General features: G+C 42.9%; 56 protein-coding genes. 23 read left to right on the top strand and 33 right to left on the bottom strand.

Translation table 11 applies throughout. The features are described from left to right. Positions 1 to 205 precede the first annotated feature (205 nt). The gene (locus tag ACFSRY_RS15640) at positions 206 to 850 is read right to left on the bottom strand and encodes a WecB/TagA/CpsF family glycosyltransferase (protein WP_377511217.1); all 645 of its coding nucleotides are present in this window, start codon (positions 848 to 850) and stop codon (positions 206 to 208) included. A 163-nt stretch (positions 851 to 1,013) separates the two neighbouring features. Continuing rightward, complete coding sequence (locus tag ACFSRY_RS15635) at positions 1,014 to 2,408, bottom strand: undecaprenyl-phosphate glucose phosphotransferase (protein ID WP_377509759.1); 1,395 nt, start codon at positions 2,406 to 2,408, stop codon at positions 1,014 to 1,016. 1,014 nt (positions 2,409 to 3,422) lie between these two features. Here ACFSRY_RS15635 and ACFSRY_RS15630 point away from each other — a divergent pair. After that, positions 3,423 to 3,791 carry a transmembrane 220 family protein gene (locus ACFSRY_RS15630; protein ID WP_377509755.1) on the top strand — a complete coding sequence of 123 codons (369 nt, stop codon included), beginning with the start codon at positions 3,423 to 3,425 and terminating at the stop codon, positions 3,789 to 3,791. 62 nt (positions 3,792 to 3,853) lie between these two features. Here ACFSRY_RS15630 and ACFSRY_RS15625 read toward each other — a convergent pair whose 3' ends face one another. Together ACFSRY_RS15625 and ACFSRY_RS15620 are read right to left on the bottom strand one after the other, a co-directional pair. After that, entirely contained in the window at positions 3,854 to 4,066 is a 213-nt protein-coding gene (locus ACFSRY_RS15625; protein ID WP_377509752.1) for a heavy-metal-associated domain-containing protein, read from the bottom strand. A gap of 46 nt (positions 4,067 to 4,112) precedes the next feature. Then, the gene (locus ACFSRY_RS15620; RefSeq protein WP_377509749.1) at positions 4,113 to 6,347 is read right to left on the bottom strand and encodes a heavy metal translocating P-type ATPase; all 2,235 of its coding nucleotides are present in this window, start codon (positions 6,345 to 6,347) and stop codon (positions 4,113 to 4,115) included. Between the two features lie 553 nt (positions 6,348 to 6,900). Between ACFSRY_RS15620 and ACFSRY_RS15615 the strand changes: the two genes are divergently transcribed. Beyond that, positions 6,901 to 7,314: a response regulator gene (locus ACFSRY_RS15615; RefSeq protein WP_377509746.1), complete on the top strand. Its 414-nt coding sequence runs from the start codon at positions 6,901 to 6,903 to the stop codon at positions 7,312 to 7,314. Positions 7,315 to 7,420: 106 nt separating this feature from the next. On the opposite strand, the gene ACFSRY_RS15610 is transcribed toward ACFSRY_RS15615, so the two are convergent. Then, the gene (locus tag ACFSRY_RS15610) at positions 7,421 to 7,822 is read right to left on the bottom strand and encodes a hypothetical protein (RefSeq protein ID WP_377509743.1); all 402 of its coding nucleotides are present in this window, start codon (positions 7,820 to 7,822) and stop codon (positions 7,421 to 7,423) included. A gap of 91 nt (positions 7,823 to 7,913) precedes the next feature. Continuing rightward, positions 7,914 to 8,684, bottom strand: a complete 771-nt coding sequence (locus ACFSRY_RS15605; RefSeq protein ID WP_377509740.1) for a DUF547 domain-containing protein — start codon at positions 8,682 to 8,684, stop codon at positions 7,914 to 7,916. Positions 8,685 to 8,822: 138 nt separating this feature from the next. Between ACFSRY_RS15605 and ACFSRY_RS15600 the strand changes: the two genes are divergently transcribed. Continuing rightward, on the top strand, positions 8,823 to 9,044 hold the full coding sequence (locus ACFSRY_RS15600) for a hypothetical protein (protein ID WP_377509737.1): 222 nt from the start codon (positions 8,823 to 8,825) through the stop codon (positions 9,042 to 9,044). 98 nt (positions 9,045 to 9,142) lie between these two features. On the opposite strand, the gene ACFSRY_RS15595 is transcribed toward ACFSRY_RS15600, so the two are convergent. Further along, on the bottom strand, positions 9,143 to 10,318 hold the full coding sequence (locus ACFSRY_RS15595) for a T9SS type A sorting domain-containing protein (RefSeq protein WP_377509734.1): 1,176 nt from the start codon (positions 10,316 to 10,318) through the stop codon (positions 9,143 to 9,145). A gap of 300 nt (positions 10,319 to 10,618) precedes the next feature. Here ACFSRY_RS15595 and ACFSRY_RS15590 point away from each other — a divergent pair, with 300 nt between their 5' ends. After that, on the top strand, positions 10,619 to 12,799 hold the full coding sequence (locus tag ACFSRY_RS15590) for a sensor histidine kinase (protein WP_377509731.1): 2,181 nt from the start codon (positions 10,619 to 10,621) through the stop codon (positions 12,797 to 12,799). Between the two features lie 28 nt (positions 12,800 to 12,827). Further along, a complete protein-coding gene (locus ACFSRY_RS15585) occupies positions 12,828 to 13,541 on the top strand; it encodes a response regulator transcription factor (RefSeq protein WP_377509728.1) in 714 nt (237 codons plus the stop codon). Between the two features lie 116 nt (positions 13,542 to 13,657). Here the strand turns inward: ACFSRY_RS15585 and ACFSRY_RS15580 are convergent, their stop codons facing one another. Beyond that, positions 13,658 to 14,335: a porin family protein gene (locus tag ACFSRY_RS15580; protein WP_377509725.1), complete on the bottom strand. Its 678-nt coding sequence runs from the start codon at positions 14,333 to 14,335 to the stop codon at positions 13,658 to 13,660. 241 nt (positions 14,336 to 14,576) lie between these two features. On the opposite strand from ACFSRY_RS15580, the gene ACFSRY_RS15575 reads away from it, so the two are divergent. Together ACFSRY_RS15575 and ACFSRY_RS15570 are read left to right on the top strand one after the other, a co-directional pair. Beyond that, positions 14,577 to 15,626, top strand: a complete 1,050-nt coding sequence (locus ACFSRY_RS15575; protein WP_377509722.1) for a nucleoid-associated protein — start codon at positions 14,577 to 14,579, stop codon at positions 15,624 to 15,626. A 106-nt stretch (positions 15,627 to 15,732) separates the two neighbouring features. Beyond that, entirely contained in the window at positions 15,733 to 16,155 is a 423-nt protein-coding gene (locus tag ACFSRY_RS15570; RefSeq protein ID WP_377509719.1) for a hypothetical protein, read from the top strand. A gap of 45 nt (positions 16,156 to 16,200) precedes the next feature. On the opposite strand, the gene ACFSRY_RS15565 is transcribed toward ACFSRY_RS15570, so the two are convergent. Next, positions 16,201 to 17,163 carry a sterol desaturase family protein gene (locus tag ACFSRY_RS15565; protein ID WP_377509716.1) on the bottom strand — a complete coding sequence of 321 codons (963 nt, stop codon included), beginning with the start codon at positions 17,161 to 17,163 and terminating at the stop codon, positions 16,201 to 16,203. A gap of 197 nt (positions 17,164 to 17,360) precedes the next feature. On the opposite strand from ACFSRY_RS15565, the gene ACFSRY_RS15560 reads away from it, so the two are divergent. Beyond that, entirely contained in the window at positions 17,361 to 17,552 is a 192-nt protein-coding gene (locus ACFSRY_RS15560; RefSeq protein ID WP_377509713.1) for a hypothetical protein, read from the top strand. A 107-nt stretch (positions 17,553 to 17,659) separates the two neighbouring features. After that, the gene (locus ACFSRY_RS15555; protein ID WP_377509710.1) at positions 17,660 to 18,337 is read left to right on the top strand and encodes a hypothetical protein; all 678 of its coding nucleotides are present in this window, start codon (positions 17,660 to 17,662) and stop codon (positions 18,335 to 18,337) included. Positions 18,338 to 18,366: 29 nt separating this feature from the next. Here ACFSRY_RS15555 and ACFSRY_RS15550 read toward each other — a convergent pair whose 3' ends face one another. The 5 genes from ACFSRY_RS15550 to ACFSRY_RS15530 form a co-directional block, all read right to left on the bottom strand. Continuing rightward, the gene (locus ACFSRY_RS15550) at positions 18,367 to 18,927 is read right to left on the bottom strand and encodes an HD domain-containing protein (protein ID WP_377509707.1); all 561 of its coding nucleotides are present in this window, start codon (positions 18,925 to 18,927) and stop codon (positions 18,367 to 18,369) included. Positions 18,928 to 18,970: 43 nt separating this feature from the next. Continuing rightward, on the bottom strand, positions 18,971 to 19,825 hold the full coding sequence (locus ACFSRY_RS15545; protein ID WP_377509704.1) for a potassium channel family protein: 855 nt from the start codon (positions 19,823 to 19,825) through the stop codon (positions 18,971 to 18,973). 89 nt (positions 19,826 to 19,914) lie between these two features. Next, complete coding sequence (locus tag ACFSRY_RS15540; RefSeq protein ID WP_377509701.1) at positions 19,915 to 20,397, bottom strand: hypothetical protein; 483 nt, start codon at positions 20,395 to 20,397, stop codon at positions 19,915 to 19,917. A 277-nt stretch (positions 20,398 to 20,674) separates the two neighbouring features. Then, positions 20,675 to 21,436, bottom strand: a complete 762-nt coding sequence (locus tag ACFSRY_RS15535) for a TVP38/TMEM64 family protein (protein WP_377509698.1) — start codon at positions 21,434 to 21,436, stop codon at positions 20,675 to 20,677. Further along, positions 21,402 to 22,250, bottom strand: a complete 849-nt coding sequence (locus ACFSRY_RS15530; RefSeq protein ID WP_377509695.1) for a rhomboid family intramembrane serine protease — start codon at positions 22,248 to 22,250, stop codon at positions 21,402 to 21,404. The genes ACFSRY_RS15535 and ACFSRY_RS15530 overlap by 35 nt, the downstream gene beginning before the upstream one ends. A 173-nt stretch (positions 22,251 to 22,423) precedes the next feature. Here ACFSRY_RS15530 and ACFSRY_RS15525 point away from each other — a divergent pair, with 173 nt between their 5' ends. Then, positions 22,424 to 24,280 carry a glycoside hydrolase family 3 protein gene (locus tag ACFSRY_RS15525; protein WP_377509692.1) on the top strand — a complete coding sequence of 619 codons (1,857 nt, stop codon included), beginning with the start codon at positions 22,424 to 22,426 and terminating at the stop codon, positions 24,278 to 24,280. Positions 24,281 to 24,346: 66 nt separating this feature from the next. Then, positions 24,347 to 25,066: a hypothetical protein gene (locus ACFSRY_RS15520; RefSeq protein ID WP_377509689.1), complete on the top strand. Its 720-nt coding sequence runs from the start codon at positions 24,347 to 24,349 to the stop codon at positions 25,064 to 25,066. Positions 25,067 to 25,130: 64 nt separating this feature from the next. On the opposite strand, the gene ACFSRY_RS15515 is transcribed toward ACFSRY_RS15520, so the two are convergent. From ACFSRY_RS15515 to ACFSRY_RS15480, 8 genes are all read right to left on the bottom strand, one after another. Then, complete coding sequence (locus ACFSRY_RS15515; protein ID WP_377509686.1) at positions 25,131 to 25,646, bottom strand: NUDIX domain-containing protein; 516 nt, start codon at positions 25,644 to 25,646, stop codon at positions 25,131 to 25,133. Between the two features lie 54 nt (positions 25,647 to 25,700). Then, a complete protein-coding gene (locus ACFSRY_RS15510; RefSeq protein WP_377509683.1) occupies positions 25,701 to 26,723 on the bottom strand; it encodes an SDR family NAD(P)-dependent oxidoreductase in 1,023 nt (340 codons plus the stop codon). A 78-nt stretch (positions 26,724 to 26,801) separates the two neighbouring features. After that, positions 26,802 to 27,506, bottom strand: a complete 705-nt coding sequence (locus tag ACFSRY_RS15505; protein ID WP_377509680.1) for a thrombospondin type 3 repeat-containing protein — start codon at positions 27,504 to 27,506, stop codon at positions 26,802 to 26,804. Positions 27,507 to 27,837: 331 nt separating this feature from the next. Beyond that, complete coding sequence (locus ACFSRY_RS15500) at positions 27,838 to 28,752, bottom strand: M28 family peptidase (RefSeq protein ID WP_377509677.1); 915 nt, start codon at positions 28,750 to 28,752, stop codon at positions 27,838 to 27,840. Between the two features lie 52 nt (positions 28,753 to 28,804). Beyond that, positions 28,805 to 29,014, bottom strand: coding sequence for a hypothetical protein (locus tag ACFSRY_RS15495; protein WP_377509674.1), 210 nt, complete (start codon positions 29,012 to 29,014; stop codon positions 28,805 to 28,807). 154 nt (positions 29,015 to 29,168) lie between these two features. Beyond that, positions 29,169 to 29,747 (bottom strand): hypothetical protein, encoded by a 579-nt coding sequence (locus ACFSRY_RS15490; protein ID WP_377509671.1) that lies wholly within the window; start codon positions 29,745 to 29,747, stop codon positions 29,169 to 29,171. Position 29,748: 1 nt separating this feature from the next. Further along, complete coding sequence (locus tag ACFSRY_RS15485) at positions 29,749 to 30,459, bottom strand: head GIN domain-containing protein (protein WP_377509668.1); 711 nt, start codon at positions 30,457 to 30,459, stop codon at positions 29,749 to 29,751. Between the two features lie 111 nt (positions 30,460 to 30,570). Continuing rightward, positions 30,571 to 31,512, bottom strand: coding sequence for a membrane-binding protein (locus ACFSRY_RS15480; RefSeq protein ID WP_377509665.1), 942 nt, complete (start codon positions 31,510 to 31,512; stop codon positions 30,571 to 30,573). 140 nt (positions 31,513 to 31,652) lie between these two features. On the opposite strand from ACFSRY_RS15480, the gene ACFSRY_RS15475 reads away from it, so the two are divergent. Beyond that, a complete protein-coding gene (locus ACFSRY_RS15475) occupies positions 31,653 to 32,096 on the top strand; it encodes a hypothetical protein (RefSeq protein WP_377509662.1) in 444 nt (147 codons plus the stop codon). 132 nt (positions 32,097 to 32,228) lie between these two features. Here ACFSRY_RS15475 and ACFSRY_RS15470 read toward each other — a convergent pair whose 3' ends face one another. From ACFSRY_RS15470 to ACFSRY_RS15460, 3 genes are all read right to left on the bottom strand, one after another. Beyond that, positions 32,229 to 32,381, bottom strand: coding sequence for a hypothetical protein (locus tag ACFSRY_RS15470; protein WP_377509659.1), 153 nt, complete (start codon positions 32,379 to 32,381; stop codon positions 32,229 to 32,231). Between the two features lie 116 nt (positions 32,382 to 32,497). After that, on the bottom strand, positions 32,498 to 33,928 hold the full coding sequence (locus ACFSRY_RS15465; protein ID WP_377509656.1) for a PQQ-dependent sugar dehydrogenase: 1,431 nt from the start codon (positions 33,926 to 33,928) through the stop codon (positions 32,498 to 32,500). A gap of 150 nt (positions 33,929 to 34,078) precedes the next feature. Further along, positions 34,079 to 36,337: a Tex family protein gene (locus ACFSRY_RS15460; protein WP_377509653.1), complete on the bottom strand. Its 2,259-nt coding sequence runs from the start codon at positions 36,335 to 36,337 to the stop codon at positions 34,079 to 34,081. A 290-nt stretch (positions 36,338 to 36,627) separates the two neighbouring features. On the opposite strand from ACFSRY_RS15460, the gene ACFSRY_RS15455 reads away from it, so the two are divergent. The 8 genes from ACFSRY_RS15455 (at position 36,628) to ACFSRY_RS15420 (ending at position 46,150) form a co-directional block, all read left to right on the top strand. After that, entirely contained in the window at positions 36,628 to 37,947 is a 1,320-nt protein-coding gene (locus ACFSRY_RS15455) for a mechanosensitive ion channel family protein (RefSeq protein ID WP_377509650.1), read from the top strand. A gap of 69 nt (positions 37,948 to 38,016) precedes the next feature. Continuing rightward, the gene (locus tag ACFSRY_RS15450) at positions 38,017 to 39,363 is read left to right on the top strand and encodes a neutral/alkaline non-lysosomal ceramidase N-terminal domain-containing protein (protein WP_377509646.1); all 1,347 of its coding nucleotides are present in this window, start codon (positions 38,017 to 38,019) and stop codon (positions 39,361 to 39,363) included. 344 nt (positions 39,364 to 39,707) lie between these two features. Further along, on the top strand, positions 39,708 to 39,944 hold the full coding sequence (locus ACFSRY_RS15445; protein ID WP_377509643.1) for a hypothetical protein: 237 nt from the start codon (positions 39,708 to 39,710) through the stop codon (positions 39,942 to 39,944). Positions 39,945 to 40,094: 150 nt separating this feature from the next. Beyond that, entirely contained in the window at positions 40,095 to 41,624 is a 1,530-nt protein-coding gene (gene guaA, locus ACFSRY_RS15440; RefSeq protein WP_377509640.1) for a glutamine-hydrolyzing GMP synthase, read from the top strand. Between the two features lie 97 nt (positions 41,625 to 41,721). Then, a complete protein-coding gene (locus ACFSRY_RS15435; RefSeq protein ID WP_377509635.1) occupies positions 41,722 to 43,428 on the top strand; it encodes an ABC transporter substrate-binding protein in 1,707 nt (568 codons plus the stop codon). Between the two features lie 31 nt (positions 43,429 to 43,459). Further along, complete coding sequence (hemL, locus tag ACFSRY_RS15430) at positions 43,460 to 44,758, top strand: glutamate-1-semialdehyde 2,1-aminomutase (protein ID WP_377509632.1); 1,299 nt, start codon at positions 43,460 to 43,462, stop codon at positions 44,756 to 44,758. 186 nt (positions 44,759 to 44,944) lie between these two features. Beyond that, positions 44,945 to 45,481 (top strand): dCTP deaminase, encoded by a 537-nt coding sequence (gene dcd / locus ACFSRY_RS15425; RefSeq protein WP_377509629.1) that lies wholly within the window; start codon positions 44,945 to 44,947, stop codon positions 45,479 to 45,481. 180 nt (positions 45,482 to 45,661) lie between these two features. Continuing rightward, positions 45,662 to 46,150, top strand: a complete 489-nt coding sequence (locus tag ACFSRY_RS15420) for a hypothetical protein (protein ID WP_377509626.1) — start codon at positions 45,662 to 45,664, stop codon at positions 46,148 to 46,150. A gap of 91 nt (positions 46,151 to 46,241) precedes the next feature. Here ACFSRY_RS15420 and gldC read toward each other — a convergent pair whose 3' ends face one another. Then, positions 46,242 to 46,586: a gliding motility protein GldC gene (gene gldC, locus ACFSRY_RS15415; protein ID WP_377509623.1), complete on the bottom strand. Its 345-nt coding sequence runs from the start codon at positions 46,584 to 46,586 to the stop codon at positions 46,242 to 46,244. 76 nt (positions 46,587 to 46,662) lie between these two features. Between gldC and ACFSRY_RS15410 the strand changes: the two genes are divergently transcribed. Further along, positions 46,663 to 47,724: an endonuclease/exonuclease/phosphatase family protein gene (locus ACFSRY_RS15410; RefSeq protein ID WP_377509620.1), complete on the top strand. Its 1,062-nt coding sequence runs from the start codon at positions 46,663 to 46,665 to the stop codon at positions 47,722 to 47,724. Between the two features lie 52 nt (positions 47,725 to 47,776). Here ACFSRY_RS15410 and dnaN read toward each other — a convergent pair whose 3' ends face one another. From dnaN to ACFSRY_RS15380, 6 genes are all read right to left on the bottom strand, one after another. Further along, on the bottom strand, positions 47,777 to 48,901 hold the full coding sequence (dnaN, locus tag ACFSRY_RS15405; protein WP_377509617.1) for a DNA polymerase III subunit beta: 1,125 nt from the start codon (positions 48,899 to 48,901) through the stop codon (positions 47,777 to 47,779). A gap of 106 nt (positions 48,902 to 49,007) precedes the next feature. After that, positions 49,008 to 50,699: a gliding motility-associated ABC transporter substrate-binding protein GldG gene (gldG, locus tag ACFSRY_RS15400; protein WP_377509614.1), complete on the bottom strand. Its 1,692-nt coding sequence runs from the start codon at positions 50,697 to 50,699 to the stop codon at positions 49,008 to 49,010. Then, positions 50,693 to 51,421, bottom strand: coding sequence for a gliding motility-associated ABC transporter permease subunit GldF (gene gldF, locus ACFSRY_RS15395; protein WP_377509611.1), 729 nt, complete (start codon positions 51,419 to 51,421; stop codon positions 50,693 to 50,695). The genes gldG and gldF overlap by 7 nt, the downstream gene beginning before the upstream one ends. A gap of 101 nt (positions 51,422 to 51,522) precedes the next feature. Further along, positions 51,523 to 52,437: a gliding motility-associated ABC transporter ATP-binding subunit GldA gene (gldA, locus tag ACFSRY_RS15390; protein WP_377509608.1), complete on the bottom strand. Its 915-nt coding sequence runs from the start codon at positions 52,435 to 52,437 to the stop codon at positions 51,523 to 51,525. A gap of 110 nt (positions 52,438 to 52,547) precedes the next feature. Then, positions 52,548 to 53,252, bottom strand: a complete 705-nt coding sequence (locus ACFSRY_RS15385) for an SDR family oxidoreductase (protein ID WP_377509605.1) — start codon at positions 53,250 to 53,252, stop codon at positions 52,548 to 52,550. Positions 53,253 to 53,386: 134 nt separating this feature from the next. Next, positions 53,387 to 54,094: an SDR family oxidoreductase gene (locus tag ACFSRY_RS15380; protein WP_377509602.1), complete on the bottom strand. Its 708-nt coding sequence runs from the start codon at positions 54,092 to 54,094 to the stop codon at positions 53,387 to 53,389. 103 nt (positions 54,095 to 54,197) lie between these two features. Here ACFSRY_RS15380 and ACFSRY_RS15375 point away from each other — a divergent pair, with 103 nt between their 5' ends. Next, positions 54,198 to 54,929, top strand: coding sequence for an MlaE family ABC transporter permease (locus ACFSRY_RS15375; protein ID WP_377509599.1), 732 nt, complete (start codon positions 54,198 to 54,200; stop codon positions 54,927 to 54,929). A 37-nt stretch (positions 54,930 to 54,966) separates the two neighbouring features. Continuing rightward, positions 54,967 to 55,761, top strand: coding sequence for an ABC transporter ATP-binding protein (locus tag ACFSRY_RS15370; protein ID WP_377509597.1), 795 nt, complete (start codon positions 54,967 to 54,969; stop codon positions 55,759 to 55,761). Positions 55,762 to 55,818: 57 nt separating this feature from the next. Here ACFSRY_RS15370 and ACFSRY_RS15365 read toward each other — a convergent pair. Further along, positions 55,819 to 57,116: NupC/NupG family nucleoside CNT transporter (locus ACFSRY_RS15365; RefSeq protein ID WP_377509595.1), on the bottom strand; the 1,298-nt coding region annotated here is incomplete at its 5' end.

Below are 57,116 nucleotides of genomic sequence, written 5' to 3'. Positions count from 1 at the left end.
GATAATTTTTCGCTTATTTTTTCAAACATCAGCTTTCATAAAAGTAGGAGCAATCATTTCTTCTTAAAGAAGGAAACAAAGGAATGCATTGTTACTTTCTGAAGTGATTTAATGAAGAACTGAAATTTTGGGAGGGATCCTCAATGCTGGCTGTTGTTTCAGCCAGCATTGAGGATAGTAATAGTATTCTTGTAGAGTGAAGATCTTATCTGGCTAGAGCTAAACGTTTTGTACGCTGCTGCAAAAGGAGCTTTAGAGACAGGTACAAAAACATACTGTTCGTGATCAGATAACGCTTCCAAAGCCTGCGCGGCTCCTGCCACAATCTGTAAGTCCATTCCAGCGAAAGATCTCTGGCCCACTTAGGCAACCGTTTTTCCAGATTGGCATAGGTCATATAAGCCTGTCCTACTCCTAACATACAGGCCTTTACTTTTCCTTTATGCTCTGCCATCCAACGCTCCTGTTTCGGGCAGCCAAGGGCCACAAAAACAAGATCCGAATTCGCATCATTTATTCTGTTTACAATGGCGTCATCCTCTGCACTGGTAAGCTTTCGAAATGGCGGTGAATAATAACCAGCCACTTTAAGGTCGGGCAAATCTTCTTTTGCCTTTGCCACTACAGCATTGAGCACCTCATCAGTAGAACCGTAAAAATAAACAGACTTACCACGTGCAGCTGCTTCTTTTAAAAGCCTTGGCAACACATCCATTCCCGCAACACGATCCTGATCCTTGCCATACAGTAACCTCATAAGTTTAGAAAGAGGCCCTCCATCGGGAGCTGCGACATCCGCACTGTTTAATATTTTATTAAACCCTTTATCCTTATGCGCTTCTACTAGCATGTGCGCATTAGCAAAGCAAACATATGAGGAAGCTCTATTATCAGTCAACCAGAAAATGTGGTTAACAAATTCATCAAAAGACCCAGCCGAAATAAGCGAAGTTAAAAGTTGTCGCTTTTCTTTTAAAGGTGGTTCGGCTGTAGCAGGCAGCTCGGTAACCATATTAGTATGCATTCTTCTCTCCTTTAATCATATTCCAAACTGTCAGGAATATTATTTTCATATCCATCATAAAACTCCAATTTTCCATGTATCGCACATCATACTCTACACGCTTCTCCATTAATCTAAGCTCCTTTGTTTCGCCCCGGTAACCGCTTACCTGTGCATAGCCTGTTATACCAGGAGTAACAAAGTGGCGCATTTTATATTTAGATATTACTTTAGAATAATGATCCAACTGAGACACCAGGTTCGGACGAGGCCCTACTACCGACATATCTCCAAGCAGCACATTAAAGAACTGCGGCAACTCATCAAGATTTGTTTTACGCAGAAAACGTCCTACTTTGGTAATGCGTGGATCATCTTTTGTGGCCTGCAATTCCGTTTGATTGTTTACAAACATGGTTCTGAACTTGTAGCACACAAACAACCTGTTTTTCTTACCTGGCCTTAACTGTTTAAAGAAAATAGGCCCTTTTGACTCCAGTCTGATTGCCAGTGCAATAAGTGGTAATAACCACGGAAAGATCAGGAAGGTTACTGTAAGCGAGAAAGCCACATCAAATATTCGTTTCACAACCCGGTTCGATGCTATCTCAAGCGGCTCCTTGCGGATGCTTAACATTGGCACATTGTGGTAGAAGTACAGGTTCATGTCACGTTCTACAATAGCGCTGAAATCTGGCACTATACGGAAGTACACGAAATTATCGTCAGCAAATTCGGACAGGTCGTCTACTTGCTCCTTATCAGTTAAAGGAAGAGTATAGTAAATCTCATCAATACTGTTTTGCAGGCAGTATTCCTTCAACTCTGCCAATTCCCCTCTAACCTGGCTATAATAAGGGCTGAGCTCATCAGCATTATCATCGAAAAACCCCATGAACTTTGTACCTAAGTTATCATTTGCATTCAAGGTTTGATGCAAAGCTGTTGCCGCAGGTCCGGCACCAACGATTACATAGCGTGTATGAGCCATGTCTGACTTCGTGAAGTAGCCGGAAATCTGATCCATCAGCAGGCGGCTAACGCCAATCAACAGTGCCGTAGAGAGGTAAGTATAAAGCAGGAGTAAGCGGGATAACTGCTCCAGGTTGAATATTACAATACAACTAGCCAGCAGGAAAGCATGCAGAATAAACCCGTTAATCAGGTTGGCTACCTTTTTGTCGCAGGAGAATATTCCGTCAATTCTGAATAAGAAATTAGAAAAGCCAGAAACAATCCACCAGACTAAAGCAAACAGCACAAAAAACACGCTATACTGGTAGTCAAATTCCATGTTACCATACCGGAACAGGTTTGATATCTTAAAAGCAAAAAAGATAAGAGTGAAATCTAGTATCAACGAAAGGACTCTGTTGAAACTATAATAGTGTCTATATTTATTCATGGTATTAATTAGAAGAGTAGTAGTTATTTTTTCATATTCTAAAAGAACTTGTTTACTTTTTTGCCTGGCCTTCCCTCATCTCAACTTCCTCGTGCGAAACGTATTAGCCCAACACCTTTTAGATCAATGAACACCAACATAAGAATAGTTAAATACTAAAATTTAAGTTGCTGTATCGTCGCCACAATTTCATCACATTTAGCAGCTACGACTGACATGACAAAATACGGCTTATGGTTTTGCAAGGTTTATGATTTTACCAACATTCATTAAAAAAACTTAATTTTTAATATTATTAAATTCACATACTCATATATTCAAATCTGCAATTTTAAAGCCTGTTTATAATTTTAAGTCCAATTTTTCCTTTTTTTAACGCCAAATTACCCCTAAAAACTTGTTTTGCACTTTATCCAAATACACAAATTAACAGTTTCATAACATTGAAGATTTTAAGGAAACATTTATTTAACATTTTGTTTTTCCAAGCCATTTACCCCCCGCAACCGAATACCCATAATTATACAATTACATTACTTTCACCTATTTACCTAAAATGTAAGAAAGGAAAGGTTTATATAAAATTGATGTAAAAAGGCAATATGAGGTGCAGTGCCCTTGGGCACGTCCATAGGTAAAATACAATTCCATCAACTTTAACCTCTTTAGAAGTGTTAAAAGCTTAATTTACAGGTTGAAGCACGGGGGGCATCAAATACTCAACTAACTAAATTTTAGCGACTTAACTTTTATATTTAAGATACTGTAAAAGCGACTACCTTGCCAGCACCGTAAAAGGAGCAAATTCTAACAGAGGCAAAAACTGCTGTAAAAAGCAAATAAAGAAGGTTGATAAAAAGACATGGATCTAAAAATAGCAGTATACTCCAATATGATCTTCCTGCTACTGCAGCTAATTCGAGACTTTTTTGAAAACTCTATACCTCTTGAAACCGACTTAAACTTTTAGGTCGCTTCCCAGTATTGCTACTATAAATAAAGCAGTAAGTTCTGATGTTAAAGAAAATAGTCGCTACTCTGTTTGGGTTAACCTTCTTGTCCTTCGTGATTGTGCAATACAATGATCCGGACCCGGCTTTGTGGATGATCATTTATGCCATAGCTGCTTTGCTATGTTTGGCAAGTGCTTTCTACAAAGTGAACCATACGCTGCTTTGGATTGCAGCTACCGTATTTTTGGCAGGAGGTATTTATATGTGGCCTGAAAAATATGAAGGCTTGGGAATTGGCGAAGGTGATATCAAAAACATTGAGGAGGCAAGAGAAGCCTTAGGTTTAATGTTTTGTACCGTAGCCTTTTTAAGCCTCATTGTATTAGATAAGCTTACTTCACGGGTTGACAAGACAGTCAGAAGCAGTTAAATGAGGAACGGCCTGGATAACAGTAAGTACCCAGGCCGTTCCTCATTTAACTGCTTGAAAAGCTATTTTATCTGCTCAGCCTTAAAGCCAGCTTTTTCCACTGTGCTCTTTATGGTCTGGGCGTCGACAGAATCAGACTTTACTTCCAGAACCTTATCCGGGTTATTTGTATCAACATGCCACTCCTCTACTCCTTCTAATTTATTCATATGAGGAGTTACGGCCTTAATACAGCTGCCACAGTTGATGGTTGTTTTAAATTTATAAGTTTCCATAATTATCATTTTACTTATTGTTTAACATATTATTCACACTAAAAAACTAAATTTTCTTTACCCTTAACCTCAGGCTATTAGTTACTACCGACACAGAACTTAAAGCCATGGCAGCACCAGCCAACATTGGGTTCAGAAGGAAGCCCGTGAACGGGTAAAGAAGACCTGCAGCTATCGGGATACAAACAACATTGTATATAAAAGCCCAGAACAGGTTCTGACGGATTGTTTGTACCGTAGCACGCGACAGGTTTACAGCCCTTGCTACTTGAGAGAGATCGGAACGCATCAAAGTTATTCCGGCCACATCCATCGCAACATCGGTACCTTGTCCCATAGCTATACTTATATCTGCGGTTGCCAAAGCCTGTGCATCGTTAATCCCGTCTCCCACCATTGCCACCTTCTTTCCCTGGCTCTGTAGTTTCTTAACGAAATCAGCTTTATCACCGGGGAGCAACTCTGCCTGGTAATGCTCTATCCCTACCTGTTTAGCTACTGCAGCAGCAGTTTGCCTGTTATCACCAGTAAGCATATAAATTTCCAGACCTGCCTCCTGCATATCCTTTACACCTTCAGCAGCGGTTGACTTAATTGGGTCGCTTACAGCAAAGACAGCCAGAGCCTGTTTAGCATCAGAAAAGAAAATAACAGTTTTCGCATCCTCCTGCAACTGCTTTGCCGCCTGTAATAAATAGTCAGGCACTATTACCCTTTGCTCTCTGAGCAGCTTCTCATTTCCGGCAAAATAACGTTGCCCCTCAAAATCAGCCTCAATTCCCAAGCCTGTAAGGCTGCTGAAATGTTCAGGCTGGGCTGTCCGCTGCCCCTGCTCTTTGTAGAAAGTATAAATCGCTTGTGCTATAGGGTGCTCAGACTGTGCTTCCATTGAAAAGAAAAGCTTTTGCAGCTTATCCTGCTCAATGGCTTCATCTGCCCATAACACATCTGTTACAGAGGGTTTGCCTAAGGTTATTGTACCTGTCTTATCAAGTATAACGGCATTCACTTTGTGCGCGTGTTCCAGACTTTCAGCGTCTTTGATCAAGATACCCTGCTCGGCACCCCGACCCACACCCACCATTATAGCCGTAGGAGTTGCAAGGCCAAGGGCGCAAGGACAGGCGATAACAAGCACTGAAATTGTAGAAAGCAGTGCTTCAGTCAAATATGCTTCCCCGCCAAGTACCACCCAAGCTGTAAAAGTCAGAATGGCAATGACCAATACCACAGGAACAAAAATGCCTGCTATTTTATCTACCAGTTTTTGTACGGGTGCCTTTGACCCCTGTGCCTCCTGCACTAATTTAATTATATGTGCCAGAGTCGTTTCGCCACCGGTTTTACGGGCGACTAACTGCAGGCTGCCTTTCTGGTTGATTGTACCAGCATACAACATATCCCCCGGCTGTTTCTGGACGGGCAATGGCTCGCCACTAAGCATGCTTTCATCCACATAGGTAGTCCCTGCAATGACCTCTCCGTCAACAGGCACTCGCTCCCCTGGCAACAGCACGACTCTGTCTCCAACCTGAACTTCATCAATCTTTACTTCAAGTTCAACCTCACCACGCATGATCCTGACAGACTTTGGCTGCAGCCCCATTAGCTTCTTTATGGCAGATGAGCTTCTGTCTTTGGCCCCTTCTTCCAAGTACTTACCCAGCAGAATGAAAGCTATAATTACGGCAACAGCTTCATAATACACATGTGGCATCAGCCCCCGGTCCAGGAAAAACTCTGGGTAAACAGTATTGAAAACACTGAACACAAAGGCAATACCTGTACTTAGCGCAACTAAGGTGTCCATATTCGCTCTAAAGTGCTTAGCTTGTGCCCATGCTCCTATAAAGAAACGCTGTCCTGCCCACAAGAGCACAGGAGCTGTTAACAGCAGCATAGCCCAATTACCCCAGGTGAAGGTATTATGGAAAAACATGCCCATTATAAAAACGGGAAAAGCCAGAACACCAGCTACAATAGTTTTTCGCTTTAGCTGAGCCATTGCTCGTGCCTGGCGCGCTTCTAATTCCTCTTGTGTCTTTTGTTCGGTTAAAATATCAAAACCAATTTCCTGCACCGTGTTCCTAAGCTGCGACGGACTAGTAACTTCGGGCTCATAAACTACCTGCAGGGTTTTACCGGCAAAATTTACACTTGCATCTACAACGCCATCACTTGCTTTCAGCATACTCTCAATGCTGTTGGCGCATGAAGCACAAGTCATCCCTTCCACTGGAAAGGTGTCCTTTATTGTTTTTTTATCTTTTACAATCGCCATAGTTTTATTTTCTTGTCTCGATACAAAGGTATAAACACCCGCTGCGGATCTTGTTACAGAATTTTCAGTAAGGCTTACATCTTTTACGGATCAAAATATACTTTCGCTTAGGGCTCAGAATCACCTCATAGGGCTGAAAGCACATGTAGGTCAGGGTTATAAAACCACATGCCGTACTAAAACAGAATCAGTAAAACAATCAAGAATATACCTCAGTAACTGCTATCAGGAGTTAAGATTTAGTAATTCCGCAGAACGTTTATAACCTTACAATAAAGAATATGGCATATAGCCGGCAAGCACATACCTGTCACAACTTTTAAACAAAATGGCTACATTTGTACGCTGGCAGCAGATAATGTTTAGCATTAGCCATGGAGAGCAAACCGGCAAGGTTCTTGGAGTCTTCAAGTGTCTCTACCTTCAGGACAAATATTGCAGGTATACACGTGGTTCAATCACAGGCAGAAGTATTTGGAGTACACTAGTGGTAGAAACTACCGGTAAATCTTGATACCTCCTTCAGAGGTTTGTATAAAAAATGACTTAGTAGATGAGTGTATTAAAAACTATTTTATTAATTGATGATGATCAGATTAATAATTTCGTTTGCGAAAGTATTATCTCCAATGAGAAGTTTGCACAGAAAGTAATCAGTTATGAGCGGGCAGAAGAGGCATTGAGTTTTCTTAAAGTTTGTGCCTTAACAGAGCCTGACATATTCCCGGAGTTGATTTTTTTGGATGTGAACATGCCAGGAATGGATGGCTGGGCATTTTTGGAAGAGTACGAAAAGCTTCCGGAACAAGTAACAAGAAAGTGTTGTCTGTTTATGCTCTCCTCCGCCGTTGACAGGAAAGATATCGTATGTGCCAAGAGCCACAGCATGGTGAAAGACTTCTTCTCCAAACCTTTGTCTCCTGAAACGCTGGCTATCATTCAGGAAGATCACATGGGCTGCGCTTAAACCAAACGCCACTTTCATTTTCTAATTAGTAAGGCTGATAAAACAAACTATACCATACAACAAGAAGGGGCTGCAAAATTGCAGCCCCTTCTTGTTGTATGATTCCTTACCTACGACCATAATCTGCGTCATCAGGTTTTTTTTTATCCTTGCCTAAAGGCTGATCTCCCCGGCGGATACCTGCTACATCATCGTCCATTCCGGTATCGCTTCCTTCGTAATGAAAGCCAGGTCCCTGAGCGAATTCTTCTGTGCTCTTCTCATCATTACCACCGTAGCCAGTTACTTCGTTTCCCTCAATCTTAAGGTTTTTCAGTTTGTCTTTTTGCCCTCTCCTTTCCGTCTCCCCGTTAGGTCCGATATTACGCTTCGCTGAAGGATCAGGGTGGTTGCCCATACCCACGCGCTGATGATAATCACTGTTTATATTATCCGGGCTATCTGGAGTGGTCTGCTTATATTCATTATCCTTATGTTCATTATCGATATTATCTTCTTTATTTCGCATGACTCTTTAAATTTAGTTCAGTTTAATATACGCTTGCCCGATACACATGTTCAGAAATCGAAGCAAACACTTAACATAATAAAACAACTATTTACTTTTCGCTCACATCATTCAGATTCCAGTCATAGTTATAGTACCTGACAGTATATCCCTTAGGAATAGGCTTACTTCTATACTTGTTTATGTAACTTATAACAGAGGGCGAATGAACTAAAAAGTCATCCGCATACCACTTAAAAATTTCTGAAACTCCAGCCTCTTTTGTTTTCGTTATCACCCGGATGAACTGGGGATTGTTCAGTGCGGCATTAGTCTGTGTTTGTAGCTGATCCTCTACTTCCTGTGGCCTGTAGGCAGTATTTAAGAGCGGTGGGCATGACTTAGCGGCACAAACCAGGGCCAGATGAATACGGGCATCTTTAAAAGGTAACATTAACCTTTCCTTTTCCAGCTCATTTAATGTAAGTTGCTCTCCCGCTACTCTGAACTTCTGCTTATCAAAGAACCCTGGAACATTCATCACAGACTTTATGGGATAGTTTTCTAACACCTGGTGCAGCACAAGTATGTTGTAAGCATTAATGTAGAAAGCTTTCCGCTCAGAGGCTGCTGCATTGCTCAGCTTAAACTGACCAATTTGTTGCACCAGGCGGTCCAGTGCAGGCTTCTCCCTTTGCAAGCCCCTATAATCGACCTGCCCGTTCTTCACATACTTTTGAAGTAGTCCGGACACGGAGTTATAAAAATCCTCGCTTTGATAGGAAGAAATAACAACTGCTCTTTTCAAAGGGTCTGCTACAGCTGTTAAGGATATATTCAAACCTATCAGTAATGCCTGTAAAACGAAAAGGAATTTTATCATAGAATCAGTAGTAAGGAATTTGTGTCCTCATCTAATTAACAAGAAACGCACCATTCTGTTATCTTTGCGTCAATATCTGATTTTATGGCACTACTGTTGCCTCTAAGATGTTGACAGAAAAAATATTGAGAGTGCCTTATGAAATATTCCAAAATATACGACCCAAGGGAGATGAATTCCTACCAGTTTGTTTCAACCACTGGACTTATCATGACTTTGGTAGCACACCTGATCCTGATCCTGTTAAACAAAACGGTTGAGAATTTTACGACTTTATACCTTTGCTGGTCTGGCTTTTTTGTAATTGGCACCGTTGTGAATTTCTACAGCAAACCTGAAGAAGACCACCATCACCACTAAACAATTTTAAAACATATACTTCGAGTAATGATTTAAAACTTAACAAAGAGCCCTCAGATAAATCTGAGGGCTCTTTGTTAAGGCATCACATCCTATTGCTATTTCACTAAGATCTTTTTTGTTAGCAGTTTCTTTCCCTGGACAATCTGCAGAAAGTAGATGCCGGGACCAAAGGGCATCAGGTTGATTTCCCGGCTGGATTCCCCATCCAGTTTCTCTACAGTGTCTACAAATACCTCGTCTCCTTTACTATCCATCACCCTTACCACCGTAGTACCCTTTTTATTAAGTTTAAATTTCAAATGAAAGCGTCCGTTGTTAGGGTTTGGGTAATATTCAATTGCCTCAACTTCAAGCTCATCTTTAGCTTCTACCTTTGCTCCTGCATCCTGCAGTGCTTTTACATCCTTAGAGGTAATGTCTTCCACTTTAGTTTTATGCAGCACGATCACGGTTGCCTGCTGTCCGCTCCTCCCAAAATGGTATCCGTCAATTTCTTCCTTATTCCCAGCCTCATTTATCCTGTAGACAGTAGTTTTGCCCGTTGAGTCTGTTTCTATTTTTATACTGTCGGATGTGGTGTACTGTGCAGTAGCTCCACCTGTACGGAGGGCTTGCTCTCCATTAATCAGAATAGAAGATGTTGCTGAATTATTAAATAAAGTTACCCAAGAGGAATCAGAGCTTATTATCCTGAACGACTTACCCTCTTCACCTTCATTAAAACGAAGTCGTTCTAATGAAGGTATCATTACACTATCTGCATGAAGCAAGTATACTTTCTCCTGTTCCAGCGTTTTTATAAGAAAAGTATCGCCACCGGCTCCTTTCATTCTCTCAAAAAGCTTTGCCTTGTCCTCCTCACTAATTGCTTTACGCATTTTGTAAACCTGAACTTTGGTCCCCTTTAGTCTTTTCCCCAGAGCAGAATCCTGGCTAATGTTGTAACTGACATCCAGAGGCATTTTAAAGTACTTTTTAGCAACTAAGGTGTCAACCTTCACAGATCTGAGAGTTCTGAGCCTCTGCCAGCTAGCAGTATCCAGCTTTATATCTTTAACAGATCGTAGTAAGGCTACATGATCAGCCACATTTATTACAGTGTCTTTACTGTAGAAAAGCTTTCCATCAACACTTTTAAACAACTTTATTCGCATTGTCTTCGGCTCCTCCTCTTTGACACTCTTCTGAGCTAAAAGAGGTTGTAACGGTAGGAGAAAAATTAATAATCCAAGCAGGAGCTTAAGGAGATTTAGTAAGACATTAGTGTTCATAGAATTAGGCTTTAAGTTCTTATCAAAATTACGAAAGAGGATCGCGCAACTCAGTTAAGGTGAGGTTAAAGTCTGTTAAGAAAAAGTTAAAGTCTGTAAGAAGGCAACTAACCGAGTAACTTAGGATGTATTAATTTGTAAGCAAGTTAGATATGTGCACAAAAAGGTGTATCTTATTTTGAATATCAAGCTGTTACAAAAAGTGAGATAGAAGTCAGAAAGCTCAGGGTAGGGTTCAGCCTTAAGTTAAAGAAAAGTTAAAGTTGAGCATTGGCTTTACCATTATCGTAATTTAGTAGTGTGAAGAAGTATACAATCATCGGTGTCATTGTACTAATGAGCATATCGCTATTAGGTGTTGTGGGCTTACAGCTTTACTGGATAAACGATGCCATTAAAGTAAGGCAGGAACAATTTGACAGGGCTGTAAATAATGCGCTCATCGGTATTGTAAATAAACTGGAGACGCATGAGGCTGTTACCACAGTAACTGATCAAATGGCTGATTTAAGTAAGTCTGCCGATTCTACACAGATCTCCGCCTTCCCTTCGGCAGACCCTGTTTCTGATAAGCCAGTAACAAAAAAAGAACACATACCAGAAGTTAATAAATCAACTGCTGATATTGTTAAAGAAAATGCTGGCACCAATGCAGCGCCCTTTCCTGCTGCTACATACTTTGAAGTAAAAGGTGCAAGGAAAATGTCATTTGCAAAGGCTGAAAGAGAAGCAAGTGCTGGTAGTTACCAATTTTTCAGCATAGCAGACTCTGCCAAAGTTAAACAAGCATTAAAGAGCCTTTCCGGGACAAGAACAACGATCATACCCTCTACAATACCAGGTAATACAAATCATTACCAGCGCATTAAAGCTAATCAGACATACAGTTTGAACATAGCTCGTTTACGAAAAGGTAAAATTCTGCAGTTAGAGCATGACACTGTTCACAACATGATCAGGTATAGTAATAAACCTTTTAAAGTTTCTGCTGACTCTTTAAGGCATATAGCCATTCAACTTGATAGCTTATCCAGGCATGTAGAGTTTTCTAATGTTTTCAGGCCTGTTGAAGTGGCTTCTATTGATGTTAGAAACGATAGCATCTTTATCTATCGAAAAGATAAAAACAACCCCATTATTTATAGATCATCTACTGAATCAAAGGCTGAAGATTCAAAAAGAACAAGTCCTCAAAGCATCTATTTCAGAGAAAGATACCCCTCCAAAAATTCCGGTTCACCTGTTGGAGTTGCAGTTGTACCATCTCATAACGAAAAAAGAACATCAGAGCCAAAATCCGCTGATAGGATTAAAGTTTCTAAAGTTCCAAATCCCAACGCAAAAGCAACTAACATTGAGCGGATAGAGGTTAAAAAGGACAAGCTTAATGAGGTGGTACAGAAGATGGTAGTGGAATATGTGGTAAAAGATGTTCCTCTACAAAACAGAATAAACCTGCAGCAGCTACCAGATCTAATAAAATCAGAATTGAAGAACCAGGGACTGGACATGGACTTCGGATATTGGGTAGTAGCCGGTAAGAATGATACAATTACGGTTCGCAATGTAAAAGCCCTCAACAACCGCAGCATACAAAAATATCAAGCCAGTCTTTTCCCAAGTGACATCTTTGATAAGCAGGATCATTTAGGACTATATTTCCCAGATAGCAAGGCTTATGCTATCAAGTCTATTTGGGGAATGCTTGCCCTGTCGGTATTTTTTACTTTCGTTATCGTTGCCACTTTTGGTACCACAATCCATATTATTTACAAGCAAAAGAAGCTGTCTGAGATGAAGAATGATTTCATCAATAATATGACGCATGAATTTAAAACACCCATTGCCACCATCTCTCTTGCCACAGATTCTATTGCTAACCCTAAGGTGTACGAAAAGCCGGAAAAAATTCAATACTACACTAACATCATTCGCCAGGAAAACAAACGCATGAATGCACAAGTGGAAAACGTGCTTCAGATAGCTTTGCTGGAAAAGAATGAGTTTAAGATGAAATTGGAGCCCGTAGATCTCCATGTGCTAATCATCAAGGCTATTGAAAGTGTACGACTACAGGTGGAGCAGCGTCTTGGGAATATTCAGTTACATTTAGAGGCAGCACATTCTGAATTGCATTCAGATGAAGTACACTTATATAATGTGATCTGTAACTTGCTCGATAATGCGAACAAATATTCTCCTGCTTCTCCAGACATTAACCTGACTACCCGTAATGTGGCAGGCGGTATAATGATAGCAGTTGACGACAAAGGAATGGGTATGAGTAAAGACACGCAGCAACGTGTGTTTGAGAAGTTTTACCGGGTACCCACCGGAAACCTGCATAATATCAAGGGCTTCGGGTTAGGACTTAGTTATGTAAAAGCCATCGTGGAGGCACATCACGGGAATGTAAGGCTTTGGAGCGAGCTTGGTAAAGGCAGCAGGTTTGAAATTTTCTTACCTATTTCTAAAAGTTAATCAAAGTATAACCTTTATACTTCTTTCAATGAATGCAACACAGCAACATATTCTTCTTGCCGAAGATGATTCTAATTTCGGAATAGTGTTAAGGGATTATCTTGAGTTACATGATTACGAGGTAACGTTGTGCGCAAACGGGTGCCTTGCCATTACCGCTTTCCGGAAAGGCAACTTTGATATTTGCCTTCTGGATGTGATGATGCCGGAGAAAGATGGTTTTACCTTGGCCCGAGAGATAAAGAAGATAAACCCTGATGTACCTTTAATATTTCTAACGGCAAAGGCTATGAAAGAAGACATGCTGGAAGGTTTTAAAATAGGGGCGGATGATTATATTACCAAGCCATTTGATTCAGAGGTGTTACTATATAAGATCAAGGCTGTTCTAAATAGAAGGTTGCCTTTAGCTGTTGAAAAAGAGGAGCAGGAACGATTCACGATTGGTCATTACCTGTTCCAGCCAAAGTTGCGTTTACTCACCCACAGCAACGTAGAGCAAAGGCTATCTCCAAAAGAATCTGACTTATTGCAGATGCTTTGCCAGTACATGAACGATGTACTTCCCCGCGAATTGGCCTTAGGCCGTATCTGGAAAGAAGACAGCTACTTTACTGCCCGCAGCATGGACGTTTACATTGCAAAGCTCCGTAAATACTTGAAAGACGATGCTGCTGTAGAAATTATGAATATCCACGGGAGAGGTTATAGGTTATGTATACATAATAATGTTATGTTATAATTGTTGTTTTAAGGAATTCCTACAATACTATAAAGGCGAAGGCTGCAGTCCAATTGCAGCCTTCGCCTTTATAGTAGCACTAAACATTTAGCAGTTTACCCTCTTCGGTAAACAGTTTAGAAAGTAAAACCCACAGATGCTTTTACAACCCTGTTATAAGTCTCAAAGCTATTATTTGCATCTACAGAGCTTAGGCCATAGTCATACCCCGCGCTGATGTTAAAACCATTGACAAATCGGTAGCCTAAACCACCTGAAACAGCAACATCAAGCTCGCGAAAACCGCTTTTCATGTCCCATTCTCTGTTTAAGGCTTTAAACCCTAGTGCTCCAGCTTCAGCCTGTATTTTATTAGATACCAGATAAGACACCTGCGGCCCACCATAAATATGGAATCCTTCTCCAATGTATACTTTAGCCAAAACAGGTACATCAATGTAATCTGCTTTATTTGTAAGTGTAACTGTAGCATTCAAAAACTCAGCCTGCTCCATAGGGATTTTACCTACAAGCCTCATCCCCTTTTGCGAATACTGTATTCCAGGCTCAATTTCAAAACCTGGGGCCACTGGTATGGCCAGATAACCTCCTATATGAAATCCTTCACGCATCTGGCGACTCACAGAACCATTGGTAAAATCCATCAGATTCTGAACACTGTTCACAGTCTCTCCTTGCCATTCAGCAAGGTTAGCGCCTGCTCTTATTCCAAATCGTACTGGCTGTTGTTGGGCATTAACTTTGGCTGCAAACAGCCCTATAACAACAGCTATAAGTAAAAATATCCTCTTCATGATCGTAAAATTTAAAGTCCTCACCTTTTATAAATAAGCTGCGCTGCTCACAAAGGCTCAATGGAAAAACCGTGCCAAAAGAAAAGTTCCATTGCCTTTAAACTTAACCTGCAATTTAAGTATTCTGAAAATCAGACGATTAAAATTAAGTTGTATAACCTTTCCTCATTTTAGTTTTTCTGATACTGTTTATCAAGCTTTTTAAATCCCTACCTTTGCAGTCCTTAAAGTAGAAGCAAAAATGACTGAAAGAACACAGGTGCGCCTGAAGCAATTAGCAATACACAGGGTAGGGAATAAAGCAAAGGAAGAAGGGGTTATTGCCTCAAAAGAATTGGTAGACCTGCGGGATGAGCAGCTGTCAGACCTTCTGCGGAACTATTTTCTTTCCCCGTTTAAGCAGGAGGAGTTCTTTCGTTTTACCCACACTTCCGACATTGCTCTAAATGAGATGTTCGCTTATTCGGCTCTTATTTTCACAGAACCGAAAAACTTTCATGAATACTCCATCCACATTCTAAACCACCTCTACGAGCAATCTGACCACCCCAAGGTAAAAAGCGGAGAGTTATACGTGGTGTATTTCTCCGGATGTGTAATGGAGGAAGAAATCGTAGATGCCATTGGTATTTTCAAATCTGAAAACAGAGACACCTTCCTTACTTTTCAGGATGAAGACGATGACCTGAACGTGAACTATCATTCTGGTGTAAATCTGAAGGGAGTGGACAAAGGATGCATGATCTTCAACATAGAGGCTGAAGACGGTTTCAGGGTAAAACTAGTAGATGCCAACAGTACAGATGCTGTTTTCTGGAAGGATGATTTCCTGAACGTAACCGAGCTGAAAGACACTAACTTTAACACCAAAACAGCTTTGAACCTGTGTAAGGATTTTTCAGAGGAAGTGTTTGCCAGAACAGAGAGTAAAAAAGCACAGGTAGATTTTATCAGCCGTTCAGTGGACTACTTCTCTAAAAGTGATACATTTGATCTGGAAGAATTTACCAGCAGCGTTATTGATGAGCCGGAGACAAAGGAGCGATTCAAGAACTATAGCCAGACTTTTGCTGAAGAAAGAGACATAGAAGGATTTACTGATTTTGCCATTAATAAGAATACAGTGCGTAATATGAAGCGCAAATTCCGGAACTTTATAAAATTAGATACACAGATAGAGATAAAGTTTAGCGGGTATAATCCGGAACAAAGCGAGCAATACGTTGAGCGGGGTTTTGACCAGGAGCGCGGCATGCATTTTTACAAAGTATACTTTCACAACGAGAGCTAACGTTTACCAGAAACTATAGCCACTGTGCTTTTGTTGACAATATTCATAATTTGAAGAGAACAGGAACGATTATTGCCGACACCTGATAAGACATAAACTGAAAGACATGAAGAGAATTGCCCTTGCCCTATTATTTACTTTTTCCACTGGTGCTGCCTTTGCTCAGGGTGCAACTACAAAGCAAACTCCTTCGGCACAGGCTGCTGAGGAGAAATCAATAGAAGAGCGTGCCAAAGAAATAACAGCAAGCATGGCAAGCCATTTAAGGCTGACACCTGAACAAACACAAAAGCTGCATGCCGTTAATCTGAAGAGCATGGTGAGTGCTGAGGAGGCAAAAGAAAAGTATAAGGCTAATCCGCGGGAAGCGGTAAAGCAGATGGACATTATCAACCAAACAAGACTCTCACAGATAAAGGACATCCTTTCTCCGATGCAGTTTCAGCAGTACCAGCAGCGCAGGGAAGAAAAAATGGGTGTTCCAAAAGAAGCTCAAAGTAACCCAACCAGAGGACAACAGAGTTATTAAAAATTTAAAGCATGGCCTTAGCCATGCTTTAAATTTACCTACCCCTTACGCTGCACCTGCGGCATCTGAAGGTCGTGTAAGACTCTCCTTTTGACCAGGCTCTCTTATCATCCCCTGTACAACCACTTGTTTTAAGCTATTCCGCTGATGTTCTGTTACTACTGTTCCGGGAGGCTTAAATAAAAGGTTAAACACTTCTTTAAAAGAAGCTGCGTGCTTTATGTCCTTCCATATATCCACCCACTCATGGAAGACCAGATATACGGGGTTGTAAGACTTCACCGGTTTGCTTAATCCATAAACAGGCTGTTCTCTCTCTGGTTCAAAGGTCCCGAAAAGTCTGTCCCAAATGATAAAGGTGGAGCCATAGTTCCTGTCAATATATTTTGGGTTTGATCCGTGGTGCACCCGATGATGTGAGGGGGTAACCAAAACATACTCAATGGGCGCAGGCAGTTTCTTAACTAGTTCTGTGTGAACAAAAAATTGATATAAAACTGCTACCTGATGGCAAATAAAGAACGTGAAAGGGTCAAGGCCGATAAAGGGTACTGGCAAGAAGAACACAAATTTAATGTGCTGAGTCCAGCTTGTTCTGAAAGAGACCGAGAAATTCATCTTTTCAGATGAGTGATGGGTTACGTGTGTGGCCCACCAAAACCGCTGCTCATGCGATATTCTATGAGCCCAATAGCGGCAGAAGTCAACTGCTATAAAACATAGAACGAACCCCCACCATACCCGCGGCACGGACCAGGGAACAAGGTTATATACCACCATTGCTATGGCAAATAACCATATTTTTATAGCACCGCTTAGTAAAGTATTCACAACGCCAATGGTAAGGGCAGCAAAAAAGTCTTTCTTATGGTAGTAATTGCGCTTTTTATAAACTGAAAAGAATAATTCTATTAAAACCGACAACACAATAACAGGAATCGCATAGTGCATAATGGTCAGATCGTCCAGCCCTTTCAGTTCCTCAAGCGTGATTTTCTGTTTCTCCATGAGTCTCTCATCTACTACATTCTATAGCCATTTCAACGGCAAGGCTTTTAAAGAGTTAGTAACCGACTAAGTAAATTCTTTATATAAATAACGACAGGAAGGGAAAGTTCTGATTTAGAAGGCTAAACAGGGGCAGGAAAAAGTAAAAAGAGTTTTTCAGATAGCATTGTTTTATACCTTTGTTAAAATATTAGATCATGCGCATCAGAAAGAAAGTTAATGCTACTTTACCTAACCAAAGCTCCAGGTTTACTGCTTTAGATAGTTTTGTTAAGGCTGCAGAAAAAGAAGGCTGGACAGAACAGGAAATACAATTTGTAATTGATGAAGTGGTAGAAGCAAAAGATGATAAGGAGGGGCTGGAAATTCTGAAAGACTACATAGCCTAACCTAGTGTGCTTGCAACCTTTTCTGTCTCAGTGGCATCTTCAGTTGGAAATGCAGTAACTAAACTATCTTTATTCAATCTAAACTTAAAGCTTTCACAAGGAAACCGATGAGACGAAAGTTAGGGGCTGCACTTCTGGTGGCCTTGATGTTGACCAGCTGCGAAGACAGCGTTTTGGACCCTACAACAGAGGTTACAGGTAAAGTTGTGGATCATGTAACGAACCAGCCTCTTTCCGGAGTCACTGTTTCTTTATCTGAGAATGATGATGTTTGGTTAGGTGGAGCCCGAGTAATAGCCGAGCAGCAGACCGATGTCAATGGCAACTTTGGGTTTACCTTTGAGTGGAAAGAAAGCCCCTATAAAATCCGGGTAAGCAAGCAAAAGTACACCTATCATCATGTGGAGTATAATGAGAAGTTTAAAAACCTACCTCCTGTTATAACAGATTACCAGGAGCTTGAAAGCCTGAATAAGAAGCAAAGTTTAATTTTTGATATGGAGCCTGTCGGAGCTTTAGTAGTAAACATTACAAAGTCACAACCTCAGGCAAGTGATAGTAAACTGACTATAAAGTTCGAAAATGTAAATAAAGCTACGCCAACAGTAGGTCCACAAGTTTATACAGGCAATAGCATTTCTGGATTTTATGTTGGGGGCTATGCTATTGCGGGAAAGTATGTACGATACATATATACCATAGAGAAAAGTGGTATTAGCCAAACCACAAGAGATTCCGTGCTCATCAAGCACGATGTTCCCACTACGCTGGATATTTCTTATTAGACAAGAGGCAGCTACGCTGCCTCTTCCATTTATTCATCCTTAAGCTGTGGTGACAATTGCAGCTCCTCCTGGTGCTTCTGTAGCACACCGATAATAAAGCTTATATGCTCTTTAAGGTCAACACCAAAAAGTTCGGCTCCTGCACGCACTTCATCGCGATCTACTGAAGCCGCAAAGCTTTTCTGCCCCAGCTTTTTTATTACAGATTTTGCTTCCAATCCCTCTAACCGTTGAGGCCTTACCTGGGCACAAGCAACTATAAAACCTGTTACTTCATCACAGGCAATCAATGCTTTGTCAAGTAGGGTGTCATAATTCACTCCCCACTTGGTATAATGGGCGGAAATGGCATGAGCAATCTCCTCTTCGTTTCGCTCTCTTAGTAGGCTTACAATTACATGAGGATGCTGGTCTGGATGCGCCTGGTAGTCAGCATCGTGTAAGAGTCCAGTTACTGCCCATTTAGTAGTGTCCTCTCCTAACTTTTCTGCGTAGGCCTCCATTACTAACTCCACTGTACGAGCATGCCTTAGAAGGCTTTCGCTGGTTGTCATACTGGTTAAAATTTCCTGTGCGTCTTGGCGTGTCATAGTGATAAGATTGATGCCCAAAATACTTATTTTACCAGCACTATCAAATTTCAGGAGTTACATCAGATGATCCCTCTGATGGTTTATCATTTGGTTGTTGTTTATGCAATACTGCCTGCAGTTCACTTCGAAGATGCTTGATTTCGATTTCCAGGGATTTTATTTGCCTTGACCCAGCTACCTCAGCATCTGGTGATCCAGCATCTTTATCTATAAAAAAAGTGGCTAACGTTGCTGTAAAATAGCCGAAAACAGCAAAACCATACAAAGCCAGCAGCAGGCAAAGTACCCTGCCTTCAGGAGTTATAGGAAAGTAGTCGCTTCCGATGGATGTTAAAAGCATTACGGTCCACCAAAGTGCATCGCCATAGCTCTTGATGCCATATTCTCCCTCAAAGGCATAAATACCAGCAGCACCCGCAACTGAAACCACCAAGGATAGAGCCGTAACGTAACCAAAGGCCCGGCGCTGCATGGTTTTGCCCAAGCTGCGCATGCCCCTGTTTATTGATCCAACAACCTTCAGCAGTCGCAGCCCTCTAGCCGCCCTCACTGTCCCAACCAACCTGAAAACACGGGTAATTCGGAAAAGACGTAAGGCAGGAACAGCCAGGGAAAAGGCTGTGAGTACATTTTTGCGCAGGAAGAGTAGCTTATGCGGAGCCAGGATGATCTTGATAACAAAATCAAGTATAAAAATCACCCAGATGATGGTACTGAAAAGCTCTAGTACAGGATTAAGCCCCCAGATCAATTCTACCACCAGCAACACCAACCAGGTAAATCCCAGGATAATGAGAGGTGCCTCCAAAGCTTCCTGAAGCCTGTCTAGCAGTTCATAGCGTTCTCTTTCGAGTTGCCTTTTTGCTGCATTCTTCCGTAAATTTCTTTCCCCCATAGGTGCTTTTTAACTAAACAAAACAGGATTTTTAGCCCTGTTTTGTTTCAGCATAGGGTACGGTAGCTGCAAAAGTTCGTTTAAATGGCTTAATCTTGCTCCAGTTTTGCAATCTGTACATTTCTCCAGAAACCCATAATGCGGTCTCTTTTCCCTACCAGGAGGTCAATCTGCTTGTGTATGCGCTGGTTCATGACATCCCGCACAATGTACAATCCATCCAGTTCATCGGAAATGCCAGTTACCCACAGCGAATCCCCAAAGCTAATGTCTCCGCCCCATCTGGTATGCAGATCACGTGATACGGCAATCCATCGGTGCTTTTTAGGATCTCTTTTATTTATGCGGGAGCCGTCTGCGGTGATATAAGGGGTAGAGTCGGTCTGGCTTGGCTCTGGGTGGTAAATGGAGGCTGATACTGTCAGCGTTTTACTAGTTGAGGGTAATTCTAAGTTTGTTTTGGAAATCTCTTCTGGTGGCCAGTCGAGCTTTTTTTCCTCGATTTTCGGAGCGGGGGATTCTGCCTTAAAAAAGGACAATTCTTCTGCCATGGCCACATAAACTGAAAGCATGGCTGCGAGTAATTTTATCCTAAACATTAGCGGTCCATTTCGTGAAACATCGATTTTCTAATAACAAACCGCTTTAACGACAGAAATATGGAATGGTTTACATATACCTTTTAAATATATAGAAAAGGTTCATTTTTAATAATTTTAGATGCATTATGATTTTACAATGAAAGAGTAAGAGTATTTAATAAAAGTATCTAACATAATGGCAGTTACATTAGATACTTTATACATAACTATAAGACTATTATTTATAATTTTTAAAGCAAAAACATCCTTATTTTTCTTTAAAGTATTTGTCATAAGCAATATAGCCGATGAAAGCTGCTAAACTTATAGCAGACACCCATATCAGTCCCGTTTTCAGTCGTTGATTGTTTTCACCAAGCCATGCGAGCAGGATTGTAAGCGGAACAATGCCTGCCAGAGTTGCACCCATAAATTTGAAGTAGCTCATTTTAGTAAGACCTGCAACAAAACTTATCGCATCATTGGAGAGAAAGGGAGAAATCCGTGCTATAACTACTGCCCATAAACCGTATTCTTCTACAAAACCATTTATTTTACGCTCAGATTTTTCCCCGATCAGCTTCGCGACACCTGCCTCGCCTACCCACCTGCCAATAAAATAACCTACAGTAGAGGCGACAACCACGGCTCCAATGGCAATTATTGAACCCCAGAAATGGCCATAAGCAATGATAGACACTAGCATGAGGGCAACAACGTTGATAACAAGGAGGAACATCTGAGCTATCATGGCAAGGACAATGAAGAATGGTCCCCAAAAACCAAACTGGCTCACCCAGTCTGAAATGCGTTGCTTGTCACCGCTGGTCAGTATGTCCCAAGCATTGTCAACCTCCTTCTGAAATCCAGGAATAAAGAAATAGGAGGCTACTAAGCAGCCAATCAGTATAAGTGTGATGATGAGAGGCCATTTATTCTGTTTCCCGGAGTTTTCTTCTTCGGGAGTTTCATCGTAACTGTGCTTTCTAACTTTACTATTTTCCTCTATATTTTTTTGCTTTTCTGCCATAGCTTCTGTTTTCGTCTTTACTGTTAGACGAAATGAAGTACATTCTGGTTTGAGAAGCGGCCTCTCCTGTGGCAGGATTAAAGGTATAGAAAAAGCTATTAGAAGGTTCGTATTCCTGTACTTGGTATTGTATATGAAAGTGATGGTACTGTGGCCCCATCGTATTGCTTACATGTCTTTGTACCACAGATGGTGCAATATAAGGTTGTTTTTTTTTCCTACGGATTCCTTCTCCGTAGACGACTGCTGCTATCAGTCCTGCAAAAAAACCTGCTATATGCCCTTCCCAAGAGATGCGCTCTTCTGTAGGAAGGAGCCCATAAAAAAGACCACTGTAAAGGAATAAAACCGCCAGTGAAACAGCCATCGCACCACGGTTCTGCCGAAGAAAGCCGTTAAAAAGTAAAAATCCAGCCATGCCGTAAACCACTCCACTTGCTCCGATATGAAATGCCGGGCGACCGATGAACCAGGTTAGTACACCACTTAGCACGTATACCATCACCATTACCCGTACAGCGACCTTACGGTGTAGGAAAAGGATAAATCCTGAGAGCAAAACCAAGGGAAATGAATTAGACAATAAATGCAGCAGATCGCCATGAATCAGAGGGCCTGTAACCACTCCTACCAGTCCGAAGAAATTTCGTGGCTGAATTCCCAGCCACACCAGGTCGGCTCCAGTAAGGTAGCTAAGCAAGCTAATCAGCCATAGCAAAGCCACAAAAAGAGTCCCAGGAAGAAAGCTGTAGGAAAAGAGGTTGTTTTCCTCCTGTATGTTAAGTGTACTGTTACTTGTTTGAAAATCTGGCATAGCTTAGATATGGAACCTTAAAGCCCGGCATTCTCTTAAATGTATGGAAAATGGGTAAAAGCAGCTAAAATATTTTACCTCCACAGAGTTTTTTTCGTACTCAATGCACTAGCCCTAGCGAACTGGCGAGTACCGTAGCTCCTGTTCAAAAACTAGTGAAGGCTTTCTATATCATGCTCTACCACGCAAGTCACCCAATCCTGCACCACAGCAAGAAACTGTTGATAGGGCTGTTATTACTCTTTGTGCTGTTAGTCTTGTTCTCCTCCTGTGAAGGTACAGAGACACAGCGCCAGGCATATGCAGAAAAGAGGGCTGAATTTTATCCGGTAGAACGGGTGCCCTATGTGAGGCCCTCATCTCTTATTACAGCACTTGAAGAAAAGCCTAGCTACTGGGTTGACTCTGTTTTTAATACGCTTACACCGGAAGAGCGGATAGCGCAGCTTATTATAATAGAAGCATTTTCTGATAAAGGCCCCGCTTACGAAGCTGACGTTATGCGACTTATCAAGAAGTATAAAGTTGGGGGAATTATTTTCTTTCAGGGGGGGCCCGTAAGGCAGGCGAAACTTACTAATAGTTACCAGGCTGCCTCTAAGGTACCACTCCTTATAGCCATGGACGCTGAAACTGGCGTAGGAATGCGCCTTGACAGTACGGTGCAGTACCCTTATCAGCAAATGCTAGGTGCTATTGAAGACAATGGCCTGATTTACGATATGGGGGCTGAAGTTGCAGCTGAATTCAAAAGATTAGGCATGCACGTAAATTTTGCACCTGTCGCAGACATCAACAATAATCCCAAGAACCCCATCATCAGCTACCGCGCCTTCGGTGAAGATCGTTTGGATGTAACAGCAAAAAGCCTGGCTTACATGCGGGGTATGCAGGAGAATGGAATACTTGCCGTTGCCAAGCATTTCCCTGGTCATGGCGACACAAATGTTGACTCTCACTATGACCTGCCGGTTATTCCCTTTAAGCGCAACAGACTCGATTCGCTGGAACTGTATCCTTTTCAAGAGCTGATCAGACATGGCGTTGGAGGTGTAATGGTTGCTCACATGCACATCCCACAGCTTGATTCTACTAAAAATCTGCCATCCACCCTCTCCAAACCAATAGTAACTGGGTTACTGAAGAAAGAACTGGAGTTTAAGGGTTTGATTTTTACAGATGCCATGGTGATGAAAGGAGTTACCAAGTACTTTGAACCCGGTGAAGCTGAGGCGAGAGCCCTTATAGCCGGAAATGATGTGCTGGAGCGACTCAAGAACGTTCCGAAAGCTATTACGGCTGTTAAGCAGGCTATTGCCAAGGGTGAGCTGACACAGGAAGAAATAGACAGGAGGTGTAAACGCATTTTGACGGCGAAGCAATGGCTCGGGCTGGATACTTATAAGCCCATTGATCTAACCAATCTTCATCAGGACCTTAAACCGCAGATAGCCGATAGTACTAACCGTGCACTGGCTGAAGCAGCAATGACTTTGTTGATTAATAAAAGAAGAGCCATTCCTGTACGCCAGCATCGCCGTACCTCTATTGCTACCGTATCGTTCGGTGCTAAACAGCCACCGGTGTTTCAGCACCTTGTAGGTGAGCGGATCAAAGCGAAACACTTTGTTATATCCCGTAAGGCCGGGAAAAAGGAAACCAAAGCACTCCGGAAAAAACTGAAGCAGTTTGACGTTGTTCTGGTGGCTCTCTACGGTCCGAGTAGCACTCCAAGCAATAATCTGGGGTACTCAAAAGAGACGAAAGAGCTGGTGGGTCAATTAGCTGAATCTGAGAAGGCTGTAGTAACGTTGTTTGATAATGCATATACTTTAAGCCAGTTTCCCGAAATTGAAGAAAGCAAGGCCCTTCTTGTGGCATACCAATCCCACTTTCATGCACAGGAAGCTGCTGTTAAGGTGCTATTCGGTCAGTTGCCGGCACGAGGCAAGCTACCGGTTACAGTTAACAAGCATTTCAGGTATGGCGATGGCATCAGTAAAGACAAATCTTTTATAGCCGGCCCCTAAAGAATCTATGTGCCGGTGTTTCCGTAGTAATAGCAGAAATTCCACTTGCCATGTAAGCACATAACTATGAAAAAGATATTAAACGTTGCCCGATACACTACCGCTTTTTGCTTCCTGTACTTTTTGTATAGCTGCGAAGGGCGCAGGGAAATTGAAAACACAGAGGAAATCACAGTTGAGGCTGAAGACACAAGAGATACGGCACGAGTGGTTAAGACTGGAGAATCCGCAGAAGAAGAACTGGAAGAGTTTAGAGCCTGGCTGAACCGGCAAACGGAGAAAGGAGATACTGCCATAGAGAGAGAATGGCCAAAAGTAAGGGAGGAGCTACGGCGGCGAAATGCAAGGCTGGAGGAAAACTTTGACAGCTTATCAGCAAAGTCTCAGCAAGAGTACCGGGAGCTACAACAAAAGTATGAACGATGGGAAAACAGGCAGGAAAGGCGGCAACAGCTCCCTCTTGACCCGAAAAAGCTAAGCCAATGGCAGGAACAGCTTCTTGGAGAATACAGTGGCATCAATAACATTGATACAAACAACCTGCGTGAGGCATATCTTACCTTTATGGGAACAGTGCGCACTAAGCGCCGCAACTGGACGCAGGATGACTGGGACTATGTAGATTATGTTTACAGCCAGTTGAACCAGCGCCGTCGCCAATTGGAAAACCAGGTCTCAACCTCTGATAATATTAAAATTCGTACTCTGCAGGCAGAGTACCTTGCTCTTGAAGGAAGTGCAGACACCCAAAGCCTTATAAGAGAAGCTGAGAAAGAAAACAATTAAACCAAAAAGGTACAGCGACAGATAGTAAACCTGCCGCTATACCTTTTTGGTTACAGTACAAGAATTATCTCTTTTGTAGCTTCACCCATTGTTGGGCTATAATTGTTTTAGCATCCGGACTTTGTAGCTGATCCAACTCCTCAGGAGATAACCGGATTATTTCAATATGCTCATTCTCGTGTCCATTCCCACCTCCATCCTGGTGCTGATGAGACACTTCAGCATAGTATAACATCACCCTCTCTGTTGTTCCACCCGGAGAGGAATAAAAGGTGTGCAGGTGCTTCAGTTTATCAACCTTATACCCTGTTTCCTCCTCTATCTCCCGTTCTATACTTTGCTCCGGTTCTTCTCCCTCGTCCACCATTCCGGCGACTACTTCTACTAGTTCAGTTTCTGAACCAACCCGGAACTGCTTTGCCAGGATGTATTTATTCTGTTCCGAATCATATACAAGAGCAGCAACCGCATCGCCACGATCAAATTGTTCTCTTGTAAAAGTTTGCCCCTCCTGTTCAACTGTCAGTTTATAAATCTTAAAGTAGCCATCATAGGCTGTTTCTCTGTTTTTAATTTCCATAATAAATTTCCGGGCTTCTTATCAAGACCAGGCAAAAGTATAAAGTATATTGTTTTACATTTCGTTGTTTCGCAGGGCTGCCTGCTGTGTTCGCTCCGTTAGGCTAGACTCTGATAATCGTGATTCACTCTCATATCCTTTGGCTCTTTCCTTGCCTATACCACCTTCTCCTGGTAAAGCTCTGTTTGCAAGACCAAATATGTTTGTCATAAGGCCTGGGGAAATCCCATGTAGTAAAGCACCTAACTTAGCAGGTAAAGTTGTAGTAACCTCTGCATCCCCGTGGCGCAGGGCATTTATGATCTTTTCAGCGGTTTCCTCTGCGCTCATAGAAGTAAGAAGGCTGGAATCCATGATCTTGAATAAAGCATACTCTTCTTTGTTATGCCCTTTCATAATAGCATGCCGTGGACTGCCTGTCCGGATTAACCCTGGAGTTGCTGTAGTTATTGTAATGTTATACTTTTTAAGCTCAGCCCGTAATCCTTCTGATAAACCTACTAAAGCAAACTTACTTGCACTGTAAGGCACTAAGTGCGGTACGCTAATTTTACCTCCAATAGAGGCTATATTTAGGATACGCCCCTCTCCCCTTGCTTTCATGGCAGGCAGTACTGCTAGTGTGGTATATAAAGGCCCCCAAAAGTGAACATTCATTGCTTCTTCAAACTCTCTGATATTCATCTCCGTTACCGGACCTGCCTGTATAATGCCTGCATTATTGATCAGTACGTCGATTGGGCCGAACTCATTCTGAACATTGGTAATCATGTCATTCACCTCCTGTTCCACGGTAACATCACACTTTTGAACCAGAACAGCGGCTCCCTGGCCAGCCAGTTCCATACGTGCATCCTCCAATTCAATATTATCCCGTGAACAAAGCACAAGCCTTGCTCCTTCTGCCGCCAATTGCCTGGCCATCACCAGCCCTAAACCACGGGACCCACCCGTGATCAGCACAACCTTTCCGGAAAAATTAAAAGAATTCAGACTACGTGAAACTGCTTTAGCAGCTAGTAAGGCACCGGCACCTGCTGCCAGCCACCAAAACCTTTTTGTGTTGTTTGCTTTCATATCTGCGAATAGTTTTATCCGCTCTTCCTCTACGACAGCAAGCAGGAGTAGTTTGTGAATAAAAGAATACGACCTGACTTAGTACTTTCTGGTAAGGATTTTATTCTTGATGACAGGAGTATACATTAACTTAACAAAAGCTACCATATAATGATCTGTGGCATTATTTGAGTCTTTCTCAAGATTGTCCAGGTAATCAGCAAAGGTTAATTGATACATTAGCTCAGGGGCTATGCTGAATTCATCTGAAAACCTGAATCGCAAACCACCACCCAAAGGAATAACAGCAGAAATGGCAGGGTATTTCCGTACCGGATCATAAGTTACCTGTGAATCATCCAGATCACCTTCTCCCGGAAAGGAGGTTGCAGTATAGTACACTAAACCTCCGCCGCCCCTGATATAAGGCACTACAAACCTTTTACGGGCAGATCTGTAGTTCCCCGACCCGGCGTAGCTATCTAACAAATTAAGGACAACTGTACCTGAAAACTCCACTACCTCCGTTTGAAAAGTAATGTTCAAGGGCCGGTTAGGATCTTTTTCTGTCGCCCCTAGCCGTAAGTAGCCAAGGTTAGCTCCATATGCCAGATAAGGTGAGGTTTTGTAAAGAGCACCTACTGTAAACGCAGGTCCAAAATTATTACATTGTGGTAAGCCGCAAATATCGCTTTTAACAGCTGCCACACCAACTCCTCCTAGTATCACTATACCCCGTTCAGGCATCTTACTTCGTCCTACTTTCTCTAAAAAAGATGATTGTGCCCTTGAAACCGAAGGCACTGTTAATAAAACAGAGATAAGGATGATGAAACAGTATTGAATCCTGCACATGCGGAAAAATAGATTAACGATTAAAAATAAGCAGTACAGGACCGCTTCGTCTACTATCTTAACTAATAAACAACATTTTTATTGAGTGTAGAACGGATTAGCCTGCTCTGAAACTGCTTTGGTGCAAAGTAAACGTATTTACGTTTCGGGTAATAAAAGGATGGCGTAATTACTATATTAAGCAAAATATATTTGTCCAAAAACATCAACAAAGAACAGCCCCTGGTAGCACACTCTTCTTCAAAAAAGAGTATGCTACCAGGGGCTGTTCTGTTTTATTTTATTTTACAGGTTGGATATCCTGTAGATTGGCATCTGCGACTTTAATAAAGTCTATAACCAATGCGGCAGCTTCAGGATAAAAAGTTGTGTTAGTATTTATAAAATCATCAGTAGGTTGATGATAGTATGGATGGTCTTCCACGCCAAAATATACAAAGGGAATCTGACGCTTATGAAACTGAAAATGGTCTGATTGTCCAGTCCAGTCGTTGTGGCCCTGCTCTGGTCTGTCATGGCCTAAAATAAGTCTAGCATTTGGTCTGGCACCCACCTGCAGCAGGTATGGTTCCAGCTTAGGATAATGGAAGGCGCCACTTGCGTATAACTCACCTTTGCTGTTAACACTCAACATATCCATGTTTACGTTCAAAGCTATCCTTTCCAGAGGAATCGGTGGGTTTTCAAGAAAAGCATTGGCTCCCTGTAAACCGAGTTCTTCCCCATCCAAAGCAACAAAAACGAGAGTATGCTTTGGTGGATGTTCCATAAAATAAGATGCAGCCGCCAACAAAGCACCTATGCCAGAAGCATTATCATCAGCGCCGTTATAAACCTGGCCGTTGCGCTGCCCTACATGGTCATAATGGGCTGTAACTACAATAGCCAGATCAGATTTTCCGGGGATGTAGCCAATGAGGTTAGTAGCCTGCTCTACCAGCAACTTCTTATTCTCAATCCGGAAGTGTTGCTTATAGCTGCCATTAAACGCCTCAAGACCAATGGCTGTAAACCGTCCCAAAATATACTCCTGCGCCATCTTATTGCCCTTGCTTCCACTTAACCTTCCTTCCATTTCATCAGAAGAGAGAAATTCAATATCTTTTAGTAGCTGCTTCTTATCTAAAGGCAACTCTTGAGCGGTACTCAAAAGGGGCAACGCTAACAGACAGGCACAGACAATTATTTTCTTCATATTGCAGGTTAAGGTACGAAAGTAGCAGCTTATTTAGCTAAAGCAAATCTACTTAAACTTTAGGCCATTGTATCCAGGTTTTCTGTCGTCCCTTGAGATTCTTTTGTTGAGCACTCTTTACAGGATGCCGCTCCATTTCCTGCGCATAATTATTTTTATATTCAACTACTTCTCCCTTAGGTACCCATCCATTGCGCATATATGTTTTAACAGCACTGGCTAAAACAGTTAGCTCATCACTTAAAATCATATCGTATTCCATGTTGTTTCTTTTCGGTTAAGGTAAATTTTGTTTCAAATCGCATTTACCAAATTGATGCAAGGAGCATGCCACTACGGCATCGTCAGCAAAAAAGTTACAAAAAGAAAGGTTAGTCATAAAATAGAAAGAGCAAGGCGAAAATACCTGGCTCTTTCTATTTTTTTATATTGATGAATGCAGGAAGCTCAAAAGGTCCCACTGATGTGAGTATGGTCGGCTTAATCTGTAATGTTACCTGCGGCCTGTTCTCCTCCTTGTTTAAAACTGTAGCCAACTTAAGAATATTATTAAGACTGGCACCTCCCCTTTCCTCAGAAAAAGCTAAAGGAGAGCTCAGCGTTAATACATTCAGACCATGCTTGAGCTCAACTGGTTCATTCACAACACCGCTCAACGCCTTCTCATTATCCAGTAACAGCTGCCACTTCAGCTCTGTCACTGTCATAGTTCTGTCTTCATTACCTTCCCCCAGTTCAACGTTGAGTCCTAAGGTAGAAGTTGCTTTCAGCTTGTTATCTGAAAGGGCAGAAAGAAGTAAAGCTGCATCACTAAAGGAAAAATCCTCAGGACGTTTTTTATCCATAAGCTCTACTCCATTCACCTTTACCTGATCTACTCGCTCAAGGCTGTATTTTGCCTCTCTAAAGGCATCCAGATCATCTTTTGTTTTGCAAGCAAAACCTGCCAGCAGAAAGATCAGCACCAGTAAAAAATTTATCGACTTTGTAAACATTCTATTCTTTGATCAATTTACCAGACCCTGAAACATCCACGCTGGTATTTGGGTTTCCTTTGTAATATACACGGCCACTTCCACTTATATTAACGTCCAGTTCATCAGCAACTTTCACCTGCGCTTTACCTGAACCGGAAACATGAACATCTGTAACATTGGTTCTCAAATCGAAAGCATGATGATTTCCGGAGCCAGATATATTTATTTCCTGCTCATTCGCATCCCCAGACAGCTCAATAGTGCCGGAGCCACTGATGCGTGCGTCTACCTTATCAGCTTCTATCCTACCTTTAATATCCCCTGATCCTGAGACGCCAACTGTGAAATCACGTGTTCTGAACCTGTCTTCCATTACAAGGTAGCCGGAACCACTTACCTCTGCAGAGCTGAGTTCTGGCAGAGTTATGTACACCTCAACAGTTTTGTGATCGCGAAAGCAACGATCAAACCCTATTTCCCATACTCCATCAGACACGTTTCTTTCAAGCTCATCTAAAACATTTGCCTGGCCTTTTACCAGAACCTGTTGTCTTTTGCCTCTCTCAATAAACACGTGTGTATTCCCTCTTACCTTTACACCTTCAAAAACAGGCAGGTCAAAGGTTCGTGATTCAGTCTCTCCTTCACCTTTTAGGCAAAAACCGGAGTCATCGCAGGCACTAAAAAAAACAGAAAGCAACAGGAACAAGGAAAGCTTCGGTATCTTCATAGAAATATTGCTTAGAATAGAACATATTATTCAAGCAATATATAAAATGTAAACCTGAAGGCCTAAAAGAAAAGCCACCTCCATTATGGAGGTGGCCGGAAAAATCAGAGGCTATACAAGGTATCCGACCCGCTGCCCACGTTTATTCACCAACTCGCCTCTTTCAGATACGAACACCGGCTGCAAATATTCACTTTCGAAATAATAAGGAAAGTCAGGGTCATTCGTCTTCACGAGTTTACCTACTACCTTTACAACACCATCCGTTACATGTACCAGGTGAAGTTTATTAGTAAGGTAAAATTCCTCCTTCGGTGCTTTAGAAAAATGTACGCGCGTAAGTATAAACCTACTATCTATGCTGCTATTGCTTCTACTATTAGGCTGTTCAGCTATCTGCTGTCGGCTTGTTTGCTGCTCTGGCCGAACCTGTTGTTTAGGCGACTCTGATCTGGCGATGGCCTTCTGGTCAGGTTGTGGCCCCTTTGCACTTGCTATCAATTGCTCGTTGGCACTACGCCATCCCTTACTGATCGCATCCAGACGGTATTTTTTGCCTGGATGTGTAGACGATGACCGCTCTTCTGACAAAAGGTTTATAGCCGCCTGGGCATCCGATAAGTTTGCTCCCATCTTGCGCAACACAAATCCAGAGAATTCATCCGCCTCCAACTCATCATAAGGGTTACTTCCACTTCTGGATAAAGTGTGGCCGTTAAGGTGATGTCCGATTTCATGGGCAATTATACTTACCCCTCCCCAATCCGTGTGCACCGCATTATTGATAGCAGCTAAAAAGCGTTCATTGTATAGTATGTAGCGTTTGCCATTGTAAACAACAGCTGCGGCATTTTCAATATTAGCAGCTCTTAACTCAAATCTAGGTTTAAGGCCTATCACATTTATTATTTCCTGCACAATATCTCGTGTGCCGGCAACTTTTTCAACTGTTGGTACGCTTGCAGTTAACCCAGTAGCCACAGCTGCTTCTGTACCTATGGTTAAAGCAAGGATGAATCCGAGACTAAATGAGAATTTCTTAAAGTATAGCATAACAGGAAAGTTAACTTGAATGAACCCAGTACCTTCTTAACGATAGAAGAACTGTGCATCGTATCAGGTGCAAGTTCTTTGCCAGAATTGTCTTTTTAACTTTTGTAAAGTATCTTAAGGTTCCCAATCATTTTTATATCATGCCTCTCAAGGGATTACAACAGATTACACAGTTCCATTCTCCTAAATTGACCATCATTGAGGTTCCTTTATTACAACTTGTTGTAGTACAGGCGTATGGGGAGGTTCCTTCCCGAATGTACAGGCAAGGTTTACAGATAGCTGTTGCAACTGCTGCAGAAAAGAAGTTAAAATACTGGCTGGTGAACAACAAAAAAGGTGGAATAATTACGCCCGCTGACCAAATATGGTCTAATGAGGTGATAGCCCCGCGTATTGCTCATGAGACATCAATAAGGAAGATGGCTTTTATTGAACCTGAGGATGTTCTTTCTGCTGTAATACTAGAGAACATGATGGACGAGGCAAAAGACATTTTTCCTTTCGAAATGCAGTTCTTCGGCTGTTTAGATAGTGCTATAAGCTGGTTCAGAGATTCCACTTATTTTTATCCCAGGCCGTGATCATGTTAGGAATAAGCCATTAGGGCTACCTATAAAGTAAAAAGCGGTTACATGCATTAACCGCAGTAACCGCTTTTCAAACTAAACTTTAAACACCAAACTACGCTGTATCTCCTGGTTACGGAGTCATTTTTATACTTTCTCTGATTCTGTTTTAGTTTGTTTCAAATCACTTTTTTCATGCTTAACCCGCTTCTTCATTAATTCATTCTCTGTACTCCCGGAAAAAGGAGTAAAAGCCAGTCCAACAGCTACCGTAACAAGAATAAGTATTCTAATTTTCATATCCCTTTGTTTGTATAGCAAATATACTATATTTTTTATAACGCAATACAGGGAAGGCAAAATTTTTTAATCAAAATTTCTCAATATTTTACTTCTGCTTTTTAAGCTTTAAACTGTTACTGCAGGATAACATGTTTCCATATACTGCCAGCATTAGATTTAACCTGAATTTGATATAAGCCCTTTGGTAGCTTTGCAACACTCAATGAAGCTTCTGACACAGCAGTGGGTAAGGATTTTGTTATAACTAATTGCCCGGTAACATTATACAGGTGTACTTCAAGCTGCGCTTCACTAAAGTAATTCGGATTAATTTTGATATGAATTCGTTCTTTTACTGGATTAGGATAGATTTCAATAGCAGCTTCTAATTGATCATTACTTGAACCTGTAACAGCACTACTGGAAAGCCTGTAAATTTTACGCCCATTGCCATAGCTTAACACCAGTAACTCCTTATTCTCGTCCTCGACAAAGGAAGATATCAGGAACCCGGTATTAAGCAGCAAAGTATTGCTTTCAGCCATTCCATTAGCGTTTAAGGTGAGTGCCCAGATATTTCCGCTTACAAAGTCACCATATATGTACTTACCTTGTAGCTCAGGTATTAGAGAACCACGGTATATGAAGCCACCCGTAATAGATCGACCTGCCCCACTGGCATGCGTATAATCGAATAGCGGTAGGGTAAGGCCAGTAGTATTGCAGTTGGCAGGCGGGTTATGGCAGGCGCTGCCCTCCATAATTCGCCACCCGTAATTCCCTCCATTTGTAATGATGTTTATTTCTTCCCTGCTGCCTTGCCCTACATCTCCAGCAAATAGCCTGTTTGTTTGCTCATCAAAGCTAAACTTCCAAACATTGCGCAATCCATAGGCAAAGATCTCTTCCCTGAAACCGGAGCCATTATTAACATATGGATTGCTGGCGGGTATACCATAGTTGCGCCCTCCGGAAGTTGTATTTATATCTATCCGAAGTATCTTTCCGAGCAGGTTTGTTCGGTTCTGAGCATTGTTCTGTGGGTCTCCTCCACTTCCTCCGTCTCCAGCAGATATATAAAGGAACCCATCTGGGCCAAAGGCAATTTTACCGCCATTGTGGTTATCGAATGGCTGGTTATAAGTTAGTAATATCAATTCGCTGTTAGGTTCTGCTGTGTTTGCGGTGGTGGCAGTAAACCTTGAAATTCTGGTCTGGAGGGGATCCCCAGTAGTATAGTTTAAATAGAAATAGCCATTGTTCCGAAAATCCGGATGGAAAGCTAAACCTAATAAACCTCGCTCGCCCCCTGAAACCACCCGATCTGTAATATCTAAAAACAATACTGGCTGATCGTTTGCCATGAGATCCGTTGGCAGCCAGAATATTTTGCCTCCTTGTTCTAAGACATATAAGCGGTTGGCATCATGACCAATTACGGCTTCTGTCTGATTTACTAACTGCGCATTCGGGTAAGCCTCCTGTAGCAGGTATTGCGCCTGCACTGCAGGAACAACAGACAACAGAGCAAAAAGGGTATATAAGTTTCGTAAGTTTATTCTCATAATTAGTTAAAGTATATTCAGACCATATAATTGTTCTATATACGTAAACACCAAATAAGACTTACATTATCCTTTCCTCTACACTCTGGTACAAAAAAGCGTCCTGACTCTTAGTGAATCAGGACGCCTCAGAAATATTTAAAAAAAACCTTACTTAAACATACCTTTTAACTTGGCTAGCTTCGCCTGGAAGTCATCCATAGGCTCCTCTTCTCTTTTGTTACCTCCTTTGTTGTTGCGACTTCCTCCCCCAGCTGGTTTGGCAGCATTAGGGTCGCCTTTCATACTTAACGAGATGCGCTTGCGGTTTTCATCTACTTCCAGTACCGTAACCTCCACCTTCTGACCAACTTTCACCACATCATGCGGGTTGCTAATAAACCTGTCAGACAGGTGACTCACGTGCACCAGCCCATCCTGGTGCACCCCCACATCCACGAAAGCACCAAAAGCAGTGATATTCGTCACGATCCCCGGCAGCTTCATACCAGCACGTAAATCTTTTATCTCATTCACACCTTCCGTAAAGCTGAAAGCTTCAAAGGTCTGCCGTGGGTCACGGCCTGGCTTAGCTAATTCGCTGATTATATCCTGAAGTGTTGGCAAACCTACCGTATCAGTTACATAATTTCTAAGGTTTATCTGCTTACGTAGCTCCTCCCTCTGCATCAGGTCCTGCACAGTTACACCCAGGTCTTTGGCCATCTGCTCCACAATCGGGTAGCTTTCCGGGTGCACGGCTGATGCATCCAATGGATTCTTTGCATCGCGGATGCGCAGGAAGCCTGCCGCCTGTTCAAAAGCTTTGTCACCTAAACGCGTAACTTTTTTAAGTTCTGTGCGGGTTTTGAAAGGACCATTCTGATTTCTGTACTCCACGATGTTCTGCGCAAGAGCTGGTCCTAAGCCTGAGACATAGGTAAGCAATTGCTTACTTGCTGTATTCACTTCCACACCCACAGCGTTCACACAACTCATTACCACGTCATCCAGCGAGTGCTTTAAAGCTGACTGGTCCACGTCGTGCTGATATTGGCCCACACCTATACTTTTAGGGTCTATTTTCACTAACTCTGCCAGCGGATCCATCAAACGGCGGCCTATGGAAACAGCTCCACGAACAGTTACGTCCTGATCAGGGAACTCTTCACGGGCAACTTCAGACGCCGAATAAATAGAAGCTCCACTCTCATTCACCATCACCACCATAACAGAAGCAGGGAGTTTCAGGCTCTTCACGAAAGCTTCTGTTTCGCGGCTGGCAGTACCGTTACCAATTGCGATGGCTTCCACTTCAAAGCGGGTAACCATATAGCGAACCGCCTGTGCTGCCTCCTGCTCCTTGTATTGACCTGTGTGCGGATAAATTGTCTCGTTATGTAAAAGCTTGCCCTGCTTGTCCAGCACTACGGACTTAACGCCTGTTCTAAAGCCAGGGTCCAAAGCGAGAACGGTTTTCTGGCCAAGTGGCGAAGAAAGCAAAAGTTGGCGCAGGTTATCCGCAAAAACGCGAATTGCTTCCTCGTCGGCACGCTTCTTCGAGCTAAGTCGTACTTCTGTTTCCATGCTTAGCTTCAGCATGCGCTTGTAACAGTCCTTAGCGGCTAGCTTTACCTGCTCTGATGCTGCATTATTACCCTTAACAAACATGTCCTCCAGCTTGGCTAAGGCCAGTTCCTCATCAGGCTGTGCCGTTAGCATCAGCACCATCTCCGTTTCGCCCCGGCGCATTGCCAGAATTCGATGCGAAGGAGCCTTCTCAATTGGCTCTTCCCATTCAAAATAGTCTTTGAACTTCTGCCCTTCTTCCTCCTTGCCCATCATCACACGGCTCTTGAAAACACCCTGTTTCTCGAAGATCTGGCGCATAGTGGCACGTGCCTCGGCATTCTCATTCATCCACTCCGCCATAATATCGCGGGCTCCGGCAAGTGCCTCTGCCGTGTCTTTTACTTCTTTCTCTTCAGAAATGAAATTGACTGCTTCAGATTCTACATCAAAGTTCTCCTGTGCAAAAATCTTTTCCGCCAATGGCTCCAGGCCTTTTTCACGGGCAATGGTAGCCTTCGTACGGCGCTTAGGTTTGTAAGGCAGGTAAATATCCTCCAGTACCGCCATTGTTTCAGCAGCCATAATCTGCTCCTCTAACTCCGGTGTTAGCTTTTCCTGGTCACGGATGGATTTCAGGATACTCTCACGGCGCTTATCCAACTCCCGTAGCTGTTCCATTCTGTCACGGATGGCAGCAATCTGCACCTCATCCAGAGAACCGGTAACCTCTTTCCGGTAGCGGGAAATAAATGGTACTGTCGCCCCCTCGTCTAACAGTGCCGCCGTAGCCTCGATTTGTTTAATACTAACAGAAAGCTCAGTGGCAATCTTTAAAAGATGTTCTAAATTAGGTTCCATATATTGATGTAAGACAATAATCAGAATTGAGAGGTTATTGGCTTTTCTTTAGCAGCTGCTCTTCTTGATAGATACTTCCCCCGCGGATGCCGGCGCCTCAGATCTCAATTTTACAAGTTTGTTTCGATTTTTAGGAACGTCAAATTTAAGGGATATTGCTTTAACCTGAAACAAGTTTTCCTGCTAAATCCGTTGCTGCCACACAGGCAACGCGACAGGTCCCGGACCTTTCAATCATTTTTTTTAACTTTGTGTTCCTCACATGATTTTATTTCTGCTTCGTGCTTTCTATGGAAACAGCCCAAAACTTTACCCGCCTCAACCACTGGACCTATGACCAGCTCCTGCAATTCGGGGTTCCCCAGCATGCCGCTGCACTTATAAACATGTTGCTGCTGCTTACCCTGCTGCTTTGCCTGGTAACTCTTACAGATTATATAGCCAGAAAGCTTTTAGTTGGGGCTATAAATAAGTTTGCAGCTAAAACCACCTCACAGTTTGATGATCTTCTCATCCAGAATAAAGTAATATACTATTTGGCTAAGGTGATACCGGTGGTAATCCTTATCAAGGCCATTCCCCTTGTCTTCGCTGATTATCCTGGCTGGATCAATACTCTGAAGACTTTTGCGGATGTTTATATTATATTGCTCTCCATCTGGACCATAAGGGCTTTTTTGCACACCTGTAAGGACTACATGAAGAACACTGAGCTCTTCCGCGATAAACCCGTTGACAGCTTTTTGCAGGTTATTACCATCATCCTGTACTTTATAGGGGGGTTATTAATTTTCTCTCTTTTTACGGGTAAAGATGTATGGGCCTTTATTACAGCCATGGGTGCAGCTTCAGCTATCCTTTTACTTGTTTTCAAAGATACCATACTTGGCTTTGTGGCCAGTATACAGGTTTCGACGAATGACATGGTACGAATTGGCGACTGGATAACCATGGAAAAGTATGGTGCTGACGGAGATGTAATTGAAATAAACCTGACAACGGTAAAAGTGCAGAACTTCGATAAAACCATCACTACTATTCCGACTTATTACCTTATCTCTGACTCTTTTAAGAACTGGCGCGGAATGCAGCGTTCCGGCGGAAGGCGCATCAAGCGGTCCATCCTGATCAAAATATCCAGCATCAGGTACTTAAACCCGGAGGACATCCAGCGATTAAGTAAAATTGGGCTGATCAGGGAATATATGGAGCAGCGTGCGCAGGAAATAAATGTGTTTAATGAACAATGGAATATAGATAAAAGCCTGCTGATCAATGGCCGTAGCATGACCAATGTCGGCGTGTTCAGACGGTACATTGATGCTTACATTGCCCAGCATGAGTTCACGCATAAAGAAATGACCATGATGGTGCGCCAACTGGAGCCAACTACTACAGGCATGCCTATAGAGCTATATGTGTTCACGAATGATGTGCGCTGGGACAAGTATGAGTTGATCATGGCTGATATTTTTGACCACCTTTTGGCTGCAGTCCGGTATTTTGACCTGGAGGTATTCGAGCAGCCTGCCGCAGATGATGTGCGAAATCTGTTTGCCAGCACAAATGCAAAGAATCTGTTAACTCCCCTGCAGGCCATGCAGAACTGAATATTAATTTCCTAACAGAGCGAAAAGTACATTAAGAACAGGGCATCAAAGCACTAGCAAAAGCTATATATGAGCTGCGTCAAAAACCTCCTGAAACGTTTGTTCCTGCTGTTTTGCATTCTATTGCTGTGCCAAGGCTGTATTGTTCAAAAGCTAGACGATACACCTTTCCGGAAAACTGCTTATTTTCATAAAACGCAGGAACAGATAAACCAATTTTCAGTTTCTAACACGGTAGGCGACACCTTACAGGTTGGTTGGGCAAAAGTGAATATCACTCCTCCTGTAGGTACGCCATTAGCCGGCTATGGAAAGAGACGTGGAATGAGGTATGCGGCAGTGCATGACTCCGCCTGGGTACGCACTTTCGCTTTCGATAACGGAACGAACAAGGCATACTTTGTGTCGCTAGACATGCTCATTGCTCCCATGAGTGTAGCTGCTGAACTGGAGCGACAGTATGCTAAATCAGGAATCAAACCTGAGCAGGTATACTTATCCGCTACGCACACGCACACCAGTTTTGGAGGATGGGGGAAGAAAATGGCCGGGCGCATCATGGCTGGCAAGTATGATAAGAAGCTTGTAACACAGACGGCACAGCATATCATCAAAAGCATAGAGCAGGCCCGGGCCGACTTGCGCCCTGCAAAGATTGGCTATGGCTCGGCAAACGGTGCTGCCTTTGTTCGAAACAGGCTTACTGGTACACAGGCAGAACGAGACACCACTATCCGTTTTCTAAAATTTGCCAGACCCGATGGCTCCCGGGCAATACTCTGCACCTTCTCCGCCCATCCAACCATATTGCCTTCCATGCAGCCTGTTCTCTCCGGCGACTATCCAGGCATTCTAGTGCAGGAGTTAGAAACAGTGTATGATTTTGCAGCCTTCTCAGCAGGTGCTGTAGGCAGCCATTCCAGCGTTTACAATGAAGGAAGCTTTGAAAGCGTTGCCGAAGTCGGGCAAAGTATAGCCAGCACTATAGTAGAAGAAGCGTTAAACGTGCAGACTGCATATACTTCCTCCTTGCTCTCCAGCCGTGTACCTCTTTACCTACCAGATCCCCAGTGGCGCGTTGGAGAAGATAAAAAGTTGTCTCCTGCTCTTTTTTATACCTTTTTTGGCAGGTATGACACTTATATTAACCGCCTGCAAATAGGCAATACAATCCTGCTTGGTGTACCTGCTGACTTTTCAGGTGAACTGGTGCCAGCACTTGAGGCACAGGCGCATCAGCAAAATTCAAACCTGATGCTCACCGGCTTTAATGGGAGCTACATGGGCTATGTAATCCCAGACAAGCATTACCAGCTCAAAAAGTATGAAGCCCGTGCCATGAATTTCTATGGCCCTTACAGCGGCAGTTATATGTCTTACATTCTCTCCCTAATCCTTGATAAGAGCCTACCCTAATTAAAGTTCTTTTAAAGAAGTATACATTAATCCCGGAATCGGGAATAAGCCCTTGTTAGCTTTTACCAAAACCGGCCAGCAGGAATGAGACTTTTTGCATTCTGACAGGTTTCCACCTTTACCAGAAATAATACCGAACATCGTCTCCAACAGAGTCATGTGCAATTGTTTTTTAAAATTTTTGGGAGGGTGTGAGAGATATAGTACAACTTGTTAATCAACACGTTGCAACAACACCATTACTTTCTTGATAAATTTACAAACTTTAGTTTCCTGTTATCTGTTAATAAGAAGAGGTAACTATACGTTAATTAGTTACTTCTGTGCAATTTAAATTCAAATCAATGGAAACTACATTATTAAATATACCGAACATATTACTTTTTGCACTGGCAGGACTTTACCTGTTACTTCTCGTTTTCATGCTCGTTTGGGTGTACCACGATGCAGAATTAAGAGGTGTGAATGGGTGGTTCCTTATGGCAATCACATTCTTTTCTGGAACAGTTAGCGGTATACTTGCCTGGCTGATTTTCCGGCCGAAGCTTAAACCGCAACCAGTGCCCGTTAAGAATAATTGAAAATAAAGAAAACCAGCAGCAGAGACAGTTGCTGGTTTTTTGCTAATACAGCAACGGTTTTTCAGGGTTCAGGCTCTAAATCTGTAGTCTTACTCTAATCTTATAGCCAATTCTATTGGCAATTACTGTAAAACTGCCTTACCTTTGCGCATGCCAGAAAAAATTCTTATCCTCGATTTCGGTTCACAATACACCCAGCTTATAGCCAGACGGGTACGTGAGCTAAATGTATATTGCGAGATATACCCTTACAACAATGTGCCTGCTCTTACAGAAGATGTTAAAGGCGTTATTCTTTCAGGTAGCCCCTGCTCTGTTCGTGATCATGAACACCCAACCATAGACCTTAACCAATATTTAGGTAAACTGCCAGTGCTGGGTGTTTGCTATGGTGCTCAGCTTATAGCCTTTGAGCATGGTAGTGAGGTTACTCCTTCTACAATTCGAGAGTATGGTCGTGCCCGTCTGAATGAATTACACAACCACGACCGTTTGCTGAAAGAGCTGACGCTTGGTTCTGTAGTCTGGATGTCGCATGGTGATACCATCAAGGAAACCCCCGATAACTTTGAAATCATAGCCAGTACAGAAAGTGTGCGTGTGGCAGCATATAAGCTTCGGGGCCAGGAAACGTATGGCATACAGTTTCACCCGGAGGTTACACACTCAGATGAGGGAAAAACCCTTCTGCGAAACTTTGTAGTACACATTTGTGAGTGCCAGCAGGACTGGACCTCCGAGCAATTCATAGATGCCACTGTAGCAGACCTGCAGCAGCAGCTTGGCGATGACAAAGTAGTGCTGGGCTTATCTGGTGGTGTTGACTCAAGTGTGGCCGCAATGCTCATCCATCAGGCAGTAGGTAAGAACCTTTACTGCATTTTTGTGGATAATGGTCTTTTACGTAAAGGTGAGTTTGAGCAGGTGCTGGATTCTTACAAGCACATGGGCTTAAATGTGAAAGGTGTTGATGCCAAAGATCAGTTTTATGCTGCACTTGCCGGTTTAACAGACCCGGAACAAAAGCGAAAGGCCATAGGCAGAGTATTTATTGAGGTTTTTGATGAGGAGTCGCACAAAATAGAGAACGTAAAATGGCTGGCGCAGGGTACCATCTATCCAGATGTTATTGAATCGATGAGTGTGAAAGGGCCATCTGCCACAATTAAGTCTCACCACAACGTGGGGGGATTACCTGATTTCATGAAACTGAAGGTAGTTGAACCACTTAAAGCACTGTTCAAAGATGAAGTGCGTTTAGTAGGTAAAGCCTTGAAGATTGATGATACTATTCTGGGCAGACACCCGTTCCCAGGGCCAGGTCTGGCTATTCGTATCTTGGGTGATGTAACACCTCAAAAGGTACAGATTTTGCAGCAGGTAGATCATATCTTTATAAGCAACCTGAAGAAGGATGGCTTGTATGATGAGGTGTGGCAGGCTGGTGCTATCTTAACACCTGTACAATCTGTGGGTGTGATGGGTGATGAGCGTACGTACGAGAATGTGGTAGCTTTACGTGCCGTAACCAGTATTGACGGCATGACGGCTGACTGGAGCCGCCTACCATACGAGTTCCTGGCTGATGTTTCCAATGAGATCATCAATAAAGTAAAAGGGGTTAACCGCGTAGTTTACGATATCAGTTCCAAGCCCCCTGCAACTATTGAGTGGGAATAGTATTTTAAAATAGGTTAAAGACAAAGGATGAAGGACTTGAAGAAACAGATCATAGCCTTTTGTCCTTTGTCTTTTGTACATAAATGGATTTCAAAATATGAAAGGAAGCTTCTGGAAAGGCGCAGCAGGATTCTTGCTGGCTACTGTACTATCAATGCCCCTACAGGCACAGACGCAGGACCCTGCTGTTACTTATAATAATGGAAAAGTTTTGCTGCAACAGCAACGCTATGATCAGGCAATGGCTGAGCTGAAACCGCTAACCAGTGCCTCCTCTAACAACCAGTACACGCCGGAAGCTTCTTATCTTTATGCCCTTGCTGCTCTTAAAAGCAAGAAGCTACAGGAGGCATACAACATGCTGCTGTCCTTACAGAACCAGTATCCTAACTGGGGAGGTATGGATGATGCGGATTACCTTTTAGCAAACATCTTCTTTGAACAGGATGAGTACGAGCGTGCACTAAGCAAATTGCAGGAATTGGCTGGTAGTTCTCTTTCTAACGATGCGGAAGGCTTAAAGCGCTTCTACCTGGTACAGCTAAATGACAGAGCAGCTTATGAGCAGCTGTTGCAGCGCTTTCCCAACGATAAGGCTGTTGCGCAGGTATATGCTGACAAGCTGTTGTCAGGTTGGTACCGACCTCAGGACAGAAGCACATTGGAGAATATTGTTTCCCGCTTTGATCTGGCACGCAGCCGGTATCTGAACAAAGAAGCTTTAAGCAGGCAGGGTTTTGATGTAGCTCTGCTCCTTCCTTTTCAGCTAAACCAGGACATGCAGCAGACTGCCAGCAAGAGCAGGTTTATTACAGACCTGTATGCAGGCATGAAACTGGCGCAGGATTCTTTACAGAAGCAGGGCGTTAATATAAACCTTTATACTTACGACACCAGCGCAGACACAATGAGCGTGAAAAGGGTGTTGGATATGCCGGAGCTTAAACAAATGGATCTGGTAGTTGGCCCCATCTATAAATCAACCGCTAAGGTTGCCGCCCGCTTTGCCGCGCAAAATAATATTAACGTCATAAACCCTTTGTCGATGGACCTGGAGATGGTGCAGGGAAATAACAACGCATTCCTGTTTGAATCTTCCATAGCCACACAAGCTCGACAAGCAGCTACGTATGCATACCAGAATTTCTCTCCAAAAACTGCTGTTATTCTCTTTGAAGACGCTAAAGATGATACCACTTTTGCCTATCATTACCGCCAGCAATTCCAGAAGCTCGGAGGAAAGGTGAAAACCTATAAAAAGATAAATTCAAAGCAAACAACAGGAACAGCTGCTGCCTTTAACGCGCTAAAATTAAATGATGCAGGACATCTAGCAGTTTTTTCTGATAAAATGACAGCGGCTGTGAATGCTACCAGCCTTCTGCAAAGCAGTGCCCCTAAGTTACCCCTGATCACCTACGATAAGTGGCTGGACATAAACCAAATTACGCTGCGCCAGTTAGATGATCTGGAAGTTTATTTTGTAAGTCCAAAATACGTGAATAAGCAGAGCGAAGCATTTCAGTCTTTCCGCAAACAGTTTATAAGCAAGTATAAGTTACCTCCTTCAGTTTATGCCTATGCAGGTTTTGAAATGCTCTATTATTTCGGTTCGCTCCTAAATAACTACGGTCCACAGTTTAACCAGCAAATGGCGGAGACAGGTATAAAGCCAGGCATAATTTATCCTGGCATCGGGTATACTGACCGGCAAACGAGGAATCAACTGCGCCAGGACAACCAGTATGTGCCTATTACGAAATTGGAGAACCTGCAACTAGATATAGTAAACCCGATCTTTTAAATAGAATCAGACAAACAGACTCATAAAACTTATGATAAAAGCACCAGTTAGTAACGATCTTTTTTTACGCGCGCAAAATAGTATACCGGGAGGTGTGAATTCTCCTGTTCGTGCTTTCAGAGCAGTAGGAGGCAATCCTCGTTTCATAGTATCGGCTAAAGGGCCATACATGTATGACGAAGACGATAATCGTTACACAGACTTTATTAACTCCTGGGGTCCGATGATCCTAGGACATGCTGCAGAGGTTGTACAGGAAGCGGTGCAGCAGGCTATTCCTAATTCCCTTTCATTTGGTGCACCAACCCGCAAAGAAATTGAAATAGCTGAACTGATCGTGAGCATGGTGCCAAGTATAGAGAAAGTGCGCATGGTGAACTCTGGCACTGAAGCCACCATGTCAGCCATTCGGGTTGCGCGTGGTTTTACAGGCCGTGATAAAATAATTAAGTTTGAAGGGTGCTACCATGGTCATGGCGACTCATTCCTGATATCAGCAGGTAGCGGAGCCATCACGTTGGGAGTACCAGACAGTCCTGGTGTCACTAAAGGAACAGCCAATGATACACTTACTGCTCCCTATAATAATTTAGATGCGGTCAAAACTTTGGTAGATGCCAAGAAAGGGCAAATAGCAGCCATTATACTCGAGCCTGTTGCTGGCAACATGGGGCTGGTTACACCTGCAGAAGGATTTCTGCAGAACTTGCGTGCTTTGTGCGATAAGGAAGGTATTGTGCTGATATTTGATGAGGTGATGACCGGGTTTAGATTAGCCCCGGGTGGTGCACAGGAGCTTTATGGCGTCACGCCTGACATGAGCACACTGGGTAAGATTATTGGCGGTGGTATGCCAGTAGGAGCTTACGGTGGCAAGAGAGAAATAATGGAATATGTTGCCCCAGCCGGACCTGTTTATCAGGCTGGTACCTTGTCTGGCAACCCAATAGCTATGTCGGCTGGTATGGCGATGCTTACTTATCTTAAAGAGCATCCGGAGGTATATACGCAATTACGCAACACGACAGATAAGCTTGTAAGCGGAATGGAGCAGAACATGCAGCAATTGGGTTTAAATTTTACGGTAAACCAGATCGGCTCTATGTTCAGCATATTCTTTACCCAGCAGGCTGTCACTGATTTCGACAGCGCCAAGACCTCTAACACAGCTTTCTTTGGCCGGTACTTCAATGCGATGTTAGATAGGGGCATCTACCTTGCGCCATCGCAGTATGAGGCATTGTTTGTGTCTACAGCCATTGGAGAAGAGCAGGTAAGCCAGTATATTCAGGCTAACCTTGAATCACTGAAAGAAGCTCAGCAAGGTTAGGCAGTACGATTTCAATAAATTTTAAGCGGCAGTTCCTTTTTGGCGCTGCCGCTTTTATTTTGTTCTAAAATCACAAAAACACACGGCCAACTATCAGTCAGCAGAAAGCAATTTATTTTAATGCCTTGTGTTCCTTGGCACATAATGGCTTATTGCTTACTTTTATAGTTGCATATTCCCACCACCATGATTTTAACTGATAAGCAGATTTTAGAGGAGATAGAGAAGGGTACTATACTGGTAGAACCCTTTAACCGTGCATGTCTGGGCACTAATTCTTACGACGTTCATCTGGGTCGTTACCTGGCAACTTATAAAGATGAAGTACTTGATGCCCGCAAACACAATGAGATTGATGTTTTCGAAATTCCGGAGGACGGTTATGTTTTGAAACCGGGAAGGCTTTACTTGGGAGTTACAAAAGAATACACCGAAACACACGCCCATGTACCTTTTCTGGAGGGTAAATCAAGCGTAGGCCGGTTGGGTATAGACATTCACGCTACCGCTGGAAAAGGAGACGTAGGTTTCTGCAATACCTGGACACTTGAGATATCTGTTTCTCAGCCCGTACGCATTTATTACAATATGCCTATTGGTCAGCTGATATATTTTGAGGTGAAAGGCGGAATTGAAAACTATTATAATACGAAGCAGAACGCAAAATATAACAATCGTACCATTACTCCTGTAGAGTCCATGATGTGGATGAACGAGTGGTAGAAAACATCACCTTTCTTGTAAAAAGCCGATTTATTAGCATAAATCGGCTTTTTTGGCATAATATCTGCAGTATATAAGATGTAAATATTTGACAGCGTTTTCGGAATCATTTAAATTTTGTCTACGTTGTAAAGAGAGAAAAGGAACCAAACTTGGAACAAACTATAGAAAGGAAAGATTATGAAAAAGCTACTGGCAATGATTTGTATGATGGCTGGATGTTCTTTTGCAACCAGCGCGAAGGCAGAAACCAAAACTAGCGGTAACAAAGCTGTTAAGTTAGATAAAAAGGTTGCTATGGTAGCTGAAAAAAGAGCCAATCATTTATCTGATGTGATGATAAAGGATTTAGGTCTTAATAATTTTCAGTCTCGTAAGATGCGGGAAATCAACAAGGATGTTGTCGCTCAGAAAATGGCTGTAGAAACTCAGTATGCAGGCAATCAAGAGTTAATAAATCAGAAGTGCAAAGAGATTTGCGCCGAAAGAGATCGACAGCTTGAGAATATCCTAAGTACAAGACAGTATAATGAGTACTTTGGAGATCGTAAAATTTATGATCAGACAGAGCAGGAGTATATGGCAGGTTTATCTAACCAACAAAACTCTAATAACACAGCATCATCTGGTACTGCCCCTGCCGGAGATAATACCGTTAGCCTTAACTAATGATAGGTAGCCGATAAGGCTCCTATAGAATATAAAAAGCTAGAGCCGCCTTAATAAAGGCGGCTCTAGCTTTTTATGTAACTACTAAAGATTAGCCGTTGTTATTCTTTTGGCGCTCTTCCTCCACGTGCTTCATTAATTCTTCGCAAAGGTCACGCATCTTCTTTGCCATAACATTATCACTTGTTGCAGTTGCTACACTTTGAGCCATAGCCCCAATGGTATCGATGTAAAAGTATTTCATTTCATCCACAGGCATATCTTTTGTCCAAAGGTCAATTTTCATTGTGCCTGCTTCATCACGATCCCATAATGAAATATTGATTGCTTTAGCAAAATGAATCTTTTCCCCTGCGTCTGTGGCACGCCAGCTGATAGCTTCCGGGATCTGGTTTTCGTCCAGTGCAATGCTGAAATATATCTCTGATTTTTTCATTTTCGAAGTTCTTAAACTTTATACTATATAACTCTCGTAATATGCCTGAATACATATATAGGTACAAAGTTACGCGATGCGCTACGGAATAAAAACTCTCTTACTCATTTTTACCTTTATCACCCTAATTGGATGCTCCAGACTACCCTTTTCTTCAAAAACAGGGAAACTGCACACAATCGCATTTTACAACGTTGAGAAGCTTTTTGATACCACCAATGAACCTGGCACTAACGATGATGCATTTACTCCTAATGGAGAAATGAACTGGACACAGGAGAAGTATAATCGAAAAATACAGAACATAGCAAGTGCCCTTGCAAACATTGGAGGAGGCGAAGGCCCAGCCATTATCGGGATAAGTGAAATTGAAAACCAAAAAGTGCTACAGGACCTGGTAAACGCTGAGCCGCTACGTAAACGAGGTTACAACATTATCCATCATGACATGCCTGACGAACAGGGGCTGGATGTTGCTTTACTGTATAAACCCAAAGTTTTCAAGGTTAGCCAGCAGCAGCCTGTAAAAATTGACTACGGAAGGTCAAACTATACTTCCCGGGATATTCTTAAGGTACAGGGAGAACTGCAAGGACAGCCAGTAACACTTTTCGTCAATCACTGGCCACCCCGCACCCGCACCCGTAGAGGCCTACAGGACGACAGCAGGCTTCGTGCAGCTGCTACAACCCTAAGGAAGGAAATTAATGCCTTACAGGCCGCAGATAAGGACGCAAAGATAATAGTGATGGGAGACTTCGACGCAGAGCCTAAGACTAACGTTATGCAACAGGTTTTAAAGGCTACAGGTCGTCCAAACCCATACTACAACGAAGAGTTGTTTAATACTTTCTTTATGCACTATGTGAATGGCCTGGGTAGCTACTACAGTCGCGGTGACTTTAAAATGCTGGACCAAATCCTGATTTCTAAGTCTCTTATTGATGGAGAAGGCCTGGAATACGTTCGGGGCTCTGCTCAGATACATGATCCTGAAGAACTAAAATTCCTGTACGGTAAGTATAAGAATACACCACTGAGTACCTTTTCGGGCTCTACTTACTTTGGGGGCTACAGCGATCACTTTCCGGTTTACATCAAAGTAAGGAAAGCAAAACGGAACAAGCCTGCTATATAAAATGAAAAAGGTGAGCTGATCAGCTCACCTTTTTCATTAGGAGAAATACTCCTTATACGTAATTGTTCAGCATTACTGGCATCACCAGCATCAGAACATTTTCACTGTCTTCATTAACAATTGGCATTAACAGACCTGCTCTGTTAGGAGTAGACAACTCAAAAGTAATCTCATCTGAATCAAGGTTGTTCAGCATCTCCATCAGGAATTTGGCATTAAAGCCTATTTCCATGTCCTCTCCCTCATATTGGCAAGATAAACGCTCATTTGCTTCGTTAGAGAAGTCCAGATCCTCGGCAGAAACCTGCATTTCAGAGCCTGTCAGTTTCAAACGGATCTGGTGCGTAGTCTTGTTTGAGTAAATAGAAATACGCTTTACAGAGCTTAACAGATCCTGGCGGTTAATCACCAGTTTGTTCGGGTTCTGCACAGGAATTACATTCTCGTAATCCGGGTAACGCTCATCTATTAAACGGCAAATCATGCGGATGTTGTCAAAGCTAAAGAAGGCGTTTGACTGATTGAACTCCATACGCACGGCAGTAGCCTCTGTAGGTAGCGTAGATTTCAACAACATAAAAGCTTTACGTGGAATAATCAGAGACGCCTCCTGGCTTGTTGAGATGTCTGTACGGCGGTAACGAAGCAGACGGTGACCATCTGTTGCTACAAACGTAACGTTGTCGCTGCGCAGCTGCACAAAGATACCAGTCATTGCCGGACGAAGCTCATCGTTACTTACTGCAAATATTGTTTTGTTAATAGCTCTTCCTAATACATTGGAAGGAATCTCTATAGCGTTTCCGCCCTGTACTACCGGCACGCGTGGGAAGTCTGTGGCATTTTCGCCAGACAGCTTATAACGGCCATTTGAAGAACTTATTTCAATCGTATAGGTCTCTTCGTCAATCGTAAAGGTTACCGGCTGATCAGGAAGATTTTTAAGGGTCTCCAATAAGATCTTGGCAGGAGCAGCTATACGGCCATTCTCCTTTGCCTCAACGTGTAATTCCGTGATCATGGATGTCTCCAGGTCACTGGCAGTGATGGTTAACGTGCTGTTGTTTATCTCGAACAGAAAGTTCTCAAGGATTGGTACAACCGGGTTATTGGTAACCACTCCGTTTATGCTGGATAACTGCTTCAAAAGAGCAGATGAAGAGACGATAAATTTCATTATTCTACCTATAATGTTATTTGGACAAAGTTAAAAATATTTCGCATTTATGCTACCACTTTGCCAAGTCCTTTTTCGTGATTTACTGGCTTGTAGCAAGATAAAATTAAAACCGCTCGTACCTGCGCTTTCGCATATAATAACGCGCCACCCCGAACAACACCAGCAACAGGATTGGAGCTCCTAAATTCAGCAGTTGCCAGTAAGTTTTTTCCTCCCTTACACGCAACTTATCCAGAGGGCGCAGCTGAATCTCTTTATTCCTTACATTAATTAGTCCTTCAGCGTCTAAAAGATAATGAACAGTGTTCATCGCCAGCTCTTTATTTGCAAAGGTGATGTTGTTAAAACGGTCAAATCCTAACTCATAGGCTTGTCCTGTTCTCGGATTAACCTCATTTCGCACCAGGTCACCATCAGAAAACACTGCGATTTTGGTTTCTTCGCCTTGCTCCTTAACCTGCGTATCCTGCACACCTTCCGGAGCCCGTCGGTTTCTGAATAAAGAAGTAAACTTACCCTCCAGCAGATAACCCACTGGTAGCTCCCCTGCCTGGAACTGCTCCGGCTTTACCTCCATACGTGCTTCTTCCAAAGTAAGTGGCACGGGAGGTTGTAGTACACGGGAATATTTTGAACTAAAGACCAGTGGAGTCTTTCTGATCCCATCAGCCTTCACAGTGTCTATAGTCCCTATAAATTTCGTGTACACCGCATCAAGGTTACGTGTTATAGGGTGCTTCGCAAAGTTATTTAACAAGGGATAAAAGCGCCAGTTAATCATTTCTGTCTGCGGTTTATCCCCCATATAACCTGTTACTACTGGTATAAAGCCCGAGTTAAGGTCCATGATCATTGTGGGGTTCAGGCGCACACCATACCGGAAAAGTAAATCATCCAGGTTCAGGTTGTAAGGAATAGCAAACATTCCTCCCGCTCCTACACTATCCATATTGGCATTAAGCGCATCCACAAAGAATACGGCTTTGCCTCCCTTCATAATGAACTGATCAATCTTATACTTGTCAGCTTCTGTAAAGGCTGAGGTTGGCTTGGCAATAATGATCAGGTCCAATCCCTCCAGCGAAGGGATTTGCGAAAGCTCACCCCTTGCCACACGGTAGTACTCCTGCAAAGAACCCAGCAGGTCCGTAACCTCCTGCATCTCCAGTTCTCCCTGCCCTGCTATATAACCGATTATCTTATTGCCCTGAAAAGCCATCTTTCGGATAGCAGTGGCAAATTCATACTCTACTCCCTCCACTGACTGGTTCAATCGCTCATCAGGAGAAGCAGCCAGGTTTCCTTTCAATAGGTTCACAGCTGTTTCCTTGCCTTTATACTTTACTATAGCTCCCGGAAATACAAGGCGCTCTACCTGCTTTCCATCTTCGGTGGCTCTTAAATTAGTAGGTATTATCCCTTTCTTAGCCAGATTAGTAATGAACTCTGTCCGCTGCTTTTCATCACTGATCTCATTTGGATCAATGAAGTTATAGCGGATATTACCACCGGAATAAATCCTGAATTCATCTAGTGTTTCCTTCACCGACTGCTGTAGCCTTCTGAAACCTGCCGGAAACTCCCCCTCCAGGTACACATCCACTACTACTTCATCCGGTAATTCCTGCAGCATCTGCTTTGTAACCGGTGCAATGGTATAACGCTTGTCTTCGGTAAGATCCAGGCGAAAGAAGTAGTTAGCTGCTACTAAATTTAACAGGATGATGCCTGCTACCCAGGCAAGGAACCTCAGGATATCACTGCTGCGCTTGCTCTTGTTCTGTTCTTCTACCATTTTCTGCTCCTTAAAACAAGTTTAGTGGCTAAGACCATGATAGCGATAACACTGATAAAATACAGCACATCACGCGAGTCGATCAAACCCTTGCTGATGGCGGTATAGTGATAAGAGATTCCCAACTGGCTGATCAGGTAATTGTAACTACCCCATACCGGAATCGAAGCGATGGAATCGAAGCCGGTATAGATGATAAAACAAAGGAAAACAGCTACCACGAATGAAATGATCTGGTTATTAGAAATTGATGAAGCAAACACACCAATTGCAGCAAACACACCTGACAAAAAGATCAGACCAATATATGAACCTACCACGGCAGCCGAGTCCACATTCCCCTCCGGGTTACCCAATTCAACTATTGAATAGTAATAAAGGAGGGTAGGAAGCAGGGCAAAAAGAGCCAGCAGGAGCGCTGCAAAGTATTTCCCTAGAATAAGCTCCAGGTCAGAGATTGGCTTGGTTAGTAGCAATTCTATAGTACCCTCCCGTTTTTCCTCTGCAAAAGTTCGCATGGTAATAGCCGGAATCAGGAACAGGAAAACCCAGGGAGCCATGTTAAAAAGCGTTTGCATATCCGCAAAACCATATTCCAGCACACTGCTCTCCGGAAACACCCACATGAACATTCCAATAGCCACTAAAAAAACAGCAATTACAATGTAGGCTATCAGGGAATTAAGGAAGCCGTTAAATTCTTTTTTGAGTATAGCAAGCATCTAATTTTTAATCAAAAATCATGAATTAGAAATCAGAAATTGAGGTAGCACACTTTAAAAGCTCTTTACTTCCTCCTTTTCTAATTTTCAGTTTAGAATTTCTAATTCTTTGTCAACTGTTGGAAAATTTTCTCGAGTGAATTTTCTTCCTGGCGGAGTCCCACCAGCGGCCAGTTTCTCTCAGCGGCAATGCGAAAAACGTTTGAGCGGATGTCGGCATCACGTCTGGAGATGATCCGGTAGGTATTGGCCTGTGCTGGCTCCACTCGCAAAACCCCTTGTATGCTTTGCAGCGCATCCAGTTCAATTGGTTGCTCGAACTCTACCAGTGTCACCTTCTCATTCTTGCCACCGGCCTGCAGACTGGCTACATCACTGTTTGCAACCAGCTTGCCCCTGTTAATAATCACTACCCTGTCGCAGATAGCTGCCACCTCCTGCATTATGTGTGTAGAAAATATTACGGTTTTGTCACGCCCTATCTGTTTAATAAGTGACCTTATCTCCACAATCTGATTTGGATCCAAACCAGTGGTAGGCTCATCCAGGATAAGTACCTGCGGATCGTGCACCAGTGCCTGTGCCAGGCCCACCCGCTGGCGGTAACCTTTAGAGAGAGCCCCGATTTTCTTCCCCTGCTCCAGAGTTAAACCGCAAAGTTCTACCATTTCCTGTACTCTGGCTTTTGCCAACTTTCCTTTCAGGCCATACACAGAAGCAACAAACTGAAGGTACTCATGCACATACATATCCAGGTAAAGAGGGTTATGCTCAGGCAAATAACCGACATTACGCCTAACTGCCATTGGTTCCTGCACCACATCGTGCCCATTCACCAGTATGGTGCCGGAAGTTGGGGGCAAATAGCAGGTGGCAATTTTCATGGTAGTGGACTTACCGGCACCATTTGGACCCAGGAAGCCTAAAATCTGCCCCTGCTCTACCACAAAAGAAATATCATCCACAGCCCGCTGTGCACCAAAGGTCTTGGTCAGGTTCTTTACTTCAACAGACAATATTTTAAAGAATAATGTTGAGACTAATAATGAAAAGGCAATATAATCCTTCCAATCCGCATGAACTGCGAATTCTGATCCAAAGCTACAAAAGCCGCGCCATACTTGTATTATTTCTGGCGCTTACCTTTTGGCATTAATGGGCGAACCTCAATATCTATGTGGTGGTAGTTTGGATGCGACTCCAGTGCATGCATAATGGTAGAGGCAATATCCTCTGGTCGCATCATGTTCTCGTTTACTGTTACACTCTCTATATTGTCAAAAAAGTTAGTCTGAACGGAGCCGGGATAGATGCAGGTAACTTTTACGCCATAGTCGCGCACTTCTTTGTACAGCGAGTGCGAAATGCCACGAACTGCATGTTTTGTACCGCAATAGCCAGCCATCTGCTCTATGCCTGTAGTGCCGGCTATAGATGAGATATTGATAATGTGCCCCTCCCCCAACTCTTTCATGCCAGGAATTACCAAACGAGTGCAGTAGAAGATGCCGTTCACATTTGTTTCAAACATGGTATGCCAATCATCCAGGCTTATGTCCTCCAGTAAGCCTGCAACTCCCAGGCCTGCATTATTAACCAAAATGTTTACATGGGTACCAAGATGTGAGATAGTTTGATCAAAAGCACGCTGTACAGATTCATTGTAGCGCACATCACACTCAAAAAAGTGGAAGCTGTCATGCTGTAGCTCCGGAGCTGTGCGGCCCCATCCTGCTACCTTAGCCCCTTTGTCCAACAAGCTTTGGACAGTGGCCAGCCCTATACCTTTACTTACTCCTGTTACTACCGCTAATTTACCTTCAAGATTCATAGTTCTGTGTTTTATTCGGAATGTATTAATGTGATCGAGAAGCAACACTGTTGTTCCTCATTTTTTATGCGATATAAGTAGGTTTAACAGAGAAAGTTCCTACTCCCTATCAGTTATCTATTCAATTAAACCAGTTAAATATCCCCCAGCTGCGGCCTGATAAGCAACTCCTCCACCACACTGTTTTCTGACAAGATATAAGCATTATAAATCGCCATTGCCACATCCTCGGCTTTGATGAATCGCTCTGGTGGCAGGTCAACTCCCTCCCAACTCGCTGTAAGGGTAGCTCCCGGAAGTATAGCTGTTACACGCACATTATGCTCTTTCGTCTCTTCCCGCAGTACTTTCGTCATACCATATAAAGCATACTTAGAGATACAGTAAGATCCGCCGTTGATGTAGGGAGTTATACTTGCCGTAGAGCAAAGGTTGAATACATGTCCGGAACGCCGCCTGATCATTTCGCCGACAATAGCCTTTGTCATGTAATAGGCACTATATAAGTTTGTGTTGATCATGAAAGGAAGTGCTTCGTCATCTTCTTCAGTAACCTTTCCAGGAATAAAAAGTCCACTATTGTTTACCAGCACATCTACTTTCACATTTAGCTTTGCCACATAGTCTGTAAAAGCTTTCAAAGACTTTCTGTCGCTAAGGTCTGCCTCCTGATAAAAGACTTTAGAGAAGGTGTATTTTTGTTCTATCTCCAGCTTCAAAGTTTTCAGATCTTTCTCACTTCTGGAACAGGTGATAATGTGGAAACCTTCCTTAGCAAACTGCTCTATCACAGCTTTACCAATGCCCTTTGTACCGCCTGTCACCAAAATGTATCCTTGCATAAATATGGGTCGTTTTATATGTTTTCTGATTTTAAACGTAATATAAGTATTAATACCTTATTTTTGTTTATAAACACGCTTTAAACCAGCACCAGAACCCTATATGTTGCAACACTTCGGAAAGTATCTGCTCTTCATGCTTAGCTTGTTTAGTCGCGGAGAGTCACCCAGAATAATTTTTAACCGGACGATTGATGAGGCCATACTTATAGGTATCAACTCCATTTTCATTGTCGCGATTGTATCTACTTTCATTGGTGCAGTAACCTGTGTGCAGGTAGCTTATAACCTGAACAATGCTTTCATACCACGCTCCACCATTGGCTTCATGGTTCGTGAAATGACGATTCTTGAACTTGCACCTACTATCACCTCTATAGTGTTGGCAGGCAAAGTTGGTTCCAGTATAGCCGGTGGATTGGGAACAATGCAGATAACAGAACAGGTAGATGCTTTAGAGGTAATGGGTATAAATTCTGCCTCCTACCTGGTACTTCCGAAGGTGATGGCAGCCCTCCTTGTTTTCCCGATGCTGGTGATCCTTTCTATGTTCCTTTCCATAGCAGGTGGTTATGTGGCCGGAACCGTTACAGGTGCCCTTACAGGACAGGAGTACATCACAGGCATCAGAGAGGACTTTATTCCCTATAATGTCACCTTTGCAATCATTAAATCAGTAGTATTTGCATACCTGATATCTACGATCTCTTCCTTCAGGGGCTATTATACCGCCGGTGGTGCTTTGGAAGTAGGTGCTGCCAGTACTACGGCTGTAACAAACAGTGTGATTGCCGTATTAATAGCAGACTTCGTGTGTGCCCAGTTGCTACTGTGATACACAAGGGTGGAGCGTTTTCTTAAAACAGAGTCTAATGATAGAAATACATAACATACATAAATCATTTAACGGCAAGAAGGTACTAGACGGCATCAGCGGAGTATTTGAGACAGGTAAAACTAACCTGCTGCTGGGTGCCAGTGGCACTGGTAAAAGTGTGTTGCTGAAGTGTATTGTAGGATTGATTAAGCCGGATATTGGAAGTGTTACTTTCGATGGTACCTACTTTACTAACAACAAACTTGATATACGCCAGGAAATACGCCGGAAGATCGGGATGCTTTTTCAAAGTTCCGCACTGTTTGACTCCATGACGGTGGAGCAAAATGTTGAGTTTCCTTTAAAGATGCTTACCGATATGCGGAAGGATGAGCGCCTGGACAGGGTAAATTTCTGTCTTAACCGTGTAGGACTGGAGGGCTCGAATACTAAGATGCCTTCCGAGCTCAGCGGTGGTATGAAAAAGCGTGTAGGTATAGCCCGGGCTATTGCCCCTAATACCACCTATCTTTTTTGTGATGAACCAAACTCTGGCTTAGATCCGCTCACAGCTATTAAAATTGATGAGCTAATAAAGGAGATTACTGAAGAGTATAACATCACTACCATCGTTGTAACGCATGATATGAACTCAGTTATTGAAATTGGTGACAAGATCATGTTCCTCTATGAAGGGAAAAAGCTATGGGAAGGAACTCGTGAGGACATTATGGATTCAAATGTTGAGGAACTGAATGAATTCATTTTCGCTAACCGCCTGATGCGGGATGCTAAAAAGATTGAAGAAGAGGAAGAGGCCCAGGAACACAGGCAACATCCACAAGCATAAAATTAGAAGGGCCTCCTGATATATCTCAGGAGGCCCTTCTAATTTTATGTTGTACGGTTAGATTAAACCGTACAACATACCTGCAACTGTTGCTGTCATCATACAAGCCAGAGAGGCACCTAACAGGGCAAGAAAACCTAGTTTAGATAAATTCCCCTGCTGCCCGGGAGCCATGCTGCCTATTCCTCCTATCTGTATGGCAATAGAGCTAAAGTTGGAGAACCCGGCAAGAGCATAAGTTGACATTATGAGTGCCTTAGGAGTAAGAAGGTTAGCACTTTTCATTTCAGCCAGATCAAGGTAAGCCACGAACTCATTGATTGCTGTTTTCTGACCAAGCAAACTACCCACCAATAGTGAATCCTGCCACGGAACGCCCATTATAAAGGCAAATATCCTAAATATTTGCCCTAGAATATATTGAAGAGAGAACCCAGAAAACCGTCCATCAGTAGTGGCAATTACCCATTCATTCAATCCAGTTAAGTCACCAAGAAGATCCGTTAACAGGTAGTTAACAAGTGCTATCACAGCAATAAAGGCTAAGAGCATACCACCCACGTTTGCAGCAAGCCTCAACCCATCGGCAGCACCACGAGACAGCGCATCAACAAGGTTCACACCAAGCTGCTCATCATTTACTTCTAGTTCTGTATGTATCTTTTCCGGCTCTGTTTCCGGTACCAGAATCTTGGCGAGCACGATACCAGCAGGTGCGTTCATGATGGAAGCAGTTAGCAGGTGTGCCGCAAAAATTGCTTTCAACTCAGGATCATCTCCTCCCAGAAAGGATACATATGCAGCTAACACGCCACCGGCCAGGGTAGCCATACCACCCGTCATCAAACACATTAGCTCTGAGCGTGTCATGCGGCTAATGAACGGACGAACCAGAAGAGGTGCCTCTGTCTGTCCTAAAAATATGTTACCCGCTGCAGATAAACTTTCAGCACCAGATAAACGCATCCCCTTGGACATCACCCAGGCAATACCGTAAACGATCTTCTGCAGGACACCAAGGTAGTATAAACCCGCTGATACAGTAGAGAAGAAGATAATGGTCGGTAAAACAGAGAAAGCAAAGATAAAGCCCAGACCTGCATTTTGAGAAGGATTGGCCAGGTTACCAAACAGGAACTGCGCCCCTGCCTGAGAAAAATCAAGGAACGTTACAAACCCCCGGCTAACAGCAGCAAAACCATCTGCCACCAAAGGTACCTGCGTTACTAAAACTCCGAAGAGAACTTGCAAAAAGACACCGAAACCAACCAGCTTCCAGTCAATACGTTTTTTGTTTTTTGAAAATAGAAATGCAATGGTCAAGAGGATTAACAGACCTATGACCCCTCTGAAAA

Source organism: Pontibacter locisalis (assembly GCF_042684605.1).
Taxonomy (GTDB): domain Bacteria; phylum Bacteroidota; class Bacteroidia; order Cytophagales; family Hymenobacteraceae; genus Pontibacter; species Pontibacter locisalis.
This window is presented reverse-complemented; position numbering and strand designations above follow the sequence as displayed.

Excerpts from the sequence above, each read along its gene's own strand:
- ACFSRY_RS15640 (WP_377511217.1), bottom strand. The coding sequence starts at position 850 with ATGCTAGTAGAAGCGCATAAGGATAAAGGGTTTAATAAAATATTAAAC.
- ACFSRY_RS15635 (WP_377509759.1), bottom strand. The coding sequence starts at position 2,408 with ATGAATAAATATAGACACTATTATAGTTTCAACAGAGTCCTTTCGTTG.
- ACFSRY_RS15630 (WP_377509755.1), top strand. The coding sequence starts at position 3,423 with ATGTTAAAGAAAATAGTCGCTACTCTGTTTGGGTTAACCTTCTTGTCC.
- ACFSRY_RS15625 (WP_377509752.1), bottom strand. The coding sequence starts at position 4,066 with ATGGAAACTTATAAATTTAAAACAACCATCAACTGTGGCAGCTGTATT.
- ACFSRY_RS15620 (WP_377509749.1), bottom strand. The coding sequence starts at position 6,347 with ATGGCGATTGTAAAAGATAAAAAAACAATAAAGGACACCTTTCCAGTG.
- ACFSRY_RS15615 (WP_377509746.1), top strand. The coding sequence starts at position 6,901 with ATGAGTGTATTAAAAACTATTTTATTAATTGATGATGATCAGATTAAT.
- ACFSRY_RS15610 (WP_377509743.1), bottom strand. The coding sequence starts at position 7,822 with ATGCGAAATAAAGAAGATAATATCGATAATGAACATAAGGATAATGAA.
- ACFSRY_RS15605 (WP_377509740.1), bottom strand. The coding sequence starts at position 8,684 with ATGATAAAATTCCTTTTCGTTTTACAGGCATTACTGATAGGTTTGAAT.
- ACFSRY_RS15600 (WP_377509737.1), top strand. The coding sequence starts at position 8,823 with ATGAAATATTCCAAAATATACGACCCAAGGGAGATGAATTCCTACCAG.
- ACFSRY_RS15595 (WP_377509734.1), bottom strand. The coding sequence starts at position 10,318 with ATGAACACTAATGTCTTACTAAATCTCCTTAAGCTCCTGCTTGGATTA.
- ACFSRY_RS15585 (WP_377509728.1), top strand. The coding sequence starts at position 12,828 with ATGAATGCAACACAGCAACATATTCTTCTTGCCGAAGATGATTCTAAT.
- ACFSRY_RS15580 (WP_377509725.1), bottom strand. The coding sequence starts at position 14,335 with ATGAAGAGGATATTTTTACTTATAGCTGTTGTTATAGGGCTGTTTGCA.
- ACFSRY_RS15575 (WP_377509722.1), top strand. The coding sequence starts at position 14,577 with ATGACTGAAAGAACACAGGTGCGCCTGAAGCAATTAGCAATACACAGG.
- ACFSRY_RS15570 (WP_377509719.1), top strand. The coding sequence starts at position 15,733 with ATGAAGAGAATTGCCCTTGCCCTATTATTTACTTTTTCCACTGGTGCT.
- ACFSRY_RS15565 (WP_377509716.1), bottom strand. The coding sequence starts at position 17,163 with ATGGAGAAACAGAAAATCACGCTTGAGGAACTGAAAGGGCTGGACGAT.
- ACFSRY_RS15560 (WP_377509713.1), top strand. The coding sequence starts at position 17,361 with ATGCGCATCAGAAAGAAAGTTAATGCTACTTTACCTAACCAAAGCTCC.
- ACFSRY_RS15555 (WP_377509710.1), top strand. The coding sequence starts at position 17,660 with ATGAGACGAAAGTTAGGGGCTGCACTTCTGGTGGCCTTGATGTTGACC.
- ACFSRY_RS15550 (WP_377509707.1), bottom strand. The coding sequence starts at position 18,927 with ATGACACGCCAAGACGCACAGGAAATTTTAACCAGTATGACAACCAGC.
- ACFSRY_RS15545 (WP_377509704.1), bottom strand. The coding sequence starts at position 19,825 with ATGGGGGAAAGAAATTTACGGAAGAATGCAGCAAAAAGGCAACTCGAA.
- ACFSRY_RS15540 (WP_377509701.1), bottom strand. The coding sequence starts at position 20,397 with ATGCTTTCAGTTTATGTGGCCATGGCAGAAGAATTGTCCTTTTTTAAG.
- ACFSRY_RS15535 (WP_377509698.1), bottom strand. The coding sequence starts at position 21,436 with ATGGCAGAAAAGCAAAAAAATATAGAGGAAAATAGTAAAGTTAGAAAG.
- ACFSRY_RS15530 (WP_377509695.1), bottom strand. The coding sequence starts at position 22,250 with ATGCCAGATTTTCAAACAAGTAACAGTACACTTAACATACAGGAGGAA.
- ACFSRY_RS15525 (WP_377509692.1), top strand. The coding sequence starts at position 22,424 with ATGCTCTACCACGCAAGTCACCCAATCCTGCACCACAGCAAGAAACTG.
- ACFSRY_RS15520 (WP_377509689.1), top strand. The coding sequence starts at position 24,347 with ATGAAAAAGATATTAAACGTTGCCCGATACACTACCGCTTTTTGCTTC.
- ACFSRY_RS15515 (WP_377509686.1), bottom strand. The coding sequence starts at position 25,646 with ATGGAAATTAAAAACAGAGAAACAGCCTATGATGGCTACTTTAAGATT.
- ACFSRY_RS15510 (WP_377509683.1), bottom strand. The coding sequence starts at position 26,723 with ATGAAAGCAAACAACACAAAAAGGTTTTGGTGGCTGGCAGCAGGTGCC.
- ACFSRY_RS15500 (WP_377509677.1), bottom strand. The coding sequence starts at position 28,752 with ATGAAGAAAATAATTGTCTGTGCCTGTCTGTTAGCGTTGCCCCTTTTG.
- ACFSRY_RS15495 (WP_377509674.1), bottom strand. The coding sequence starts at position 29,014 with ATGGAATACGATATGATTTTAAGTGATGAGCTAACTGTTTTAGCCAGT.
- ACFSRY_RS15490 (WP_377509671.1), bottom strand. The coding sequence starts at position 29,747 with ATGTTTACAAAGTCGATAAATTTTTTACTGGTGCTGATCTTTCTGCTG.
- ACFSRY_RS15485 (WP_377509668.1), bottom strand. The coding sequence starts at position 30,459 with ATGAAGATACCGAAGCTTTCCTTGTTCCTGTTGCTTTCTGTTTTTTTT.
- ACFSRY_RS15480 (WP_377509665.1), bottom strand. The coding sequence starts at position 31,512 with ATGCTATACTTTAAGAAATTCTCATTTAGTCTCGGATTCATCCTTGCT.
- ACFSRY_RS15475 (WP_377509662.1), top strand. The coding sequence starts at position 31,653 with ATGCCTCTCAAGGGATTACAACAGATTACACAGTTCCATTCTCCTAAA.
- ACFSRY_RS15470 (WP_377509659.1), bottom strand. The coding sequence starts at position 32,381 with ATGAAAATTAGAATACTTATTCTTGTTACGGTAGCTGTTGGACTGGCT.
- ACFSRY_RS15465 (WP_377509656.1), bottom strand. The coding sequence starts at position 33,928 with ATGAGAATAAACTTACGAAACTTATATACCCTTTTTGCTCTGTTGTCT.
- ACFSRY_RS15460 (WP_377509653.1), bottom strand. The coding sequence starts at position 36,337 with ATGGAACCTAATTTAGAACATCTTTTAAAGATTGCCACTGAGCTTTCT.
- ACFSRY_RS15455 (WP_377509650.1), top strand. The coding sequence starts at position 36,628 with ATGGAAACAGCCCAAAACTTTACCCGCCTCAACCACTGGACCTATGAC.
- ACFSRY_RS15450 (WP_377509646.1), top strand. The coding sequence starts at position 38,017 with ATGAGCTGCGTCAAAAACCTCCTGAAACGTTTGTTCCTGCTGTTTTGC.
- ACFSRY_RS15445 (WP_377509643.1), top strand. The coding sequence starts at position 39,708 with ATGGAAACTACATTATTAAATATACCGAACATATTACTTTTTGCACTG.
- guaA (WP_377509640.1), top strand. The coding sequence starts at position 40,095 with ATGCCAGAAAAAATTCTTATCCTCGATTTCGGTTCACAATACACCCAG.
- ACFSRY_RS15435 (WP_377509635.1), top strand. The coding sequence starts at position 41,722 with ATGAAAGGAAGCTTCTGGAAAGGCGCAGCAGGATTCTTGCTGGCTACT.
- hemL (WP_377509632.1), top strand. The coding sequence starts at position 43,460 with ATGATAAAAGCACCAGTTAGTAACGATCTTTTTTTACGCGCGCAAAAT.
- dcd (WP_377509629.1), top strand. The coding sequence starts at position 44,945 with ATGATTTTAACTGATAAGCAGATTTTAGAGGAGATAGAGAAGGGTACT.
- ACFSRY_RS15420 (WP_377509626.1), top strand. The coding sequence starts at position 45,662 with ATGAAAAAGCTACTGGCAATGATTTGTATGATGGCTGGATGTTCTTTT.
- gldC (WP_377509623.1), bottom strand. The coding sequence starts at position 46,586 with ATGAAAAAATCAGAGATATATTTCAGCATTGCACTGGACGAAAACCAG.
- ACFSRY_RS15410 (WP_377509620.1), top strand. The coding sequence starts at position 46,663 with ATGCGCTACGGAATAAAAACTCTCTTACTCATTTTTACCTTTATCACC.
- dnaN (WP_377509617.1), bottom strand. The coding sequence starts at position 48,901 with ATGAAATTTATCGTCTCTTCATCTGCTCTTTTGAAGCAGTTATCCAGC.
- gldG (WP_377509614.1), bottom strand. The coding sequence starts at position 50,699 with ATGGTAGAAGAACAGAACAAGAGCAAGCGCAGCAGTGATATCCTGAGG.
- gldF (WP_377509611.1), bottom strand. The coding sequence starts at position 51,421 with ATGCTTGCTATACTCAAAAAAGAATTTAACGGCTTCCTTAATTCCCTG.
- ACFSRY_RS15385 (WP_377509605.1), bottom strand. The coding sequence starts at position 53,252 with ATGAATCTTGAAGGTAAATTAGCGGTAGTAACAGGAGTAAGTAAAGGT.
- ACFSRY_RS15380 (WP_377509602.1), bottom strand. The coding sequence starts at position 54,094 with ATGCAAGGATACATTTTGGTGACAGGCGGTACAAAGGGCATTGGTAAA.
- ACFSRY_RS15375 (WP_377509599.1), top strand. The coding sequence starts at position 54,198 with ATGTTGCAACACTTCGGAAAGTATCTGCTCTTCATGCTTAGCTTGTTT.
- ACFSRY_RS15370 (WP_377509597.1), top strand. The coding sequence starts at position 54,967 with ATGATAGAAATACATAACATACATAAATCATTTAACGGCAAGAAGGTA.